Source organism: Streptomyces venezuelae (assembly GCF_008642315.1).
Classification (GTDB): Bacteria; Actinomycetota; Actinomycetes; order Streptomycetales; family Streptomycetaceae; genus Streptomyces; species Streptomyces venezuelae_D.
This window is the reverse complement of the sequence record NZ_CP029192.1, coordinates 6,427,312-6,483,101: the sequence shown is the minus strand read 5'-3', so window position 1 is coordinate 6,483,101 and position 55,790 is coordinate 6,427,312. Positions and strand designations below refer to the sequence as shown.

Genomic DNA, 55,790 nt, shown 5'->3' with positions numbered 1-55,790 from the left:
TCGCATGGACGCGGAAGCCGCCTCCGTAGCGGGGCCCCGCGGAGCAGCTGCCGCCGAGCGCGGTGACGCGTTCGCGCATGCCGAGCAGGCCGTGGCCGCCGCCGTCGGTGTTGGGCGCGTCGCCCTTGCCGGGGCCCGGACCGTCGTCGATGACGGTGACCTCGACGTTCGGGCCGACGCGGACGACGCTCACCTCGGCCTTGGCGTCCTGCCCCGCGTGCTTCTGCACATTGGTCAGGGCCTCCTGGATGATCCGGAACGCGGCGAGGTCGACGGCGGCCGCGAGGTCCAGGCCGACCTGGCCGAGAGCGACCTCCACGGGCAGGCCCGCGTTGCGGAACGTGTCGACGAGTTCGTCGAGGCGGTGCAGGCCGGGGGCCGGCTCGGTGGGCGCCTCCGGGTCGCCGGTCTGCCGCAACAGGCCGACGGTGGCGCGGAGTTCGTTGAGCGCGGAGCGGCTGGCGTCCCGTACGTGCGCGAGGGCTTCCTTGGCCTGGTCGGGCCGTCGGTCCATGACGTGCGCGGCCACGCCTGCCTGCACGTTGACCAGGGCGATGTGGTGGGCGACCACGTCGTGCAGGTCGCGGGCGATCCGCAGCCGTTCCTCGGCGACGCGGCGCCGGGCCTCTTCCTCCCTCGTACGTTCCGCACGCTCGGCGCGCTCTCTTATGGCGTCGACGAAGGCGCGGCGGCTGCGCACGGCGTCACCCGCGGCGGCCGCCATGCCGGTCCAGGCGAAGATGCCGAGGTTTTCCTGCGCGTACCAGGGCAGGGGGCCGCCCGAGAGCATCGCGACGCCGGTCAGGCCCGTCATCGTGACCAGGCCGATCCGCCAGGTCGTGGAGCGGTCCGTGCGGGCGGCGACGGTGAACAGCGCGATGACCGCGCACATCACGACGGGGGCGCGGGGCTGGCCGGTGAGCAGCTCGACGATGGCGGCGGCGCAGGTCGCGGCGAGCACGCACCAGGGGGTGCGGCGGCGGAAGACGAGGGCGAGCGCGCCGAGCACCATCAGGACGAGGCTGGGGGCGTCGGGGGTGCGGGTGCCCCAGGTGGGGCCGTGCTCCCCGTTCGGCTCGGCGAACGAGCCGACGACCATGCAGACGAGGACGGCGGTGGCGAGCGCGGCGTCCACGGCGAGGGGGTGCGTTCTGGCCCAGCCGCGGCCTCGTACGAGAGTGGTCACCCCCCAACGTTACGGGGGCTGGCCGGGGGCCTTGGCCGGATTGGGGTTGTTGCGGTTGTGCGTTGTCCGCGGGGCGGTGGGGGCTGAGCGCGCCGTTCCTCGCGCCCCTGGGCTGCGCCCTCAGGCTGCGGGTCCGTGGGGGCTGGTCGCGCAGTTCCCCGCGCCCCTAACTACGCCCGCCCGCGCGGGTTTGTGGGGGGGCTGGTCGCGCCCGCGCGGCGGAGCCGCAGATGGCACAGCCCCGCGCCCCTGGGCTGCGCCCCTTACGGGGCGCTCTCCCCTACGCGCGGTCAGCCCGGGATCAAGCCGTCGTCCGTCAGCATGTCGCGGACCTCCGCGATCGTCGCGTCCGGGGACGGGAGGATGAGTTCGGAGGGTTCCAGGGCGTCGTCCGGGAGGGGCGTGCCCAGTTCCCGGACCTTGTCCAGGAGGGCGTGGAGCGTGCGGCGGAAGCCGGGCTCGTCGCCGCTCTCCATCTCCTCGAGCAGCTCGTCGTCCAGCTTGTTCAGTTCGGCGAAGTGGCTGTCCGCCAGCTTCACCTGCCCCTCCCCCATGATCCGTACGATCATGTCGTCCTCCTCAGGACGTGCGTAGGGCTACTGCTTGTCGAAGCGCGGGGTGTCCTGGGGCTGCTGGGAGTGCGGCTGGGACTGGCCCTGGCCGCCCTCGATCGCCTGCTGCCCGCCGCCGGAGCCTCCGGCGAGTTCCGCCTTCATGCGCTGCAGCTCCAGCTCTACATCTGTACCACCGGAGAGCCGGTCCAGCTCGGACTGGATGTCGTCCTTGGCCAGTCCGGAGGAGTCGTCGAGGGCCCCGGAGGCGAGCAGTTCGTCGATCGCGCCGGCCCGCGCCTGGAGCTGCGCGGTCTTGTCCTCGGCGCGCTGGATGGCCATGCCGACGTCGCCCATCTCCTCGGAGATGCCCGAGAAGGCCTCGCCGATGCGGGTCTGCGCCTGCGCCGCGGTGTACGTGGCCTTGATCGTCTCCTTCTTCGTGCGGAAGGCGTCGACCTTGGCCTGAAGCCGCTGCGCCGCGAGGGTGAGCTTCTCCTCCTCGCCCTGGAGGGTCTGGTGCTGCGTCTCCAGGTCCGTCACCTGCTGCTGGAGCGCCGCACGGCGGGACAGGGCCTCGCGGGCCAGGTCCTCGCGGCCGAGCGCCAGCGCCTTGCGGCCCTGGTCCTCAAGGGTCGAGGACTGCTTCTGGAGCTGGGTCAGCTGCAGTTCGAGGCGCTTGCGGGACGTCGCCACGTCGGCGACGCCGCGGCGCACCTTCTGCAGCAGCTCCAGCTGTTTCTGGTACGAGTAATCGAGGGTCTCGCGCGGGTCCTCGGCCCGGTCCAGGGCCTTGTTCGCCTTCGCGCGGAAGATCATCCCCATACGCTTCATGACACCGCTCATGGGCTTCGCGCGCCCCCTTCTGACGGACTTCCAGCTCCAGGTACTGCTCAGAACCCACAGTACGGGCCCTGCATCCATTACCGCACTGTTCGCGTGCGGATGCGCTCATCCCCAAGGACGACTGCGTCCCGCACCGCTCCGGCGTAAGGAGTAGGTGCACCCCTGTGAGCCGGCCCCGAAAGAGCGAGCGGCAGACGCCGAACCCGGCTCATACCGCCTGGTACGTCCCATTGGGCACGTAATCAAGACGCCCGGCGTTGCCGGATCGTTCCCCTCCGGGCTGACGTCCATGTCCCCGCACCCCGTACCCTTGGATTTTGTGTTCCGTAGCCGATCCAAGGAAGAGAAGGCCCCGGCTGTTCAGGCGCCGGTGACCGACTCCAACCAGCCCCGTGACCCGCAGGCCCCCAAGGGCCGCCCCACCCCCAAGCGCGCCATGGCCCAGTCCCAGCGCCGCAGCGTGACCAACACGCCGACGACGCGCAAGGAGGCCGCCAAGCGGCAGCGCGACGAGCGCCGCACGCAGATGGCGAAGCAGCGCGAGGCGATGGCGAGCGGCGACGAGCGGTTCCTGCCCGCCCGCGACAAGGGTCCCGTGCGCAAGTTCGCGCGCGACTTCGTCGACTCGCGCTTCTGCGTCGCCGAGTTCTTTCTGCCCCTCGCGGTGCTCATTCTCGTCCTGAGCGTCGTCCAGGTGCCGCAGCTGCAGAATGTCGCGCTGCTGGCCTGGCTCTTCGTGATCGTCCTGATCATCGTCGACTCCGTCGCCACCGGGTTCCGTCTGAAGAAGCGCCTGAACGAGCGCTTCCCGAACGAGAACAAGAAGGGCGCCGTGGCCTACGGCCTGATGCGTACGCTCCAGATGCGTCGGCTGCGTCTGCCGAAGCCGCAGGTCAAGCGCGGAGAGCGGCCCTGAGCGGATTCACCGGCGGGGCCGGGGCCTGGCTGGAGAAGCTGGGCGGCCTGCGCAACGCCGTTCGCCAGGAGCTGGTGGCGCGCCAGCTCGACGAGCAGATAATCGGGCGTTTCCCCGTGGGGCAGCGGCTCCGCGTGCTCGACGTCGGCATGGGCCAGGGCACGCAGGCGCTGCGGCTCGCCCGTGCCGGTCACAAGGTGACGGGCGTCGAGCAGGACTCCGCCATGATCGCCGCGGCCCGCGCGGCGCTCGCCGACGAGCCCGAGGGCATCCAGGGGCGGGTGCGCATCGTCGAGGGCGACGGGCACCAGACCGGGGTGCACTTCCTGCCCGGCAGCTTCGACGTCGTGCTCTGCCACGGCGTACTGATGTACGTGGAGGAGCCCGACGCGCTCCTCGCCGGGCTCGCCCGGATGCTGGCGCCCGGCGGGCTGCTCTCGCTGCTCGTGCGCAACGCGGAGGCGCTGGCCATGCGGCCGGGGCTGGCCGGGGACTGGTCGGGGGCGCTCGCCGCCTTCGACTCCGTGACGTACCGCAACCGGCTCGGGATCGACGCCCGCGCGGACCGGCTCGACGCGCTGACCTCCGCGCTGGCGGGGATCGCGGCGCCGCTGCAGGCCTGGTACGGCGTGCGGGTGTTCACGGACACCGTGGCCGACGGGGCGGCGCTCCCTCCGGAGTGGGAGTTCGAGGCGCTGCTCACCGCGGAGGAACGGGCGGGGCGGACCGATCCGTACCGGCGGGTGGCCGCGCTGCTGCATCTGTGCGGAGTGCGGGACTAGCGGGTCGAGGAGCTGCAAGCAGGTCGAGGGGCTGCGGCAGTCCGGGGGGGGGCTGCGGGCATGTAGAGGGGGGCTGAGGGCCGACGCCTGTTCGGCCCCCTAATTCAGGGCGCCCCGGGACGACAAATCCGACACTCGGGGCATGACTGCCTCCCGTATCCCTGCCGCCTCCGTGGCGTGCGTCGCCGCCCTCGCCCTCGTCAGCGGCTGTTCCTCCGCCGGTTCCGGCGACTCCGGCAGGTCCACCACGCAGGCCGCACCGGCCGCCGCGAGCGATCTGCAGGACGACTACCAGAAGGTGATCAAGGACGTTCTGCCGTCCGTCGTCCAGATCGACGCCTCCGAAGGCCTGGGGTCCGGGGTCGTCTACGACGACAAGGGGCACATCGTCACCAACGCCCACGTCGTGGGCAAGGAGAAGCGCTTCAAGGTGACGACGGCGACCGGCGAGCAGGTGCTCACCGCCGATCTGGTCGCCTCCTACCCGGAGCAGGACCTGGCCGTCATCAAGCTGAGCGACGTGCCGGACGGGCTGAAGGCCGCGGAGTTCGGCGACTCCGCCAAGGCCGAGGTCGGGCAGATCGTGCTGGCCATGGGCTCCCCGCTCGGCCTGTCGTCCAGCGTCACGCAGGGCATCGTGTCGGCGACCGGGCGCACCGTCAGCGAGGGCCGCTCGGGCGGCGGGACCGGCGCCACGATCGCCAACATGGTGCAGACCTCCGCCGCGATCAACCCCGGCAACAGCGGCGGCGCGCTCGTCGACCTCGACGGGAAGGTCATCGGCATCCCCACGCTCGCCGCGAGCGATCCGCAGATGGGTGACAGCGCCGCGCCCGGCATCGGGTTCGCGATCCCGTCGTCGATGGTGAAGACCGTCGCCGACCAGATCGTCGAGAACGGCGAGGTCACCGACTCGGGCCGGGCGGCGCTCGGCATCACGGGCCGCACGGTCCTCGGCGACGACTACCGGCCCGCGGGCGTGGCCGTCGTCGAGGCGCCAGGGGGCGGCGCCGCGGCGAAGGCGGGCCTGGCGGCCGGGGACATCATCACCCGGCTCGGCGACGACGAGATCACCACCATCGACTCGCTCTCCGAAGCGCTCGCCTCGGACAAGCCGGGCCAGAAGGCGAAGGTCACGTACGTGCGGGACGGGGCCGAGAAGACGGCCGACGTCACCCTCGGGGAGATCTAGCGGGGGCCGTACGCACACAGGCGAGGGCCGCACGCACACAGGCGAGGCCCGTACGCACACATGCGGGAGGCGGCGGCCGTGGCCCGGCCGCCGCCTCCCGTCGTGCGCGCGCCCGTCAGGCCGAGGCGTCCTCGGACTCCTCCACGCCCTCCATGTGCAGGCTCATCGGCCCGTAGATCTCCCGCGCGTCCTCGAAGAGGGTCACCTGGTCGGCGCCACCCTCGGCCAACGCCTTCCAGTACTCACCGACCCAGGACTCGGCGTCGCCCTGAGTGGTGAACTCCTCGGGCTGCACCGCGGGCTGGACCTCCGTCCCGTCCGCCTTCTCGAACCGCCACGTCCATGCCGCCATGTCAGCCTCCCGAAGGTTCCGTGGCGGTGTGTGAACCGCCCTGAATCCGTTTGAGCCTAGCCGGGCGCGCGGTGCCTGACGCGACGCGGGAGGATCTTCGTGTGGAACTGACTCTGCTCGGCACCGGCGCCCCCGGCGGACTGCCGCTCCCCGACTGCCCCTGCGCGGCGTGCGCGACCGCGCTCGGTCCCGCGGCGCGCGCCGCCACCGCGCTCCTCGTGGACGGCGTCCTGCTGCTCGACCTCACCCCGGGCGCCGCCTTCGCGGCCGCCCGTGCCGGGCATTCGCTCGGCGGGGTGCGCCAGGTGCTCCTCTCCCATCCGCACGACGGGCCCGCCGTCGAGGTGCCCGCGGGGCTGCCGCAGCCGGGGCGGGTCGCCGACGGGCGGGAGCTGGCGCTGCTCACCGGGCACCGGGTGCGCACGGTGGCGCTGGACGCGCCGGGTTCCGGTTACGAGGTGACGGGGCCCGACGGCGAGCGGCTGCTGTACCTGCCGCCGGGCGGGGCGCCCGCCGGGCTCGGCGAGGGGAACGGCGGCGCGCACGGACACGGTGGGCGGTCCCCGTACGAGATGGTCGTCGCCGATGTGCTGGGGCGCCCGGACGGTCTTGCCCGGCTGCGGGCCACCGGAGCCGTCGGGCCCACCACCGACGTGATCGCCGTGCACATCGGCCACGAGGCGCCGCCGGGGCCCGAGCTGACGCGCCGGCTGGCCGCCGCGGGGGCGCGTGCCGTGCCGGACGGGTCGACGCTCGTGATCGGCGCCTACGAGGACGTGCCGGACGTACCGCGCCGGACGCTGGTACTCGGCGGCGCGCGTTCGGGCAAGTCGGTGGAGGCGGAGCGGCGCCTGGAGGCCTTCCCCGAGGTGCTGTACGTGGCGACCGGCGGGACCAGGAACGGCGACACCGAGTGGGCGCGGCGGGTGAGCGTGCACCGCGAGCGCCGCCCCGGTTCCTGGCGTACGACGGAGACCTGCGACCTCGTCCCGCTGCTCGCCGATGACGGGCCCCCGCTGCTCGTCGACTGTCTGTCGCTGTGGCTGACGCACGTCATGGACGAGGTGAAGGCGTGGGACGACGACGAGTGGGCCGGTGGCGGGGAGCGGGAGCTTCGGCGGCGGGTCGTCGAACTCGCCGACGCGGTGCGGGCGACCCGGCGCACGGTGGTCGCCGTGTCGAACGAGGTCGGCTCCGGGATCGTCCCGGCGACCGCGTCCGGCCGCCGCTACCGCGACGAACTGGGCCGCCTGAACACCCTGTTCGCCGCCGAGTGCGAACACGTGCTGCTCGTGGTGGCGGGGCAGGCGCTGGCGCTGCGGGGCTGATCTCCGCTGCGCCCGTCAGGCGCCCCTGCGTGCGATGACCCGGTAGGTGTTGGAGAAGCCGGTGCGGGTGAGCAGGGGGCTCAGGAGCGTGTCGAGGGCGCGGGCGATGGCCAGCAGCGGCGCGGTCGCCCACCAGGCGGCTTGCCGCAGGCGGAGCCGGAGCGGGGACGTGGGCCTGGCGCGCCACGGGACGTCGGGTCCAGGGATGCGGCGGTTGACGAACAGCGCGACGGCCGAGGCCAGGTCGAGCGGGACGTGCGGGGCGCGGCGTTCGACGCCGACGACCGTGAAGCCGAGGTTCTCCAGCTCCGTGCGGAGGTTGGCGAGCGGCATGAGGTGCAGGTGCCGTGGCTGGCCGTACGACGCCCACCACTTGCCGAGCAGCCGGGCGTAGCGGCACTGGGGGTCGGGGGCCTCGATCATGAGGTGGCCGCCGGGGCGCAGCACGGTGCGGGCGGCCCTGAGCTCCGCGCGCGGGTCGGGGGCGTGCTGGAGGGTGTGGAACATGCTCATCGCGTCGTAGCGGCCGGCGAGGGGGGCGGCGAGCGTGGTGAGGGAGCCGCGGTGGCCCTCCTCGATGCGGCCGCGCCGCAGGCCTTCCAGGACGCCGGTGCCCGCGTCGAGGCCGTCGAAGGAGGTGTACGGCAGGACCTGCCTGGCCAGCGCCGGGAAGTGCGCCGCGCCGGTGCCGACGTCCAGCCAGCACTCGGGCTCGTCGAGGGCGCCGAGCGCGCGGGCCCTGCCGCGGGCGCGGGCGCGGACGCGGGCACCGGAGAGGCGGGGCAGCGCGGGTCCCTCGCGGGCGTCCCTGCGGTAGAAGGCGAGGCCTTCGGGGGTGAGGCGGGGGTTCTGGAAGGAGTGGCCGCAGTCGTCGCACCGGTCGAGCCGGAAGCTGCCCGGCTTGTGCTGGACCAGGTCGGCGGTGCGCAGCCGTGCCCGCAGGCGCGCGGAGCCGCACCAGGGGCAGTCGGCGCGGCGGGGCTCGTGGAACCGCTCGGTGCCCTGGGCGAGTTCGGCGAGGTAGCCGGAGCGCCGGGCGGCGACTCGCTGGGCGACGGCATCCGTGGTCATGGTCGCACTCCTGGAGGAAGCCGGGACAAACAGGAACGAATGGACCATTCCGCATATCTGGTGCCGTCATGCGGGGATGCCCTGCCCGACGTGGTTCGCAGGGCCGTTCGAGCGACATCCGTGCCGCTCCCGGTACTGTTCGGCGAATGAGCTCGCTGAATCTCGACGACTTCACCGACCTGATCGAGCGGCCCGACGGCGGGGTCCGCCGCGACGCCGAGGAACGCCGGGAGCGGCAGTCCGTGCCACCCGGCTCGCTGGGCCGCCTCGACGAACTCGGCGAGTGGCTCGCGGCGGCCCAGTCCTCGGTGCCGGTGCGGCCGGTCGAGCGGCCGCGCGTGGTCCTCTTCGCGGGTGACCACGGCGTGTCCGAGGTGGGTGTCTCGGCGCGGCCCGCGGGGAGCGCCGCCGCGCTCGTACGTTCCGTGCTGGCCGGCGAGACCCCGGCGGCCGTCCTCGCGCGCCGCCTCGAGGTGCCGGTCCGCGTCGTCGACATGGCCTTGGACTGCGACCCGGAGGAGCTGCCCGCCGAGGTGGCGGGCCACCGGGTGCGGCGCGGCTCCGGCCGCATCGACGTCGAGGACGCGCTGACCGCCGAGGAGGCGGAGCGGGCGCTGCGCGCGGGCATGGCCGTGGCCGACGAGGAGGCGGACTCGGGCACCGATCTGGTCGTCCTCGGCGATGTGAGCGTGGGCGGCACGACGCCCGCCGCGACGCTGGTCGCCGCGTTGTGCGGGACCGACGCGTCGGTGGTGACCGGGCGGGGCGGCGAACCCATCGACGACCTGGCGTGGATGCGCAAGTGCGCGGTCGTACGGGACGCGCTGCGGCGGGCCAGGCCCGTGCTCGGCGACCAGCTCGAGCTGCTCGCCGCGGTGGGCGGCGCCGACGTCGCGGCGATGACGGGCTTCCTGCTGCAGTGCGCGGTGCGGCGTACGCCGGTGATCCTGGACGGTGTCGTCGCGTCGGCGGCCGCACTGGTGGCCCAGCGGGTCGCCTTCCGGGCGCCGGACTGGTGGCTGGCGGGGCACGACAGCGGGGAGCCGGCGCAGACCAAGGCGCTCGACCGGATGGCGCTCGAACCGCTGCTCTCGCACGGTGTGAAGGTCGGCGAGGGCGCGGGCGCGCTGCTCGCGCTGCCGCTGGTGCAGGCCGCGGCCGCGCTGGCGGCGGAGCTGCCGGAGCGGAAGCCGGAGACGGCACAGGCCGCGGAGGCCGCACAGGCGCCCGCGGAGGGCTAGTCGACGACCGCATCGTCCGGCGGGAGCGAACCGGACAGATCCCGCCGGACCATCTCCAATGACCTGCGGCCCATATGATCCCTTTTCATGGGAGATGATCAGGTCGTCGCCGGGCGACAGAAATCACGCACCGTCATAGAGCGCCGCGCCGCGGGGTTCGCCGTCTGGTACCTCCGGGCCGTCACGTTCATCAACTTCCTGAGCGCGGTCTGGGTGTCCCTCGGGCAGGACGTGCGTCAGCACAACACGGCGAACTACTTCACGCCGTACCTGCTGACCGCCGGCTTCGCGTCGGGCGCGTTCACGCTGTTCCTGGCGATCACCATGCGGCGCCGCAAGCGCGCCGCGTGGATCCTCAACCTCGTGCTCAGCGGACTCTTCCTGCTGCTCTTCGCCTTCGCGATGGTCTTCCCGGAGATCCGCGCGTACGCGCAGAACTGGATCTCCCTGATCCTGACCGCCGCCTTCGTCGCCGCGCTCGTCGTCGGCCGCCGCGAGTTCTACGCCAAGGGCGACCGCTCCAACCCGAAGCTGGCCTCGGCCGTCGCGGCCGGCGGGCTCCTGGTGACCTCACTCATCGCCGCACTGCTCGTCACCGTCACCAACACCGCCCACGACGACTACCGCTCGACGTTCCTGGACCGCTGGCGCTACGGCACCATGCGCCTGGTCTCGCTGGCCGCCGACGACAAGCGCTTCGAGGGCATCACCACGCCCGGCTGGGTCAACGTCGCCATCAACATCCTGAGCGCGCTGCTGCTCTGCGCCGTGCTGTACGCCGCGTTCCGCTCCCGCCGGGCCGTCGACCCGCTCACCGAGGACGACGAGGAGAGGCTGCGCGCGCTGCTCGACCGGCACGGCGACCGCGACTCCCTCGGCTACTTCTCGCTGCGCCGCGAGAAGAGCGTCGTGTGGTCCCCCACCGGCAAGGCAGCCGTCGCCTACCGCGTCGTCGGCGGTGTCTCCCTGGCCTCCGGCGACCCCATCGGCGACCCCGAGGCCTGGCCCGGCGCGATCGAGCCCTGGCTGGCCGAGGCCCGCGAACACGGCTGGATCCCCGCCGTGATGGGCGCGAGCGAGGAGGCGGGCACGATCTACGCCCGGCACGGCCTGGACGCCCTCGAACTGGGTGACGAAGCCATCGTGGAGATCGCGGAGTTCACGCTGGACGGGCGGGCCATGCGCACCGTCCGGCAGGCGTACAACCGCGTCAAGCGCGCCGGTTACACGGTCCGCATCCGCCGCCACGAGGACATCCCCGCCGACGAGATGGCGGCCCTCCTGGAGCGCGCCGACGACTGGCGCGACGGCGCCACCGAGCGCGGCTTCTCCATGGCCCTCGGCCGTCTCGGCGACCCGGCGGACGGCCGCTGCGTGATGCTCGAATGCACGGACGGCGACGGCGTGTTGCGTGCGCTGCTCTCCTTCGTCCCGTGGGGGCCGCACGGCCTCTCCCTCGACCTGATGCGGCGTGACCGCGACGCGGAGAACGGCCTGATGGAGTTCATGGTCATCGAACTCCTGCAGCGCGCCCCCGAGATCAAGATCACGCAGGTGTCGCTCAACTTCGCGATGTTCAGGTCGGTCTTCGAACGTGGCTCGCGGCTCGGCGCGGGCCCGGTCCTTCGCCTGTGGCGGTCGCTGCTCAGCTTCTTCTCCCGGTGGTGGCAGATCGAGTCCCTCTACCGCGCCAACGCCAAGTACCGGCCGATCTGGGAACCCCGCTTCCTTCTCTTCGAGAAGAGCATCGACCTGCTGCGCATCGGCGTGGCCTCCGGTCGCGCGGAGGGCTTCCTGGAGGCGCCGGGCCTGCCGAAGTGGCTGCACCGCAAACATCTGGAGTCGAGACGATGAGCACCCTGGCCCGCCACGCCCGCGCCGAGTGGGGGCCGCTCTTCTCCACCGTGCGCGGGGCGCTCGCCGCCCGACGCTGGCGGGCCGTGCCCATGACGCTGGCCTCGGTCTGCCTCACCGCGCTCTTCCAGTACGTGCAGAACCAGTCCTGGGGCTACCGGTTCGTCCAGAACATCGGCTGCGTGCGCGCGGAGGACCCGCTCTGGCTCTCCCTGCTCCGCACCCCGCTGTCCCTCTTCGTCCCCGCACTCGACCTGCCGGTGTGGGGCGCGCTGGTGCAGATCCTGCTCGTCTTCGGAATCGCGGAGATCTGTCTGGGCCGGTGGCGCACGCTCCTCATCGCGTACGTGGCCACCCTCGCCGGGACGCTCTACGCGCGCGTGGGCATCGAGTGGGGCCCGGACAACCCGCTCGGGCTCCCGGCGTCCGACGCGCAGGTCGTCGACACCGGCCCGTCGGCCGCCGTCGTGGGCCTCGCCGTCTTCGTGTGCTGGCGCTACCGCGCGTACTTCACCGCCGTCCTGGTCACCGTCCTGATGGTCGTCGAGGTGCTGTTCAAGGACAACCTCGCGGGCAAGGAGCACTTGGCCGCCATCGCCGCCGTGATCGTGCTGTGCGCGCTCTCGGGGCTGCGTCACCGGGGCGGTGACACCCGGTCCGGCCGGTCGGGTCCGGAGGGCGAGGAGCCCGACGACGAGCCGGGTGAAGGCCCCGGTGTGAAGCCGCCGATCCAGTCCTGAAGTTTGCGGCGCGGCCCCGACCAGCGGCGGTCGTGCCGGAAGGCCCGCAGCCCGGCACGCGCGCGTGCCCGGTGCCGGTTGCGGTAGAACCGCCGCGACCACGCAGACCCCGGCCTGGCGAGCCGGATCGCGCCGACGAGCGCGACCAGCGGGACCACCATGCCGATCAGGGCGGTGCGCAGCTTGCCCTTGAGGAGCGCGACCAGGGAGAACGCGCAGTTGATGCCGACGTTCAGCGCGAACAGCGCCCTGTTGTGCCGCTCCATCGGCGTCAGGTCGTTCACCCCGAACGGTGTGAAGCCGGTGAGCACGAGCACCACCAGGGCGGCCGTGAGCATCACGACCTCCACGCTCTTGCGGCCCTGCTCGCTCCAGTACACGTCGTCGAGGTGGAGGATCAGCGCGAACTCGTCGAGCACGAGCCCGGCGCCGATCCCGAAGATGACGGCGGCGTACAGCGGCCCCACGCCGTGCCGCCCCGCGGCCACCGCCCAGAACCCGCCGACCAGCATGAGGAAGATGCCCGGCACGACGTGGTGGATGTGCACGTCCCCCGTGCTGATGTTCCTGAACGGCCCCTTGCCCGCCCTGATCAGCCGCGTGATGGTCCGGGTGACCAGGAACGACCCGACGAAGGAGAGCAGCGCGAGCAGCAGCGGCAGCTTCCCCGGCTCGACGATGTTCCGGTACCACCAGTCGCTCATGCGGCCCGCCAGACGTTCATGCGCCCATCCTCCGTCCCCGAAGAGTGATCCGCAGGCCGGAACGTTCCCGCGGGGTAGCCTTCCGCGGTGTCCAGAACCTCCCCCGCCGACGGCATGCGTTTCGCCTTCGGCACCCTCACCGCGCTGCCCGTCCGCGTCACCCGCTGGGACCGCGGAGCCGCCCGCTCCGGCATGCAGTGCGCGCCCCTCGCCGGACTGGTCGTCGGCCTCTGCGCGGCGGGCGTCGGCGGCGTCCTGACGGTCCTCGGCGCGGGACCCCTCCTCGCCGCCGTCGCGACCGCCGCGGTTCCCGCCGCCCTCACCCGCGGCCTGCACCTCGACGGTCTCGCCGACACCGCCGACGGCCTCGGCAGCGCCAAGCCCGCCGACGACGCGCTGCGCATCATGAAGCAGTCCGACATCGGGCCCTTCGGCGTGCTCACCCTGCTCTTCGTGCTGCTCGCGCAGGTCGCCGTGCTCTTCCAGCTGTACGAGACGTCGTGGGCCCGCGGCGCCTTCGCCGCCGTCGTCTCCGCGACCGCGGCCCGCCTCGCCCTGACCCTGGCCGCCCGCGACGGCGTGCCCCCGGCCCGCCCCGAAGGACTCGGCGCCGCCGTCGCGGGAGTGGTCCCGCGCGCCCGCGCGGCAGGGATCGCCGTCCTCGTGGTGGCGGCCGCGGCGGCCGGCGGCCTGCTCTTCGGGGCGGCCGGTGCCGTGCGGGGCGCGGCCGCCGTCGTTCTCGCGCTCGGCGCCGGGGAGTTGCTGCTCCGGCACTGCGTACGGCGGTTCGGCGGGGTCACCGGAGACGTCTTCGGGGGCCTCGCGGAGACCGCGGCGACCGGCGCCCTGGTCGTGCTCGCGCTGGGCTGACACCGCTCCGCCCTGCGCCGACACCGCGCCGAACACGCACAGTGAGGCGCACCGCAGCGCTCACGGGCGTAGGCTCGCGACGGGCTCACCACCCCACAGCCCGACGAAACTCACTGAAAGAGGACCTCACCACCGTGACTGCTCTGACTCTCAGCACCGCCGCCGCGACCGGCCTGCGTGCCGACGCGATCGTCGTCGGTGTCGCGAAGGGCGCTGGATCCAAGGGTGGCCTGGTCGTCGCCCCCGGCGCCGAGGCCGTGGACAAGGCGTACGACGGCAAGCTCGCGTCCGTCCTGGAGACCCTCGGCGCCTCGGGCGGCGAGGGTGAGGTGACGAAGCTTCCCGCGCCGTCCGGCTTCAAGGCCCCGGTCGTCGTCGCGGTCGGTCTCGGCGAGGTCCCGGAGAAGGACGAGACGTACGGCACGGACGCCCTGCGCCGCGCCGCCGGTGTCGCCGCGCGCGCCCTCACCGGCTCGAAGAAGGCCGCGTTCGCGCTGCCCGTCGAGGCCGCCGAGGACGCCGGCGCGCTGGCCGAGGGCGCCCTGCTCGGCGCCTACGCCTTCGACGCGTACAAGGGCATGGCCGACACCAAGGCCGCGAAGAAGAACGGCAAGGACGCCAAGGCGCCGCTCGCCGAGGTCGCCCTGCTCGGCGGCAAGCCCCGCGACAAGGCGTACAAGGCCGCCGTCGAGCGCGCCGTCGCCGTCGCCGAGGAGCTGAACCGCGCCCGCGACCTGGTGAACACCCCGCCGAACGACCTCAACCCGGAGGCCTTCGCCGCCGTCGCCCAGGCCGCGGCCAAGGAGCACGGCATCAAGGTGCAGGTCCTCGACGAGAAGGCCCTCACCAAGGGCGGCTTCGGCGGCATCCTCGGCGTCGGCGCCGGCTCGGAGGCCCCGCCGCGCCTGGTGAAGCTCTCGTACACGAGCTCCAAGGCCAAGAAGCACCTCGCCTTCGTCGGCAAGGGCATCACGTACGACTCGGGCGGCATCTCGCTGAAGCCCGCCGGTCACAACGAGACCATGAAGTGCGACATGGCCGGTGCCGCCGCGGTCTTCGCCGCCGTCGTGGCCGCCGCGCGCCTGGGCCTCGAAGTGAACGTCACCGGCTGGCTGGCGCTCGCCGAGAACATGCCGTCCGGCTCCGCGACCCGCCCCGGCGACGTCCTGCGGATGTACAGCGGCAAGACCGTCGAGGTCCTCAACACCGACGCCGAGGGCCGTCTGGTCCTGGCCGACGCCATCGCCAAGGCCTCCGAGGACCAGCCGGACGCGATCGTCGACGTGGCGACCCTGACCGGCGCCATGATGATGGCGCTGGGCAACCGCACCTTCGGCATCATGGCCAACGACGACGCCTTCCGCACCTCGATCCACGAGATCGCCGAGGAGGTCGGCGAGCCGTCCTGGCCGATGCCGCTCCCCTCCGATCTGCGCAAGGGCATGGACTCCCCCACCGCCGACATCGCCAACATGGGCGAGCGCATGGGCGGCGGCCTGGTCGCCGGTCTCTTCCTGAAGGAGTTCGTCGGCGAGGGCATCACCTGGGCCCACCTCGACATCGCGGGCCCCGCCTTCCACGAGGGCGCCCCCTTCGGCTACACCCCCAAGGGCGGCACCGGCTCCGCGGTCCGCACCCTGGTCCGGCTCGCCGAGCACACCGCCTCGGGCGACCTGGGCTGATCGCGTACGTGCCGAGGGCCCCGGACCCTGTCGGTGTCCGGGGCCCTCGGCCTTCCCCGGGTTTCGCCCTGAACGAAATCCGTACGTTCGTACGCAAGAGATGGCCCTGAAGACGGTCGATCCGACGTCTCACAGCCTGGCCCGGCGTCCCGTCTCCCGCCGACAAGTGCGAAGATGGGTTCTCGGCAGGACAGGGCCCCCACCAAAGGGCCGAAACAAGAGCGGCCGAATACCAGCCGACCGACCGGTCGTCCCCCGCGAAAAGGGGTCCGGCGTACGGCGCACATGCATGGAGGACGTGACGTGGCGAACGACGCCAGCACCGTTTTCGACCTAGTGATTCTCGGCGGCGGTAGCGGCGGTTACGCCGCGGCCCTGCGCGGAGCGCAGCTGGGCCTGGACGTCGCACTGATCGAGAAGAACAAGCTCGGCGGCACCTGCCTGCACAACGGCTGCATCCCCACGAAGGCGCTGCTGCACGCCGGCGAGATCGCCGACCAGGCGCGCGAGGCCGACCAGTTCGGCGTGAAGGCCACCTTCGAGGGCATCGACATGGCGGCCGTCCACAAGTACAAGGACGACGTGATCTCGGGCCTCTACAAGGGCCTGCAGGGTCTTGTCGCCTCCCGCAAGGTGACGTACATCGAGGGCGAGGGCAAGCTCTCCTCCCCGACCTCGGTCGACGTGAACGGTCAGCGTGTCCAGGGCCGCCACGTCCTCCTCGCGACCGGTTCCGTGCCGAAGTCGCTGCCGGGCCTGGAGATCGACGGCAACCGCATCATCTCCTCGGACCACGGCCTGACCCTGGACCGCGTGCCGAAGTCCGCGATCATCCTGGGCGGCGGCGTCATCGGCGTCGAGTTCGCCTCGGCCTGGAAGTCCTTCGGTTCCGACGTCACGGTCATCGAGGGCCTCAAGCACCTCGTGCCCGTCGAGGACGAGAACAGCTCCAAGCTTCTTGAGCGCGCGTTCCGCAAGCGCGGCATCAAGTTCAACCTCGGCACCTTCTTCGAGAAGGCCGAGTACACGCAGGACGGCGTCCGCGTGACCCTCGCCGACGGCAAGACCTTCGAGGCCGAGGTCCTCCTGGTCGCCATCGGCCGCGGCCCGGTCTCGCAGGGCCTCGGTTACGAGGAGCAGGGCGTCGCCATGGACCGTGGCTACGTCCTCGTCGACGAGTACATGCAGACCAACGTCCCGACGATCTCGGCCGTGGGCGACCTGGTGCCGACCCTCCAGCTCGCGCACGTCGGCTTCGCCGAGGGCATGCTGGTGGCGGAGCGCCTGGCCGGTCTCAAGACGGTCCCGGTCGACTACGACGGCGTGCCCCGGGTGACGTACTGCCACCCCGAGGTCGCCTCCGTGGGCATCACCGAGGCCAAGGCCAAGGAGATCTACGGCGCGGACAAGGTCGTCGCCCTCAAGTACAACCTCGCGGGCAACGGCAAGAGCAAGATCCTCAAGACCGCGGGCGAGATCAAGCTCGTCCAGGTCAAGGACGGTGCCGTGGTCGGCGTCCACATGGTCGGCGACCGCATGGGCGAGCAGGTCGGCGAAGCCCAGCTGATCTACAACTGGGAAGCGCTGCCGGCCGAGGTGGCCCAGCTCATCCACGCCCACCCGACCCAGAACGAGGCGCTCGGCGAGGCCCACCTGGCCCTGGCGGGCAAGCCGCTGCACTCCCACGACTGACCCCTCAGTCACACGGGCGCGACGACCAGACTTTCCGCAAATTCGTAAGGAGCAACAGAAACCATGGCGGTTTCCGTATCCCTTCCGGCGCTCGGCGAGAGCGTCACCGAGGGCACTGTCACCCGTTGGCTGAAGGCCGAAGGCGAGCGCGTCGAGGCCGACGAGCCGCTGCTCGAGGTCTCGACCGACAAGGTCGACACCGAGATCCCCTCCCCGGCCGCCGGCATCCTGGCCTCCATCAAGGTCGCCGAGGACGAGACCGTCGAGGTCGGCGCCGAGCTCGCCGTCATCGACGACGGCTCCGGCGACGCGGGCGGCTCGGCCGCCCCGGCGCAGGAGGAGGCCCCGGCCGCCCCCGCGCAGGAGGAGGCCCCGAAGCAGGAGGAGGCCCCGGCCCAGGCCGAGGCGCCCGCCGCCCCCGCCCCGTCCGGCGGTTCCGCCGAGGGCACCGACGTCACCCTGCCCGCGCTCGGCGAGTCCGTCACCGAGGGCACCGTCACCCGCTGGCTGAAGGAGGTCGGCGAGGAGGTCGCGGCCGACGAGCCCCTCCTCGAGGTCTCGACGGACAAGGTCGACACCGAGATCCCCTCGCCGGTCGCGGGCGTGCTGCTCGAGATCGTCGTCGGTGAGGACGAGACCGCCGAGGTCGGCGCCAAGCTCGCCGTCATCGGTGCGCCCGGTGCCGCTCCGGCGCAGGCCGAGGCCCCGGCTCCGGCCGCCCCGGCCAAGGAGGAGGCCCCGAAGCAGGAGGCTCCGGCCCCCGCGCAGCCCGCGGCCCCGGCTCCGGCTCCGGCCGCCCCCGCCGCTCCGGCCCAGCCCGCCGCTGCCGCCCCGGCCCCGGCACAGCCCGCCGCCCCGGCCAAGCCCGCGCCTGCCGCGCCCGCCGCCCCGGCGCAGGCCTCCCCGGCCGACGACGGTGCGTACGTGACGCCGCTGGTCCGCAAGCTGGCCAACGAGAACGGCGTGAACCTCTCCGAGGTCACCGGTTCCGGTGTCGGCGGCCGCATCCGCAAGCAGGACGTCATCGCCGCCGCCGAGGCCAAGAAGTCGGCTCCGGCCCCGGCCGCCGCCGCTGCCCCGGCCGCGTCGAAGGCTCCGGCCCTGGAGGTCTCCCCCCTCCGCGGCCAGACGGTCAAGATGACCCGCATGCGCAAGGTCATCGGCGACAACATGATGAAGGCCCTGCACTCGCAGGCCCAGCTGACCTCGGTCGTCGAGGTCGACATCACCAAGCTGATGAAGCTGCGCGCCAAGGCGAAGGACTCCTTCGCGGCCCGCGAGGGCGTCAAGCTCTCCCCGATGCCGTTCTTCGTCAAGGCCGCCGCCCAGGCGCTGAAGGCCCACCCGGTCATCAACGCCCGGATCAACGAGGACGAAGGCACCATCACGTACTTCGACTCGGAGAACATCGGCATCGCCGTGGACGCCGAGAAGGGTCTGATGACCCCGGTCATCAAGGGTGCGGGCGACCTGAACATCGCCGGTATCTCGAAGAAGACCGCGGAGCTGGCCGGCAAGGCCCGTGGCGGTGGCCTCACCCCGGACGACATGTCCGGCGCCACCTTCACGATCTCCAACACCGGTTCGCGCGGCGCCCTGTTCGACACGGTCATCGTGCCGCCGAACCAGGCCGCGATCCTCGGCATCGGTGCCACGGTCAAGCGCCCGGTCGTCATCAACCACCCGGACCTGGGCGAGACCATCGCCGTCCGTGACATGACGTACCTGTCGCTCTCCTACGACCACCGTCTGGTGGACGGCGCGGACGCCGCCCGCTACCTGACCGCGGTCAAGGCGATCCTGGAGGCCGGCGAGTTCGAGGTCGAGCTCGGCCTGTAGTCCTGCGGCCCCCGCGGCTGTAAGACTCGTCTCATCAGCGCGTACGCCCCCGTTCGGAGGTTTCCGGACGGGGGCGTCGCCGTATTGTCTAGGGGTCACAACGCCCTGGGGCGCTGCCCCCGCCGGAGGAGCCCACATGACCGCGCCCGTCGTTCACTCGCTGCGCGAACAGATCCGCGAGCACATCGTGGAGGGGATCGTCAGCGGGCGCTGGAAGCCGGGTGAGCGCATCGTGGAGCGCCGGATCGCGGTGGAGCTGGAGGTCTCGCAGACCCCCGTCCGTGAGGCGCTGCGCGAGCTGGAGACGCTCCGGCTGATCGAGTCGGCGCCCAACAAGGGCGTACGCGTACGCAACTTGACGGCCGCCGACCTGGAGGAGAGCTACCCGGTCCGTGCGGGTCTGGAGGCCATCGCCGCCGAGCTGGCGGCCGAGCGGCTCGCCGAGGACTGCTCGGCCCTGGAGCCCCACGTCTCGGCCCTGTACGAGGCGGACCGGGCCTCGGACGGCACGGCCCAGGTGCGGCACACCGTCGGTTTCCACCGCGAGCTGGTGCGCGCGGCGGACAACTCCGTCCTCCTGCACACCTGGGAGGGCCTTGGCATCGAGGTCTTCACGGCGCTCTCCATCCGCTGGCTCGGCACGGTCCAGCAGTCGTACGCGGAGGAGCACGAGGCCCTGGTCTCCGCCTTCCGGCGCCGCGACCCGGCCATCGCCGACCTGGTCAAGTCCCACGTCCTGGGGTGCGCGCCGCGTCCGTGACACCCGCGCTCATCCGTGGTGACTTGAGTCCAAACGTGCTCTCACCTGCGTAAACCCTTCAAATCGAAGGCACCGCGTGCCCGCTTTGCTGGCACCGGATGCCTACTTTCTCCATGTAGAGAGGTTTTCTCCTTCAACCCTTTGATCGATCATCGATCACGGAGTTACAGTCTCCGACGGGCTCAGACCAGAGCTTCACGCCCTGTCCTGCCAAGACATCGGGCACCCCCACCCCTTACCGAACAGGGGACCCCCTCCGACTCAGGAAGGCGGCGACATGACCGACCCCTCCGCAATCCAGCCGAGCGAGCTCGACCAGCTCCCGGACCGCGACCCCGAGGAGACCGCCGAATGGCAGGCCTCCCTGGACGCCGTTACTCAGGCGGCCGGGCCGCACCGAGCCGCATACCTGATGCGGCGCACGCTGGAGCGCGCCGAGGGCGCGGGCCTGGCGCTGCCCAAGCTCCTTGAGACCGACTACGTCAACACCATCCCCACCTCCGCCGAGCCGTCCATCGACGGTGACGAGGAGATGGAGCGGAAGATCACGGCGTGGAACCGCTGGAACGCGGCCGCCATGGTCACGCGCGGCTCCAAGCACGGCGTCGGCGGCCACATCGCGACCTTCGCGTCCGCGGCCTGGCTGTACGAGACCGGCTTCAACCACTTCTTCAAGGGCAAGGAGGGGGATGGTTCCGGCGACCAGCTGTACATCCAGGGCCACGCCTCCCCCGGCATCTACGCCCGCGCCTTCCTCGACGGCCGCCTGAACGAGGCGCAGCTCGACAACTTCCGGCAGGAGGCGGGCGGCAACGGCCTGCCCTCCTACCCGCACCCGCGCCGCCTGCCCTGGCTGTGGGAGTTCCCGACCGTCTCCATGGGGCTCGGTCCGCTCTCCGCCATCTACCAGGCGCGCTTCAACCGGTACCTCACCAACCGCGGCATCAAGGACGTCTCCGCCTCGCACGTGTGGGCGTTCCTCGGTGACGGCGAGATGGACGAGCCCGAGTCGACGGCGGCCCTCGCACTGGCCGCGCGTGAGGGTCTCGACAACCTCACGTACGTCATCAACTGCAACCTGCAGCGCCTCGACGGCCCGGTCCGCGCCAACTTCCGCGTGGTCCAGGAGCTGGAGGCCCAGTTCCGCGGCGCCGGCTGGAACGTCATCAAGATCATGTGGGGCAACGCCTGGGACGAGCTCTTCCAGCTCGACACCACCGGCGCCCTGGTCCGCCGCCTCCGCGAGGTGCCGGACGCGCAGTTCCAGACGTACGCGACGCGTGACGCCGCCTACATCCGCGAGCACTTCTTCGGTGCCGAGCCCGCGCTCGTCGAGCTGGGCAAGCTGCTCAGTGACGACAAGATCAGCGAGTGCTTCCACCTCTCGCGCGGCGGCCACGAGGCCCGCAAGGTCTACGCGGCCTACCGTGCGGCGCTCACCCACAAGGGCGCGCCGACCGTGATCCTCGCGCAGACGGTCAAGGGCTTCACCCTCGGCAAGGGCTTCGAGTCCAAGAACGCCAACCACCAGATGAAGAAGCTGACGGTGGACGAGTTCAAGGACATGCGCGACCTGCTCGGTCTCCCGATCCCGGACAGCGACTTCGTCGACGGCCAGGTGCCCTACGGCCACCCCGGCGCCGACTCCCCCGAGGTCCGCTACCTCCAGGAGCGCCGCGCGGCGCTCGGCGGTCCGGCCCCGGCCCGTCGCACGCAGCCGCTCGCGCCGCTGCCCGCCCCGGCCGACAAGGCGTTCACCTCGTTCGACAAGGGCTCCGGTTCGCAGTCGGTGGCGACGACCATGGCGTTCGTACGCCTGGTCAAGGACCTCGTACGCGACAAGACGTCCGGCAAGCGCTGGGTGCCGATCGTCCCCGACGAGGCGCGCACCTTCGGCATGGAGTCGCTCTTCCCGTCGCTCGGCATCTACTCGCCGAAGGGCCAGACGTACGAGCCGGTCGACCGCGACCAGCTGATGTACTACAAGGAAGCCAAGGACGGCCAGATCCTCAACGAGGGGATCACCGAGGCCGGTTCGATGGCGGACTTCATCGCCGCGTCCACCGCGTACGCCACGCACGGCGAAGCGATGATCCCGTTCTACATCTTCTACTCGATGTTCGGCTGGCAGCGCACGGCCGACCAGATGTGGCAGCTCGGCGACCAGCTCGGCCGCGGCTTCCTCGTCGGCGCCACCGCCGGTCGCACGACGCTGACGGGCGAGGGCCTCCAGCACGCCGACGGCCACTCGCCGGTGATCGCCGCGACCAACCCGGCCGCGCTGTCGTACGACCCGGCGTTCGCGTTCGAGATCGCCGCGATCGTCAAGGAGGGTCTGCGCCGCATGTACGGCGAGGCCCACGAGGGCGAAGACCAGAACGTCTTCTACTACCTCACCGTCTACAACGAGCCCATGCCGCAGCCCGCGAAGCCCTCGGGCGTCGACGAGGGCATCATCAAGGGCCTGTACCGCTTCAACACGGCGGAGTCCGCGGGCCTCTCCCCCGCGGCCAACGCCTCGCGCATCCAGCTGCTCGGTTCGGGTACGGCCATCCACTGGACCCTCGCCGCGCAGAAGATGCTCGCCGAGGAGTGGGGCGTGGCCGCCGACGTGTGGTCCGCGACCTCGTGGACGGAGCTGCGCCGCGACGCGCTGGAGGCCGACGAGGCCCTCCTGCGCGGCGAGGAGCGCGTCCCGTACATCCGTACGGCGCTCGACGGCGCCCAGGGTCCGGTCCTCGCCGTCTCCGACTACATGCGTCAGGTCCCCGACCAGATCGCGCAGTGGGTCGAGCAGGACTACTCCTCGCTCGGTGCGGACGGCTTCGGTCTGTCCGACACGCGTGACGCGGCCCGCCGTCACTTCGGCATCGACGCGGAGTCGATCGTCGTGGCCGCGCTGGCGCAGCTCGCCCGCCGCGGCGAGGTGCCGGCCTCGGCGGTGAAGGAGGCGCGGGCCAAGTACGGCCTGTAAGCCTTCGGCTCGATGCGGGTGCGGGTCCTCTGCCCTTGGGGTGGGGGCCCGCATCTGTCGTATCGCCGTCCCCGCGCCCCTTCGGGGGCGCGGCATGATGGGGGCCATGCGCGCTGCCCGGCTCATCAAGATGGTTCTGCTGCTCCAGGCCCGGCCCTCCATGACCGCCGCCGAGCTCGCCGCCGAGCTGGAGGTCTCCGAGCGGACGATCACGCGCGACGCGCAGGCGCTGTCGGAGGCGGGCGTTCCCGTGTACGCGGACCGGGGCCGCACCGGCGGCTACCGGCTGATCGGCGGCTACCGCACCCGCCTCACGGGGCTCGGCCGCAGCGAGGCGGAGGCGCTGTTCCTGTCCGGGGTGCCGGGCGCGCTGCGGGAGATGGGGCTCGCGGACGCGGCGTCGGCGGCCCGTCTGAAGGTGTCGGCGGCGCTCATGCCGTCGCTGCGGGACGCCTCGCAGAGCGCCTCGCAGCGGTTCCACCTGGACGCGCCGGGCTGGTTCAGGGAGACGCCCGCCCCCGAGCTGCTGCCCGCCGTGGCGGACGCGGTCTGGGACGACCGGCGGGTGAGCGCCCGCTACTGCCGCCAGGACACCGAGGTGGAGCGGGAGTTGGAGCCGTACGGGCTCGTCCTGAAGGCCGGGGTCTGGTACGTGTGTGCGCGGGTGCCCGACTCGGGGGCGTACCGGGTGTACCGGATCGACCGGTTCACCTCGGTCGTGGCGGGCGACGAGCGGTTCGCACGGGACGAGGAGTTCGACCTGCCGGGGTTCTGGGACGAGCGGGCCGAGCAGTTCGCGCGGGCGATCCTGCGGTCCGAGGCCGTGGTGCGGCTCACGGAGGCGGGCGTGCGGCAGCTGCCGCACGCCACCGACCGCGTCGTCGCACGGGAGGCGATGGGGACGGCGGGCGAGCCGGACGCGTCGGGCCGGGTGACGGTGACGCTGCCCGTGGAGAACGAGGACGTGGCGTACACGCAGCTCCTGTCGCTCGGCCCGGAGGTCGAGGTGGTGGCGCCCGCGGGGCTGCGCGCGCGGTTCGCGGACGCCGCCGCGCGGACCGCCGAGCTCTACCGGTAGCCGGTGACGTCCGCCTCCTTGCCCGCCTGTTCCACCTCCGCGATGTAGCGCCAGGCGTCCGGCGCGGAGCCGTCCACGTCCGTGAAGCCGTACTCCTTGGCGAGGCCGCCGCTGGAGAGCGAGGCGCCGTTCCAGCGCTTGACGTCGGGGTCGGCGGCGAGTGCGACCAGGGCGCGGCCCACGAAGGCCGGCGTCTCGGAGATCGCGAAGTGCGGGTTCTGCGCACAACCGTCCTGCCAGTTCTCCTCGGTCACCTTGAAGGCGGTGTCGAGCATGAACTCCGAGCGCAGCCAGCCGGGCGTCAGGCAGAGGGCCGTGCAGCCGTACTCCTCGACCTCCTCGGCGAGGTCGCGCGCCATGCGCAGCGGGGCCGCCTTGGCGAGGTCGTAGAAGAAGGGCTTGCGGTAGTTGGGGCCGTTGTACTCGGCGGTCCCGTCGGTGACCTCGACGACGAGGCCGCCGGGGTTCCTGGTGAGCAGCGGCAGCGCGTGGTGGCTGGTGACGATGTGGGTCTCGATGCCGAGGCGCAGGATGCGCAGCCCCTTGTCGAGGTCGTGCTCCCACATCTTCTTGTCCCACTCGACGTGGACGTCGCCGCCCCAGATGTCGTTGACGAGGATGTCCAGGCGGCCCTGCTCGCGGTCGATCCGCTCGACGAGGGCGGCCACCTGCCCGGGTTCCAGGTGGTCGGTGGGGACGGCGATGCCGTGGCCGCCCGCGGCGTCGACGAGTTCGGCGGTCTCCTCGATGGTCTCGGTGTCGCGGCCGATCTCGCTGGTGTGTGTGCGGGTGGTGCGGCCCGTGACGTAGACGGTGGCTCCGGCGCGGCCGAGCTCCACCGCCATGGCGCGGCCCGCGCCGCGGGTGGCGCCCGCGACGAGGGCGATCTTTCCGGTCAGGTTCTGGGTGGTCTCCATGTCCTTGAGGCTTCCACCAAAAGCCGACAACCCCTGTCGCCTTTTCCAAGGGCATGTGCACGCATAACGAGACAGCCGCATTCCGGCGCACTCCGCGTGCGCCCCCACTCCCGAGGACCGATGCTGGACCCGTGATGGACGAGACGGAGTTCTGGGAGATCGTGGACCGTACCCGCGAGGCCGCCGGCGGCGACCCCGAGGACCACGCCGAGCTGCTCGTCGAGAGACTGCTGCAGTCCGACCCGGACTCCGTCCTCGACTTCGCCCGCCACTTCGAGGCCCGCTACAACCGCGCCTACCGTTGGGACCTGTGGGGCGCGGCCTGGGTGCTGCTCGGCGGCGCGAGCGACGACGCCTTCGACTGGTTCCGGTGCTGGCTGATCGGCCAGGGGCGGGAGGTCTTCGAGGGGGCGGTGCACGACCCGGACGCGCTCGCCGACCTCCTGGACGAGTTCGACGAGGAGCTCGACGGCGACGGCGAGGAGCTGGGTTACGCCGCCGACGAGGCGTACGAGCAGCTCACCGGCGTCGTCGCGCCGGAGCTCGGTGTCGCCCCCGCACCGGCGGAACCCGAGGGCACGCCGCTGGACTTCGAGGACGAGTCGTTGCTGGCGCGCCGCTACCCGAAGCTCTGGGCCCGCTTCATGGAGGACTGACGGGATAGGCTGACAGAGTGTCTGCAAGCCCACACAGTCAGGCCCCTGAGCGGGCCGAAGTCGTGCTCGTCGCCGCGTCGGCCGGCGGCATCGGCGCCCTGACCACTCTCCTGTCCGGACTGGAGGACTCGCTCCCCGTGCCCGTCCTCGCGGCCCAGCACCTCAGGCGGTCGCGCGAGAGCCACATCGCCGCGATCCTGTCCCGCGCGACCCAGCTCGACGTGAAGCTGGCGGAGGACGGTGAGAGCCTCAGGGCGGGGACGGTGTACATCGCGCCGCCCGACCACCACCTGTGTGTGAAGAACCCGAAGGAGCTCTCGCTGAGCCGGGCGGGCCGGGTCAACTTCGCGCGTCCGGCGGCCGACCCCCTCTTCGAGTCGGCGGTGCGGGCGTTCGGGCCGCGGATCATCGCCTGCGTGCTCACCGGCGCCGACAGCGACGGCGCCCTGGGCGTGGCGCAGGTCAAGGCGCAGGGCGGCACGGTCATCGTGCAGGACCCGGTGTCCGCCGAGTTCCACGGCATGCCCAAGGCCGCGGTCGACACGGGCTTCCCGGACTTCGTGCTCGACCTCGAAGACATCGCGCCGACCATCAACAGGCTGCTGCCGGTGCGCTGACGGCCGCCGGCTCAGAAGTGGGTGCCGCCGTCGACGCGGACCTCGGTGCCGGTGATGAAGCGGCCGTCGTCCGAGGCGAGCATGGCGACGACGGAGGCGACGGTCTCGGGGCCCGCGAAGCCCTGGCCGAGGGCGGGCGCGAGCTTCACGAACAGGCTCATGTCGGCGTCCGCGGGCAGGCCGGGGCCGACGCTCTGCCTGCTGGCGCCCGAGCCGTCGGTCATCCCGGAGGAGATGGAGCCGGGCTGCACGGCGGTGAACCGGATGCCCTGCTTGCCGTACTCGGCGGCGAGGGCGTGCGTCATGGACTGGATGCCGCCCTTGCTCGCCGCGTACGCCGCCATGTACGGGTGGGCGAACATCGCGGACGTCGAGCTGAAGTTGACGACGGCGGGGCCGTTGCCGCCCAGGAGCGCCGGGATCGCCTCGCGGATCATCAGGAAGGTGCCGGTGAGGTTGACGGCCATGACCTGGTTGAAGGCGTCGAGGGTGGTCTCGTGGGTGTGCGAGGAGCGCAGGATGCCCGCGGCGTTCACGAGGACGTCGAGGCCGCCGAGCGCGGCGGTGGCCGCGGTGACGCCCGCGCGGACCGAGGCCTCGTCCGCGACGTTCACGACGACGGTGGTCAGGCGCTCCGCGTGGGCGCCCGCCTTGGCCGCGGTGTCGCGCAGCCCGTCCTCGCTGACGTCGGCGGCGACGACGCGGCCGCCCTCGGCGAGCATCCGCAGCACGGTCGCCTGGCCGATGCCGGAGCCGCCACCGGTGACCAGGGCGCGGCGGCCTTCGTAGCGGTTCAGGGTCTGGTGGGTGGCCGTGGCGGTCATCGCGGTCTCCGGATCTCTCGGGTGGTGCGCGGCGGCGTGTCGCGCTCTCTGCGTTCACGGTACGCCCGGATGGCACGTTGTGCCACATTGCCTCGTCATGCCACCTTGTCGTGTTCGACGTAGGCTGCCTCGCATGAGCACCCCGCCCCTCTCCCTCACGGAGCGCCGCAAGCTGGCGACCCAGCTGGAGATCGCCCGTGCCGCGGCCGAGCTCTTCACCGCGCACGGGACCGACGACACCACGGCCGAGGCCATCGCGGGCCGGGCCGGGGTCGCGCTGCGCACGTTCTACCGCTACTTCCGCAGCAAGCAGGACGCGGTGGGCCCGCTGCTCGCCGTCGGCGGCGACCGCTGGCGCGCGCTCCTCGCCTCGGCCGACCCCGGCGCGCCGCTCCCCGACGCACTGCGGAGCGCGATCTCCGAGGCGCTCGCCGTGCCGGACGAGGCGGCGGCGGACGGGCTGCGGCAGACCCGCGGGCTGCTCCGCGCCGCCGCCGCCGACCCGGCGCTGCGGGCGGTCTGGTACCGCGTGAACCAGGAGTCCGAGGAGAAGCTGCGCCCGGTCGTGGCGGAGCTCTTGGGCGCCGGCGCACAGCCCCTCGAGGTCCGGCTGGCCGCCGCGGCGGCGACGGACGCGATCCGGCTCGCCCTGGAGACCTGGGCGGAGACGGACGCGGACGTCACGGGACCGGACTCCCCCGCGGAGCTCGCGGCGCGGTGCCTGCGGGGGCTCATGGGCGGCGGGGCGGGCTGAGAGCCTGCCCTACGCGGCGTTCGACGCCCCCGGTTCCGGCCGCCGGGCGGGCTGCCGCTCCGCCTTCGCGAGCGGGCCCGGCGCGAACACCATCAGCGTCACGTCGTCCCGTACCCGCCCCGCGTAGTCGAGCACGTCCGCCCACACGCGCTCGGCGAGCCCCTCCGGGTCCTGTGGCGCCGTCTCCGCCTTGAGCATCCCGGTGAGGCGCTCGATCAGCGGGTAGAACGTGCCGGACGCGTCCCGCGCCTCGCACACCCCGTCGGTCAGGCCGAACAGCAGGTCGCCTTCGAGCAGCGGGACCGTGAGGCCCTCGGGCGGGGTGAGCCCGGCGATGCCGAGGCCGAGCGGCGCCCCGGACGGCACGTCCAGCTCGGTGACCTCGGTGCCGCGGAGCAGCAGGGGCTGCGGGTGGCCGCAGGAGACGACGCGGACGACGGAGGCGTCGTCGGGGAACTCCAGGAGCACCGCCGTGGCGAACAGCTCCGTGTGCTCCTGACCCGCCGAGTCCACGACGAGCCTGCGGTCCAGCTGGCCGGCGACCCCCTCCAGGTCCGCCTGGTCGAGGACCGCCTCACGGAACGCCCCGAGCAGCGCGGCGACCGTGCCGACGGCCGCGAGCCCGTGCCCCTGGACGTCGCCGATGAGGGCGCGCACTCCGGCGGGCCCCCTGCGGACGTCGAAGAAGTCGCCGCCCACCAGCGTCTCGTGCTGCGCCGCCTCGTACAGGCCCGCGCACCGCACCCTGCCGACCTGCTCCTGCAGCGGCGGCAGGACCGCTAGCTGGGCCGCCTCCGCGACCGTGCGCACCGTGACGAGCTGTGCCTCTCGGCGGCTGCGCACCCAGGCGAAGAGCACGCTGAGCAGCGCGATGAAGCTGATCGTCAGCTCGTCGCTGTTGCCGGGATGGCCGAGGTCGAAGACCGGCAGGGAGAGCAGCGCGAGGACGACGGCGCCGACGAGTGCGGTCAGGGCGGGCCCGTACGACAGGGCGGCGAGCGGCGGGACGGCCGCGATCAGGAAGCTGAGGTCCAGCGTCTTGGGGGTCGCCAGCTGGACGAAGGTGATCGCCAGCAGGAGAAGCGGCGGCGGCCAGCGCACCCAGGGCGGGGGTGGCGTGCCGCGCAGCAGCCAGTCGCGCTGGTCCGCCTCGCGCCGTCTGGCCTCAGCCCTGATCATTTCTTCACGCTCCTACGGGCACGACGCCCCCGCACGCCGGGCCGGTCCGTCAGGTGCCACGGACGCGGCGGGTCATGCACATCAGGTGCCGGTCAGAGAGGCCGTCCCATGAGGACGTCGTCGACGTACGCGCCGTCCAGCAGGAACTCGCCGGGCAGCACGCCCTCGATGACGAAGCCCTCCGCCTCGTAGAGCTTGCGGGCCGGAGCGTTGTGGCCGAGCACGCGCAGGGTGATCCGGGTCGCGCCCTGGCGGCGGGCCTCGTCCATCGCCGCCCTGATCAGCCGCCTGCCGACGCCCCGGCCGCGCGTCTCCTCGGCGACGACGAAGCCCTGGATCTGGCGCACGTGCGCGTTGGCGAGCAGAGGGGTGGGGTAGCCGAGCTTCACGTAACCGACGATGCGCCCGTCCGCCTCGGCGACCAGGTGGTCGCGGGGACCGAAGCGGTCGTTGAAGAAGGGGTCGTAGGGCGGCTGGGGGCGGGGCTGGACCGCGTGGAGCGTGGACCAGGTGGCGCGGTCGAGACGGGCGAGCGCGTCGTCGTCCTCGGGCCGTGCGGTACGTATGTGCATGTCCGGCATGGCGCCACTGTACGGCCGCCGGGGCGCGCGCCCCGCCCGTGTCCACGGAGCAGGCGCGTTCCCGGTTCCGCGGGGCAGGATGGGAGCCATGGACTCCACACAGTCGCGCGTCGCCGTGGCCGGCGCCTCCGGACTCATCGGTACGGCGCTCACCCGCTCCCTGGCCGCCGACGGGCACGAGGTGGTACGGCTGGTGCGCAGGGCGCCACGGGGCGGGGACGAGGTGCGCTGGGATCCCAAGGAGGGGTACGTCGACACGGCCGGGCTCGCGGGCTGCACCGCCGTGGTCAACCTGGCGGGCGCGGGCATCGGCGACCACCGCTGGACGGACGCCTACAAGCGGGAGCTGCGGGACAGCAGGGTGCTGGGCACCAGGGCACTCGCCGCCGCCGTGGCGTCGCTCGACGAGCCGCCGCGGGTGTTCGTCAACTCCAGCGCGATCGGTTACTACGGGGACACCGGTCTGCGCGCGGTCGACGAGAGCGCTCCGGCTGGCCACGGTTTCCTGCCCGAACTGTGCGTGGAGTGGGAGGACTCGGTGGCCGCCGCACGGGACGCGGGCATCCGCACGGTCCTCGCCCGCAACGGTCTGGTGATCGGCCGCGAGGGCGGCGCCTGGGGCCGTATGTTCCCGCTGTTCAAGGCGGGGCTCGGCGGCCGCCTCGGCAACGGCAGGCAGTACTGGAGCTACATCGCGCTGCACGACGAGGTGGCCGCCCTGCGCCACCTCATCGCCACGGAGACGCTGTCCGGGCCCTTCAACCTGACGGCACCCGACCCCCTCACCAACCGCGAGATCACGGCCGCGATGGGGCGCGTCCTGCGCCGGCCCGCACTCCTGCCCGCGCCCGCACCCGCGCTGCGTCTGGTGCTCGGCGAGATGGCGGGGGACGTGCTCGGCAGCCAACGGGTGCTGCCGACCCGGCTCCTGGACTCGGGCTTCTCGTTCGCGTACCCCGGCATCGACGAGGCGATCAGGGCGGCGCTGCGGTGAGGCGGGGCGGGGTGGGCCGAGCCTCCGAGGCCCCCGGCGGCGTGCGACCTTCGTGCGACCGTGCCCGGTGCATGCGCGACTGCCGCTGACCGGAACCGCTCCTACCCTCGTGACCGACGCGGGTATTCCGGAGCCCTGTTGGGGGCATCAGCACCCCATCAGCCGCGCGACCTCGGGAGGGGCACGTGCCAGAGCATGCGCACCATGCGGACGTCGTCATCGTGGGAGCCGGGGCCGCGGGCCTTTCGGCAGCGCACCGGCTGACCAGCGCCGGTGTGAGTACCGTCGTCCTGGAGGCCGCCGAGTGCGTCGGCGGCCGGATGTCGACGGAGAAGGTCGACGGGTTCCGGCTCGATCGGATCGGCCAGCTCCTCACCACCTCGTATCCGGAGCTGCGCCGCACCCCGGGGCTCGACTCGCTCGTGCTGCGCCCCTTCGCGCCGGGCATTCTGGTGCACAGCGACGGCCGCCACCACCGGGCGGCCGAGCGCCTGCCGACACGGAGCGCGAGGGGCGCACTCACCGCAGCGCGCGCCCTTGCGAGCGCCCCCCTCGCGCCGCTGGCCGCGCGGACTCCCGCGCGGACCGGCTCCGGCGCCCCCGCACGCTCCGCCCCGCTCGGCACCCCGCTCGACCAGGCACGGCTCGGCTCGGCGCTGGCCCGGATCGCCGCGACGCCCGTCGACCGCCTCCTCGGCCGACCCGAACTCCCGGCGGCCGACGCCCTCTCCGCACGCGGACTGCCCGCACGCACCATCGAGGGCTTCCTGCGCCCCCTGCTCTCCGCGCTGCTCTGCGACCCCGGCCTGACCACGTCGAGCCGGTGCGCCGACCTCGCCCTGCACGCCTTCGCGCGCGGCCGCCTCTGCCTGCCCGAGGGCGGCGCCGAAGCCCTGCCCGAACACCTCGCGGCCGCCCTGCCGCCCGGCGTGGTCCGCACCGGCGTCCGCGTCACCTCGGTCTCCACGAGCTCGGTCGGGACCGCCGAACACGGCACGTTCACCTGCCGCGCCGTCCTCCTCGCCACCGACGCGCGCGCCGCCGCCGAACTCCTGCCCGGCCTGCGCGTCCCCCCGTTCCACGAGGTGACGGTCGTCCACCACGCCGTACCCGAACCGCCGCTCGACGGCCCCGCGCTGCTCCTGGACGCGGACCGCGCGGGCCCGGTCGCGCACACCGCGGTCATCAGCCAGGTCGACCCGTCGCGCGCGCCCGCGGGCCGCGTCCTGGTCTCCTCGACCGTCCTCGGCCCGCCGCCCGAGGAGTCCGCCGTCCGCGCGCACCTCGCCGCGCTGTACGGCACGCCGACCGACCGCTGGGAGCGCCTCGCCGTCCACCACACCCGGGAGGCCGTGCCCGCGATGCCACCGCCGCACGACGTCCGGCGGCCCGTGCGGCTGCTCTCCGGGCTCTACGTCTGCGGGGACCACCGCGACACCAGCACGGTGCAGGGCGCCCTGCACTCCGGGCGGCGCGCGGCCCACGCCGTCCTCACGGACTTCGGCATCGCGCCCTCGTACGCCCGGGAGACCCTGCCCGCCGCGGCCTGACCCCTCCGATCTATTGTCCCGCTCCCCCGGAAGCCCCCGTGCCCCCACACGGGGGCTTCCCGCTGTCCTCCGAACCCTGCAACTCCCCTTGCCACTGCGGTGGTACGCGGCTACGGTCCTGCCGGATCGCCCAGCAGCGGGAGGACAGCAGTGCGTCGTACCTTGCCGGTGATATCGCTCGCCCTCGGCCTAGTCATGGGAGCTCTGGCCTTGCCCTCCGCCCAAGCCGACGCTCCCCGCGAGGAGCCGTCCGGTGCCGCCGCACCGCCCTCCGTCGTCCCCCGCCCCACCGACTGGACCACGCACGGCGGCCGCACCGCCCTCACGCGCGCAACCCGCATCCTCGTCGACCCGCGCACCGCGTCCGCCACCGCGCTGCCCGCCGGGCGCGCCGAACTCCCGGGCCCGGCACGGCAGTCCGTACGCCGACTGGCCACACAGCTGCGCACGGAGATCGGCCAGGTCACCGGCGTCACCCCGCACATCTCCGACGCCCGCCGCCCGGCCCCCGGAGACATCGTGCTCACACTCACCGGTGAGGGGGCGCAGGGCGCGGAGGGGTACCGCTTCGACAGCAGAGGCCCCGTCCGGGTGGAGGCCGCCTCCACACACGGCCTCTTCTACGGCACCCGCACCCTCCTCCAGCTCCTGCGCGCCACGGCCGACGACCACCGCCAGGTGCCCCGCGCCACCGCCACCGACCGCCCCACGCAGGCGATCCGCATGGTGCACCTCGACGCGGGCCGCAAGTACTGGCGGATCCCGTACCTGGAGAACCTCATCCGGCGGATGGGCGACCAGAAGCTCAACACCCTCCTGCTGCACCTCTCCGAGTCGGAGGGTTTCCGCCTCCACAGCCCCAGGTTCCCCGGCCTCGCCGACCCGGAGCACAGCTACAGCCGCGCCGACATCGAACACCTCAAGGCCTTCGCCGCGCGCCACCACGTACAGCTGATGCCGGGGCTCGAACTGCCCGGTCACGCCACCGCGGTCAGCCGGGCCTTCGGCATCGGCTTCGGCTCGGGCCCGTCCCCCTGCACGGGCGCGCACACGCACTCGCACCTCACGCCCGACTGGATCGTCGACATGACCAGCGACAAGGCGCTGGCGAAGTCGAAGGAGATCGTCGACGAGTTCGCCGGCTGGTTCGACGCGCCGCTCTTCTCCATCGGCGCGGAGGAGGTGCCGGGGCAGCTCGCGCAGTGCCCGCGCGTGAAGGAGTACCTGGCGTCCTCGCCCGACGTCTCCACGCTCGGCGATCTCCTCAACCGGTACATCAACTCACTGGACGACGTGGTCACTTCGCACGGCAAGCGCACCGCCGTCTACAACGGCTCCGAGCACCTGCCCGCGCCCCGGCAGAGGGTGCACGCCCCGGTCGTCTTCCTCACCTGGGAGGGCACGGGCGCCGAGCCGGAGATCCCCGGCCACGACGAGATCGCGATCGGCCCGTTCTACACCACCCCGAACAACTACCACCACCTGTACCCGGACGAGCCCTGGATGTACGGGAGTTGGGCGCCGAGCACCAGCCCCGACATGCTCGGCTCCGGCGTCACGAACTGGGCGGACTACAACTTCTGGGCCGACGACCGCTACTTCGAACAGCACATGGCGGGTGCCCGCGCGATCCTCGCCGACCGCGCGTGGAACGGGTCCGCGACGCCGGACGCACTCGCGGACTTCCGGGCCCGCGCCGCCCGCATCGGCGATCCTCCCGGCGTCACCCCCGCACCCGTCCCGCCCCGCGTGACGGACCGGCCCAGCCACCACTGGACCTTCGACGACGCGGCGTACCCGAGCGGCTGGACGTACGCGGGCAGCCCCGGCAACACGATCCTCGCCGAGGACCGGGCCGGTGGCCTGCACGGCACGTCGTACATCATCGACAACCCGACACCGGTGCCGGGCCCGCGCGGTCAGGCCTGGCGCTTCGACTCCGACCGGGACGGCGTGGGCTTCGGCGGCCTGGACGTCGCCGAACCGTGGACCGTCTCGGTCCGCGTCCGCGCCGGCGCACGCACCGCCGACCAGGTCCTGCTCAGCTCGAAGACGGGCGCCCTGAAACTGATGCAGCACGGCACGGGCAAGGTCGGCTTCACGCGGTACGGCGACACGGACTTCAGCTTCGACCACACGCTGCCGCTGGACCGCTGGACCCGGCTGACCTGGGTGGCCACGCCGGGCAGCACGACGCTGTACGCCGACGGGGAGCGGGTGGGGTCGGTCGCGGCCTCGGTCCCCCTCCCCCTGCGCTCCATCGGCACGGAGAAGGCGGGTCTGCGGGGCGACCTGGACGAACTGGTGACGTGGGACGAGGCGTTGAGCCCCGCCGAGGTCGCTCGCCTCAGGTGAGCTGAAGCGAGCTGAAGTGAGCGACCCCGGCCGTGGTGGGCGGCAGGGTTTCAGCCGAGCGCGGCGACCCTGTCGCGATACCCGCGCACGGGCGCCGCGTCCCGGTAGGGCTCCAGGCGGCGCTCGAACTCGCGCACGTATTCGTACGCCCGCGCGGACCGCATCTCGCCCGCCGCCTGCGCCGCCTCCGAGCCCAGCTGGCAGGCCGTCTCCAGCTCGCCGAGGCCGAGCCGCGCGGTGGCGAGCACCACCCGGCAGAAGAGCCTGCTGCGCGCGAAGCCGGGGGCGCGCAGCTGGAGCGAGCGCTCGGCGTGCTGGGCCGCGGCGCGGTACTGCTGCAGGTCGCGGTAGCTGTGCCCGAACTCGTCCGCCAGCTGTGCCTCGTCGAAGAACCGCGCCCAGTGCGGCACGTCGTCGCCGGGCCGCGCCGCCTCGAGCGACCGCTCGGCCCGCACGAGCGCCGCCGTGCAGGCCCGCACCTCGCCCAGCACTCCGTGGCCCCGCGCCTCCGCCGCGTACAGCAGGGACTGCACGACGTGCGGCGCCGCGGAGCCGACGCCCTGCTGGGCCACCCGCGCGAGCTGCACGGCCTCGCGTCCGTGGCCGAGGTAGACGGCCTGGCGGCTCATCGTGACCAGGACGTACGAGCCGTACGCCCGGTCGCCCGCCGCCTGTGCGAGGCGCAGCGCCTGGACGTAGTACCGCTGGGCGAGGCCGTGGGCCGCGATGTCGTACGAGGTCCAGCCCGCGAGGCGGGTCAGATCGGCGGCGGCCGCGAAGAGCCTGCGGCCCGCCTGCTCTCCGTAGACACCGCGGAGCATCGGCTCGGCCTCGTGCTCCAGATAGCGGACGAGGGCCTGTCGGGCGTGCCCGCCACCGTACGCGTGGTCGAGGGCGCGGAACAGTTCGCCCACGGAGCGCAGCGCCGCGATGTCGCCGTTGCTGACCCGCAGGCCGGGGCCGCGCTCGGGGCCCTGCCGCTGCCGTGGCACGGCGGGGCGGCCCTGCACGGGGACGCGGGCCTGATGCGGGTCGACGTCCCCGCGGCCGACGCGTTCGTCGGCGCGGCCGATCAGCCAGTCCCGGCTCGGCACCACGAGCCCGGCCGGGGTGAACGCGATCTTCCGGAGCTCCGCGTGGCTCCCCGAGTCCTTGCGCCACAGCCCGCCGACGATGTCGACGGCCTCCTCGGGGGTGGCCGCGAACTCCAGCCCCGCGTAGACCGGGGCGCACGCGTCGAGCCCGAGGTCCTGGGCGGACAGGCGCCGTCCGAGCCGTCTCGTGAAGACCTCGGCGATCAGCGCGGGCGTGGTGCCTCTGGGCTGCTGGCCGCGGAGCCAGCGGGTCACGGACGTCTTGTCGTACCGCAGGTCCAGGCCGTGTTCGAGGCCCAGCTGGTCGACGCGGCGGGCGAGGCCCGCATTGGAGAATCCGGCTTCCGAGATGAGCGCGGCTAGCTGGCGGTTCGGGGTGCGCTGCGGGGGTCGTTCCGTCATCGGCTGTGCGGTCTCCTGCCTTTCGGGCCTGCCTTGAGCAGCCCTTATGGCCTCGTGAACGGCGTGAATGTAGCGGCCGTGGCAGCCGGTGTACGCACCTTGCGGGGCCTTTCATCCGATCGTGTGAGGAACCCGGGCCGAGGTTGCCGCCGGAGGTGGCCCGTACAGTGGCAGGGGCGCGATATGTGCACGGTGAACGTTCAGGGAGGCACCTGCCGTGAGTGAGTTTCGGTTCGTCCGGCTGGGTTTTGGGCCGGACTCCGTGGAGTACCAAGAGGCGTGGGACGAGCAGCGCCGTGTGCACGCCGCCCGCTTCGCCGACGAGATCCCCGACACCTGTCTCCTCCTGGAGCACCCGCCTGTCTACACCGCGGGCCGCCGCACCGCGGACAGCGAGCGCCCGCTGGACGGCACCCCCGTCGTCGACGTGGACCGCGGCGGCAAGATCACCTGGCACGGCCCGGGCCAGCTGGTGGGCTACCCCATCCAGAAGCTGCCGCGCCCGGTGGACGTCGTGGCGCACGTGCGCCGCCTGGAAGAGGCGCTCATCCGCACCTGTGCGGAGTTCGGCCTGGAGACCACACGCATCGAGGGCCGCAGCGGCGTCTGGGTCCTCGGCGACCCGGTGGAGCAGCGCCCCGCGCTCGGCGGGCTCTCCCTCGACTTCGACCCGCGGCTGCAGGACGACGAATTCGACGCACGGTTCAACGGTCCCGAGTACGCGCCCTCGAACGCGGGCCAGCGCCGTGAGGACCGGAAGATCGCGGCGATCGGCATCCGCGTCGCCAAGGGCGTGACGATGCACGGCTTCGCGCTGAACGTGAACCCGGACAACACCTGGTTCGACCGGATCATCCCGTGCGGCATCCGCGACGCGGGCGTGACGTCCCTCTCGTACGAGCTGGACCGCGAGATCACCATCGCCGATGTGCTGCCGGTCGCGGAGCGGCATCTGCGCGACGTACTGGAGAACGCGGAGCTGAAGCCGCGCGAGGTGCAGCGTGCGGCGGAACCCGCCGTGGAGCCCGCCTCCGCGTAGGCCGACACCGGGCCGGGGAACCGCATCGGGAATGCACCCCCTTGGCCAGAGGTTGGCCAGAAGTAAGCCCAACGACATCACGGGCGTACCCTGGTGTGCGCCGAAGAATCGAAGCTACAGGGAGCCGATGTGTCCGCAGTCGCACCCGACGGACGCAAGATGCTGCGCCTGGAGGTCCGGAACGCCCAGACCCCCATCGAGCGCAAGCCCGAGTGGATCAAGACCCGGGCGAAAATGGGCCCCGAGTACAACGCCCTGCAGAAGCTCGTGAAGACCGAGGGCCTGCACACGGTCTGTCAGGAGGCGGGCTGTCCGAACATCTACGAATGCTGGGAAGACCGCGAGGCCACGTTCCTCATCGGCGGTGACCAGTGCACCCGGCGCTGCGACTTCTGCCAGATCGACACCGGCAAGCCGCAGGCCCTCGACCGCGACGAGCCGCGCCGCGTCGGCGAGTCCGTCGTCACGATGGACCTGAACTACGCCACGATCACCGGCGTCGCCCGCGACGACCTGGAGGACGGCGGCGCCTGGCTCTACGCGGAGACGGTCCGCCAGATCCACGCGATGACGGCCGAGCGCGCCGAGGGCTACACCAAGGTCGAGCTGCTCATCCCGGACTTCAACGCCGACCCCGACCAGCTGGCCGAGGTCTTCTCGTCCGAGCCCGAGGTCCTCGGGCACAACGTCGAGACGGTGCCGCGCATCTTCAAGCGGATCCGCCCCGGCTTCCGGTACGAGCGCTCCCTCGAGGTCATCACGAAGGCCCGCGAGGCCGGCCTGGTGACCAAGTCCAACCTGATCCTCGGCATGGGCGAGACCCGCGAAGAGGTCAGCGAGGCGCTGCGCCAGCTGCACGAGGCGGGCACGGAGCTCGTCACGATCACCCAGTACCTGCGCCCCACCCCGCGGCACCACCCCGTCGAGCGCTGGGTGAAGCCCGCCGAGTTCGTGGAGCTGAAGGAGGAGGCCGAGCAGATCGGCTTCTCCGGCGTCATGTCGGGCCCGCTGGTCCGCTCCTCGTACCGCGCAGGACGCCTGTACCAGATGGCGATCGAGAAGCGCGGTGCGTACGTGGCGTCGCAGGCGGTGTGACGCAGGCACATGCCTCGCACGTAGGTACTGTGTGAATCGGCGCACAAGCACCTACCACCCAGTAGTGGCCGTAACGACGCGGCCCGTGCGATCCCCGCAGGTGACGGGGACCGTACGGGCCGCGTCAGCGTTTTGGGCCCTCGCATCAACGTTTCATCGGCGTTTGACCACCCGGTCACGCCCTGGTAACACCAATCAGTGACCCTGGTACTACCGCACGTACAGCCCTACCCATAGCCGTACGTACAGCCTGATCCACAGCCTGATCCACAGCCGCTCCCCCCATCTCGAGCCGCTCTCCAGGAGGGCCCCATCATGCAGGCCGCGCCCGTTCGCGCCACGCAGGTTCGCACCACCGCCACGACCTCCGCGCCCGTTCGCGCCACCGCCATCCCGTCCGTCGCCGACGCCCTGCGCGCCGTCGAGTCGCTGCTGCTGAGCGGCGGCCAGCGCACGGCCCGGCGCAATGCCTGGACCTCCGTCCTGGAGGACCGGCGCCGCGCCAAGGACAGGGTCGAGACTCTGCGGGTGCTCGAAGAGGCGGGCACGGCAACCCGCACGTCGTAGCCGCCGCCGGGGGCACGTAGACTTCATCGCATGGCGAGGAAGGAATCCACCGCGGCGGATGCGGCCGCGGAGCCAGGGCGACTCAAGCAGATCGCTCTGACCTACAAGATGACCCGGCGGGCCGACTCCAAAATCGGTCTCATCATCGCGGCTGTGGGAATCGTCACCTTTGGTGTCTTCCTCGCGATCGGCTTCTGGGTCGATCACCCGATCTACCTGGGCATCCTCGGCTTCCTGCTCGCCTTCCTCGCGATGGCGATCGTCTTCGGACGCAGGGCCGAGCGGGCCGCCTTCGGTCAGATGGAGGGTCAGCCCGGCGCGGCGGCCGCGGTGCTCGACAAGATCGGCCGCGGCTGGACGACGACCCCGGCGGTCGCGATGAACCGCAGCCAGGACGTGGTGCACCGCACCGTCGGCAAGGCCGGCATCGTCCTGGTCGCCGAGGGCAACCCGAACCGCGTGAAGAGCCTGCTGGCCTCCGAGAAGAGGAAGATGGCCCGCATCGTTGCGGACGTCCCGGTCCACGACGTCATCGTCGGCACGACCGAGGGCACGGTCTCCCTCAAGAAGCTCCGCACGACGCTCCTGAAGCTCCCCCGCGTCCTCACGGGCCCGCAGGTCACGGCGACGAACGACCGCCTGCGCGCGATGGGCGACCTGATGTCGAACATGCCGCTGCCAAAGGGTCCGATGCCGAAGGGCATGCGGATGCCGCGGGGCGGCCCGAAGGCGAAGTAACTCCTTCTCCACGACGACGAGGGCCCCGGAACCGATCGGTTCCGGGGCCCTCGTCGTCGTAGTGGAATGCGAAGTGCGGAGTACGGCACGCGTCACGCATCACGCGTCACGCGTCATGCGGAATACGGCACGCATCACGCGTCATGCGGAGTACGGCACGCGCCACGCGTCACGTGTCAGATCCGGACCTGGACCGAACGGGAGAGGCGGTCGTGGAGGCCGCGGCCGTCGCGGTCCCAGATCAGGGCGGGGATGACGAGGCACAGCAGGATGCTGCGGACCAGGACCCAGCCGGGGGCGAGGCGGCCGCCGCTCTCGGAGATGACGCGGAGCCGGAAGAGGGCCTTGCCCGGGGTGCAGCCGACCGTGCCGAGGGTCAGCACGCTCATGACGAAGAAGATGCCGAGGGCCCAGTTGCCCATGGCCTGCTGGTCACCGTTCGCGAACAGACCGTATGCGATCACCATGCACAGGCCCCAGTCCACGATGATGCCGCCCATGCGGCGGCCGGGGCGTGCGATCGAACCCGGCCCCTCCTCGGGCAGGCCGAGCTGCTGGCCCCGGTATCCGAAGTCGACTCCGGCGTCTTCCGCGGCGGCGCGGGGGCCGGACAGCCACGATCCGATTGCTTGCCTCTTGTCCACCCGTCCAAGGTACTGGGCGGCTCGCCCAGTCGGGACGGCCGGGGTGGGACAAACCGCGCACGGGGCAGGGCGTGCGCGGGGTGCGGGAGACGCAAGGGGTGCACACCACACCCGGCTCGGTTAACTTCGACGAAACAAATGGGTCATGCTTGAGAAATCCCCCGTCCTTATGGTCGGGTCCCAGCGTGTGCCACCCGCACTGGCGCGCACTGGCCGCACAACGAGCTGCAACCCCGTCCCGCCCCGGGCGGGAGTAGGAGGAGTTGGATGTTGTTCCAGAACGCCGACGACGCAAAGAAGTACATCGCGGACGAGGACGTGAAGTTCATCGACGTCCGATTCTGCGACCTGCCCGGTGTGATGCAGCACTTCACGATCCCGGCGGCGGCGTTCGACCCGGACGAGGAGCTCGCCTTCGACGGTTCGTCGATCCGTGGCTTCCAGGCCATCCACGAGTCCGACATGGCGCTCCGCGCCGACCTGTCGACGGCCCGCGTGGACCCGTTCCGCCGGGACACGACCGTCAACATCAACTTCTTCATCCACGACCCGATCACGGGCGAGCAGTACAGCCGTGACCCGCGTAACGTCGCGAAGAAGGCGGAGGCGTACCTCGCCTCGACCGGCATCGCCGACACGGCGTACTTCGGCCCGGAGGCGGAGTTCTACGTCTTCGACAACGTCCGCTTCCAGACGTCGGCGAACGAGAGCTTCTACCACATCGACTCCGAGGCGGGCGCCTGGAACACCGGTGCGGTCGAGAACAACCGCGGCTACAAGGTCCGCTACAAGGGCGGTTACTTCCCGGCCCCGCCGGTCGACCACTTCGCGGACCTCCGCGCCGAGATCTCCCTGGAGCTGGACAAGAACGGCCTCCAGGTCGAGCGCCAGCACCACGAGGTCGGCACGGCCGGCCAGGCGGAGATCAACTACAAGTTCAACACGCTGCTCGCCGCGGCCGACGACCTGATGCTCTTCAAGTACATCGTGAAGAACGTCGCCTGGCGCAACGAGAAGACCGCGACCTTCATGCCGAAGCCGATCTTCGGCGACAACGGCTCGGGCATGCACGTCCACCAGTCGCTCTGGTCCGGCGGCGACCCGCTCTTCTACGACGAGCAGGGTTACGCGGGCCTGTCGGACACCGCGCGGTACTACATCGGCGGCATCCTCAAGCACGCCCCCTCGCTCCTCGCCTTCACCAACCCGACGGTGAACTCGTACCACCGCCTGGTCCCGGGCTTCGAGGCCCCGGTCAACATGGTGTACTCGCAGCGCAACCGCTCCGCGGCCATGCGCATCCCGATCACGGGCTCGAACCCGAAGGCGAAGCGGGTCGAGTTCCGCGCGCCGGACCCGTCCTCGAACCCGTACCTGGCCTTCTCGGCGCTGCTCCTCGCGGGCCTCGACGGCGTGAAGAACAAGATCGAGCCGCCGGAGCCGATCGACAAGGACCTCTACGAGCTCGCCCCCGAGGAGCACGCGAACGTCGCCCAGGTCCCGACGTCCCTCCCCGCGGTCCTCGACGCCCTCGAGGCGGACAACGAGTACCTCCAGGCCGGCGGCGTCTTCACGTCCGACCTGATCGAGACGTGGATCGACTACAAGCGCACGAACGAAATCGCCCCGATCCAGCTGCGGCCGCACCCGCACGAGTTCGAGCTCTACTTCGACCTCTAGGAGTGCCCGGCTCGAGCGCGGCGATTCCGCCCCTCTGAGCCGCACACAGACTGTGGGCCGTGTCCTTCCTCAAGGGGGAAGGACACGGCCCACAGTTGTTTGACGGATCGCCCGCGCGGCCCATATTTCCATCAGCTACCCAGCGTAGCCAGCCCCGTTCTCCACATCGTCCATGTGAACGACCGCATCCGAGATTCCAACATGGTGCATGAGTGCCCCGACAGACACCTGATAACTCCGGCCGGTTGAGTTCACGGGGAAGGGGAAATCCCCACCCCTCACTTTTCGATATGCAGCGGACTCCGCCACTCCCATCACTTCGGCGGCCGCAGGCAGTCTCATGAACTTGGGATAGAAATCGGAAACGTAATAGTACCGCTCCGCACCGTCGACCCAGACCCTTTCCGCCACTCCCCCTTTCATCACCCTATCCGCAATTCCAGGGTGAAGTCCGTCGCGGATCTCCTGGTGAAACAACGTCATCCGATCGACGCAGTTCATTTTTCGCAGTAGCGCGCCGAAGCGCTCGCCGCGAATCTGCTCTGCAACGACTGGATCTCTCACATCAACAGAGTCTACGACACCGGAAGTCTTTATCGTGAATTCGTTTTCATTCCCCGGAAAAATTGGGACACCATCCATACAGTCAGATGACCACTCACCCCCACATACCTTAGCCCTCTTGTAAGCAATTTCATATGCTCCCTTGACCACCTTATGGCGCACGCTGCCCGGGGGGCACCCTCGTTCCGTGTCCATCCACGCGACAAGCGCGGCCTCAAACATGTCCGAGAGCACATCCTCCAGATCTGTACGCAGATCTCGCGAAATGATGTGCGCGCGCTTACGGAACACAGGCGAGAGACAGTCAATGAAGGCCATTCTCCACATATCCTCGTCGGCCATGTCGGCCAGTCTCGCTGTAGCGATGAGCGCCTCCCAGCGCTTGGATCGCCGACCCCTATTCCTGATCAGATCGTCCATCATTTCACTACGGAAGCGCGGGTACTCAAAGTGCCGCTTAACAGTGCACTCACGAGCATCTCCTGTATGCGCACAGATCGCAGCCCCGCCGAACGCGTCTAGAACATACCGCTCTACGCGGGAGAAGATATCCGCCACGTCCCTGACCCCCAAATTGAACTCTTGCCGGTTAGTCGACAAGAGCATGGCGCGACGGCGTTCGCTTCAATCCCGACTTTCCACGAAAGCTCTCTTCGGGTGAAGAATGTTTGCCGTCAGTTACTACCTAAAATGCGCACCGGTTGCACAGTCACCTCATCCTGAGCACACATCTAATCAGCTCGAAATAGTGGTTACGGTACTACTCCTGCATCTAAAGATCTGGTCGCGATATTGACCGACAATGCGTATGCACCACCCGACCGATCCGCACTTCTGTTGAGCGGAGAGAGCTCCGTGGGCCGAGGGCCGCTCCGTACCCTGACGGCGGCCACTGACATTTAGCGGCGAGCCGTCTCGTACAGTCAGGCTGAGCCCACTCACCCCTTGTAGGAACCCCTATTGGGTCGCGACTTGCAGTCGTTCAACAGATGAGGTGGGCTGCAGTCGTACTCGTCGATCAATTACTTCGCCGTTCCACGGGCGCGGGTTATGCCTTGTCAGTCCTCAGGTCGATGCCGCGGCACGCAGAACTCGTTGCCCTCCAGGACAGCCATCACAACGTGGTGCCCGTCGGACTCTCTGCGGACGCTCCCGCCCATCTTCACCAGGCGCTCGGCCTCCGTCTTGATGCGGGCCCACATCGGAACTGCCGGTTCTTTGGTTGCTTTCGGTTCAGGGACCTTGAGAAGGGAGAGCCGGGGGCCGACGCCGTCAGGATCACACAGCCATGCGGTGTCATCCACGGAATCGTCATCCGAAAGGTCGAACTGCGCGAGCCACTCATCGCGAGTACTAAAGGGTGCGGATGGCGGTTCGTCGACATACCTCAGGGCTGTCTCCCCGGAACTCGGCAAGGAGTTGCGCGTCCGTGCAATCGAGGGTCAGGTCGACGCTGGCGACCAATGACAGGACGGTACTGCGAACCTCTGACAAGCAGGGCTACTGGCGCCGACTAAGTCATGACCGCTCGCCACGGACGGCGGATGATCTCCCGGTAGGCGTGGTGGCCCGGGTGGCGGCCCACGTGCTTGAACACCCAGGCCTGGGCGGTGAGTACGCCGTGCTCGGACTCTTCGAACGGGTCCGACATGGCAGCGGAAGCCGCCTCGTCGTCCTCGCAAACGACGCACACCATTTGGCGGGTGATCGGCTCAGCGTCCGGTTCGGAGTCCGGGGACAGATGCCATGTCACCTCGCGGATCGCGGACTTGGTCACAGGGACCGTCCCTGGACCATCGCGGCTGTGGCTGCCACGCGTACACGCAAGATCTCGTCCTCGCGTGCGGAGCGGACGTGGACGGGGTCCGCGTCCCATTCGCGCCCTCCCGAAGGGGGACGGATCTGAAGACGGCCGCCGACATCGTCCATCACCACTCCCAACCGCTTTCGTGCCTCGTCGACGACCAGCGTGCCGATGGCGGGAGCTTCTGTGCTCGCAGGTGTCGTGTGGGCTTCGACTCGCTCGCGGTTGTCGTCGGTCACGTCGCAGCTCCTCGCAGCTGTGGCCATGCCCTGGACGTCCATGCGTCACAGGGTCTGATCACTGCATGCTTCCGCTGCACACTCGCGGTGAGTTTCACGGCTTGTGAAACTGCGGAGTCTCAGAACGTCAGGCCAGGCCGAGCCACGCGGCGAAACCCGACAGCGCCTCCTTGCCGTAGCGCTCCAGGCGGATCAACGTCTGTGTGACCTCACGGACCTGCGGATGGTTCCTGGTCTGTTCCGGTGATGCCCGCCGGGCCGCTTGGAGCGCGGCGAACGCCTCGCCCCGGTTCCCGTAGTCCAGCCACCCCTTCGCCGCGTCGATGTACCAATGGCCTGCCCGCACCGGCGCTACTGTGGCGGGCAGCCGTGTGCGGCGCGTCCGGCGTGCGACCTCCGGGCCGTCGTACATCTCCACGGCCACCCCGAGTCGATGCATCGCAACGTTGGTCGGACCGAACTCCAGCCCGTAGTGGTTGGCATCGTGGCCAAGGCGCCGAGCCGCCTCCGCCGCGGCGTCCAGATGCGCGTGCGCGGTCGGGGCGTTCCCTTGCCGTGCGGCGAACATGGCGGAGCGCAGGTGAACCGCACCGTGCACGCTCAGTGTGGGTGGATCCATGCAGGAGATGTCCTCGCCAAGGTCCTGGCGTACTCGGTCCAGGAGCCGCATTCCACGTTCGTACGCCGCAGCCTGGAGGAACAGTGTCGAGCGATGCCACTGCGTACGGCTGATCCGCACAGGATCGGCGGATTCCTGCGCCGCCCACTGCACCCGGTCCATCGCTTGAGAACGCAGATCGGACAGCCCGACGGCATAAGCGATGGCCGTCACGCCGGAGTACGCCTCACCCAGCAGCCCGAACAACCGCTCCCGTTCCCTCCCCTGGGCGGCATGGCAGGCAGCCGACAATTCGTCGAGAAGGGGCGGCAACATGGAGCCGAGGCGCGCGTAAAGAGCCTTCCGGCCGAGCGCGGAGGCTGACGCGACATCGGCCGCCAGCTCGTCGAAGGGCCGCAAAGGAAGGTCGTCGTCAGGCAGGTCCCAGCTCAGCATGGACGTCTGAATGTCGGGGACCGTCGCGTGCACCCGCCCGCGGTGAGCGTCCTCGTACGGCTGCCCCGTGAGTTGTTCCAGCCGGACGCCCAGTGCGCGGGCGGCGCCGGCAGTGAGCGAGGGTGTGGCTGGCTTGTGCCCCCGCTCGACTTGAGCGATGAGCGATTTCGAGCACGGGATGCGATGGGCCAACTGCAGTTGTGTCAGCCCACGTGCTCTGCGGGCCTCCGCAATACGGTGCCCGATACGATCACGCGCGCTGTCATTGGCGTAGGGCATCCAGGATCCCTTCTGGCTTAACACTCGGAATGTACCTACCCCCGTCGTGCCCGGCCTCCCTCCCTGGTCGGGGCCGGAGTCGGCTGTTCCGGCAGAGGTCGGTCGTGGACCACGTTCTTCATGACCAAGGTGGACGTCAGGCGTTGGACGCCGGGGAGCTTGGCGAGTTGCTGGTCGTAGAGCTGTTGGTAGGTGGCGAGGTCGGCCGTGGCTACGCGGAGGAGGTAGTCCGGTTCGCCGAACAGGCGTTGGGCCTGGGTCACGTGCGGAACCGCCGCCACCGCCGCCTCGAACGTCTCCACCGTGTCCCGGTCCTCCCAGCGCAGCGTGGCGAAGACGAGGGCCTCGAAGTCCAGGCCGACGGCGGCCGGGTCCACCACCGCTCGGTAGCCGCGGATCGCGCCCGCGCGTTCCAGGTCGCGGAGACGGCGGTGGCAGGGGGAGACGCTGAGCTTCACGCGCGCCGCCAGTTCCGTGACCGTGAGGCGGCCGTCCAGCTGCAGCTCGGTAAGAATTTTCCTGTCCATGGCATCCATGGGGAGATTCTCCCCCGGGATGGGTGCTATCGGGGAATCTTCGGAAACACTTTTGGCGACTTTCCTCCTAATCTTCCTCAGGGAACAGAGGTTTTGAGGGAACGGACATAAGTACATGGATACGGCGACAGTGGCGGCCTTTCTCGCGGTGGATCTGCTGCTGATCTTCACGCCGGGCGCGGACTGGGCGTACGCGATCACCGCGGGGCTTCGGGACCGGTCCGTCGTGCCCGCGGTCGCCGGGCTCATAGCCGGATACGCGGGGTACACGCTGCTCGCCGTCGCCGGGCTCGTGGTGATCGTGGCCAGTTCGGCGACCGTCCTCACGGTGCTCACCGTCGCCGGGGCCGGGTATCTGGTGTGGCTGGGGTGGGGAGTCGTGAGGGCGCCCGTCGCCCCCACGGCGACGGCGACGGCGGCGGCGACCAGTACGTCCGGTGGCGGGAGCCCGTCCTCCGCGTGGCACGTCGCCCTCAAGGGGGCCGGGACCAGCGGGCTCAATCCCAAGGCGCTGTTGCTGTACTTCGCGTTGTTTCCGCAGTTCATCGACTCCGCTAGCGACTGGCCCGTCGCCGCGCAGACCGGGCTGCTCGGCACGCTCCACATGACCGCCTGCGCCGTCGTCTACCTCGGCGTCGGCATCCTCGCGCGGACCGTGCTGAAGGCCCGGCCGTCCGCCGCGCGGGTGGTGACCCGGGCCTCCGGTGCCATGATGATCGCCATCGGCGGGTTCCTGTTGGTGGAGCAGTTGGCCGGCTGACAGGTCCGCGAACAGCCGACGACGGGGAGGCAGTACGTGCACGGGCTGGAGCGGAGCGAGGACGGGGCCGTCGGGCCTGAGGTGCGGTCGCGTGTCGCGGCCAGCTTCGATCGGCAGGGGCTGATGCGGCATCTCGGTGCCCGTATTTCCCGCATCGCGCCGGGGCGCGTACACATCGTGCTGCCCGCCCGGCCCGAAGTCACCCAGCAGAACGGGTACTTCCACGCCGGTGCCACCAGCGCCATCGCCGACAGCGCTGGTGGTTACGCCGCCTACACGCTGTTCCCCGAAGGGGCGGACGTCCTCACCGTCGAGTACAAGATCAACCTCCTCGCACCCGCCGTCGGCGATCACATCGAGGCCGTCGGGACCGTACTGAAGTCCGGACGGACCCTGACCGTCTGCCAGTTGGAGGTGTACGGGGTGCGGGAGGAGGACGGCTCACGCACGCTCGTCGCCCATGGGCAGCAGACCCTCATACGCGTGGGTCAGACGGCGACGGAGCGGTAGTGCGTCGTCAGGCGGCCCGTGTCGTCCAGGACGTGGAACGCGACCGCCGGGGGCAGGTCGCGGTGGACGTGGTGGGTGGGGTGCGTTTGGGGTTCCCAGGGGAGGCGGAGGGTGGAGACCACTCCTGGGGCCACCAGTAGGGGGCGGTTCGCGAATGTTGTGGCCGCGGGCGTGTGTGCGTGGCCTGCCAGGAACGCCGTGACGTTCGGGTGGCGTGACGTCAGGTCGGCCAGGCGGTCCTCGTCGAACTGGCGGATGCCGTCCACGTAGGGCGTGTTGAGCGGGACCGGCGGGTGGTGGAAGCCGATCAGGACGGGGCGGGTGGGTGGGGTGTCGGCGAGGAGGGTGGACAGCCAGGTCAGGGTTTCGTCCTCCAGGCGTCCGTGGTCCTCGCCCGGTACCGACGTGTCGCACAGGGCCAGGGTGAAGGTGTCCGTGGCGTGGACCGTGTTGATCGGGGTCTTGCTCGGCGGCTCGCCCAGGAAGTGTTCGCGGTACGCGGCGCGCTCGTCGTGGTTGCCGGGGCAGGTCAGCAGCGGGTGCCGGGTGGTGGTGAGGAGATTGCGGGCCGCCTCGTACTCGGACGGGGTCGCGTGGTCCGCGATGTCGCCGGTCGCTATGACTGCGTCCAGGTCGTACGGGAGGCTGTTCAGGTACTCCATGACCGCCCGGGTGCGGTCGACGCTGCGGCCGCCGTCCTCCGGTCCGGTGTCGATGTGGGTGTCGCTCAGGTGCGCGATCACGATCATTGGAGGAGTCCTCTCCCGTAAGTGCCTCGTGCACGGTCGGTGGTGCCATGTGCGCGGTCGGTTGTGCCATGTGCGCGGTCGGTGCCTCGTGCACGGCCGATGCCTCGTACGCCGTCAGTCTGCGTTGTCTGGCTGACCCGGCGGAACCCTTTACGGGCGTACGAACCGCACCGACGGGCGCCCGGCCTCCGGCGTCACCACCGCCCGCACCCCGTACACCTCCGCGATCAGCTTCTCCGTGATGACCTCCGCGGGCGTGCCCGCCGCGTACGCCGTGCCCTCCTTGAGGATCAGCACGTGGTCGCAGAACATCGACGCCAGGTTGAGGTCGTGCAGCGCGATCACGCTCGTGACGGGGAGCTCGGCGACCAGGGAGAGCAGGTCCAGTTGGTGCTGTATGTCCAGGTGGTTGGTGGGTTCATCGAGGAGGAGTTCGCGGGGCTCCTGGGCCAGGGCGCGGGCTATCTGGACGCGCTGGCGTTCGCCGCCGGAGAGCGTGTGCCAGGCCTGGGCGGCGCGTTCGGCGAGTCCGGTGCGTGCGAGGGCCTCGCGTACGGCCCGTTCGTCCTCGGGCGTGGGGGTCGACCAGGCGCGGCGGTGCGGGATGCGGCCGAGACGTACGACGTCCCGTACGGTCAGTTCGACCTGCGTCGCCGCGTGCTGCTCGACCACGGCGATCCGTCGGGCCACCGCTCGGCGGCCCGTGTCCGACAGGGTCCGGCCGTCCAGGGTGATCACACCGGACGCCGGGGCCAGGACACCCGCGAGCAGGCGCAGGAGCGTGGACTTGCCGGAGCCGTTGGGGCCCAGGAGACCGACTGTGGCGCCGGGGGGCGGAGCCAGGCTCACCCCGTCGACGATCAGTCTGCCGCCCGCCTCCCGGCTGACGCGGTCCGCCCGCAGCCCCTCGACGATGCTCGGAGACGTCATGTCGTCCTCCGTGTCCTGTACAGCACCGCCACGAACGCCGGTACGCCGATGAGTGAGGTCACCACGCCGACCGGGACCTCCTGCGGGTCCAGGGCCGTGCGGGCCAGCGTGTCCACCCAGACCAGGAAGACCGCCCCGGCGAGCGCCGTGACCGGGAGGAGTCTGGCGTGGCCCGAGCCGACGACCGCGCGGGCCGCGTGCGGCAGGACAAGGCCGACGAAACCGATCGCGCCCGCCGAGCTGACCAGCGCCGCCGTGAGCAGCGCCGTCGTGCAGAGCAGGACGAGCCGGGTGCGGGCCACCCGGACGCCCAGCGCCGCCGCGGCCTCCGGGCCGAACGCGAAGGCGTCGAGCGTACGGGCGTGGCCGAGGCAGATGACCAGCGCCGCCACGAGCACCGCGCCGCACAGCCACACGTCCGTCCAGCCGACCCCGCTGAGCGAGCCGAGGAGCCAGAACAGCACGCCGCGCGTCGTCTCCGCGTCGCCCGCCGTGAGGACGACGAAGGAGGTCAGGGCGGAGAAGAGCTGCATGGCCGCGACGCCCGACAGCACGACGCGGTCCGTGGTGTCGCCGAGGGTGTGGCTCAGGAGCAGGACGAGGGCGAAGGAGCAGAGCGCGCCGGCGAAGGCGCCCGCCGAGACGGACACCACTCCCCCGCCGACGCCGAGGACGACGACCGCGACCGCTCCCGTGGACGCCCCGGACGACACCCCGAGCACGAAGGGGTCGGCGAGCGGGTTCCGGAGCAGGGACTGCATGACCGCCCCGCAGACCGCGAGGCCCGCGCCGCAGACGGCGGCGAGCACGGTGCGCGGCATCCGCAGGTTCCAGACGATGCCGTCCCTGATCGGGGTGAGCGGGCTGTCGCCCCAGCCGAGGTGGGCGGCGACGGTCGACCACACGTCGGGCACGGAGATGTCCGCGGGGCCGATGGTGACGGCCACGGAGACGGAGAGGACGAGCGCCGCTGCCCCGGCGAGCCACAGCAGCGCTTGCCGGACGCGGGCGGAGGCAGAGGCGGTGCCGACCGCACCGGACCCCGCACCAGGCCCCGCACCGAGTCCCGCACCAGGCCCCGCGTCGGCGTCCGCCGCGACCTCTCTCACTTGGTCAGCCCGAACTTCCGCAGGCCCGCCGCCACTTGCTCGACGCCGTCGACCGTACGGATCGTGGGGTTCATGGCCTGGCCGCTCAGCAGGACGTACCGCTTCTTCTTCACGGCGGTCAGGTTCTTGGTCGCCGGGTTGGTCTCCAGGAACTTGATCTTCGCCGCGGCGCTCTCCGCGGACTGCGACTTGCGGGTGAGGTCGCCGATGACGAGGACGTCGGGGTCGCGGTCGGCGACGGTCTCCCAGTTGATCTGGGGCCACTCCTCGCGGGTGTCGTCGAAGACGTTCTTCGCGCCGAGTTCGCGGGTGATGATGCCGGGGGCGCCGCAGCAGCCCGCCATGTACGGGGCGTCGGAGTTGGCGAACCAGTACATGAGCTTCGTGCCGGAAGCGGCGGACGCGTCGATGTCCTTCGTGGCCTTCGTGACCCGCGCCTTGAGATCGGCGACCAGCTTCTCGCCGCGCTTCTCGACGTGGAAGACCTTCGCCAGGTCGCGCACCTCGCCGTAGACGGTGTCCATGGTGAGGGTCTTGACGCGCTTGCCGTCGCCGCCGCCGTCGTTGTCCTTGCCCGCGCAGTCGCTGGGCGAGACGTAGACGGGCACGTTGAGCTCGTCGAACTTCGCGCGGTCGGCGACACCGCCCTTGCCGACCGTGTAGAGGAAGGACGCGCTGACGAAGTCCGGCTCCTTGGAGAGGACCTTCTCCAGCGACGGATAGCGGTCGGCGAGCCGCTCGACCTTCGCGTTCTCCTTCTCCAGGTTCTTCAGGACCGGGTCGGTCCAGGTTCCGGTGCCCACCATGCGGTCGGCGAGACCGAGCGAGAGGAGGATCTCCGTGGAGCCCTGGTCGAGGGAGACGGCCCGTTGCGGCGGGGCCGCGACCTCGGCCTTCTTGCCGCAGGAGGCGACCGTCACGGGATAGCCCTTGGCCTTCGCCCCCGCCTCCTGCCCCGTCTGCTCCGAGGCGCCGCCACCGCACGCGGTGAGGGCGAGTGCTCCGGCGCAGCACAGGGCGAACTTACGTATACGGGTACGGGTACGGGCTGTCGAGGACACATGATCCCTTGAGTCTCACGGCTCATACGCGGAGCCTGGCCTGCGTCGGACCCCCGCCGCCGGGTGAGCGGCCGGAGGGCGCCAGCAGGTCTTCGGACTCGGGATCGGCCGGGCGGGGCGCCTTCCCGGGCGTCTCGCGACACCCAGTGGCCGTGGCCCCGCCCGTCCCCCTCACCGCTGCGCGTCAGTTCCGGATTCGCACCGGATTCCCTGGCCCAGGTGTGGGTTTGACTGGCTTGCGCAAGTTATCACGCGGCTTGACGGGCCCGGCGTGCCGGCTTCACGGGCCCGGCGTGCCGCCCTCACGGGCCCGACGTCGGTGCGGGCCTCGGCTCGCCCCGGTACGTACCGAAGGACCACCGGTTGCCCTCCGGGTCCTCGATACCGAACTCACGGCTTCCGTAGGGCTTGTCCTCGATCTCGCTGATGACCTTCACACCGGCGTCCCGGAGCCGCCGGTACAGGTCGTCGACGTGGTCGGTGACGACGTAGGCGCCCGCCGTGCCGGGCCTGCCGCAGGTGGCCTCGTTCGCCGGGTCGTACGAGCCGAGCATGACACCGCCGCCCTCGGGCCAGTCGAGCTGGGCGTGGGCGACGCGGCCCTCGTCCTCGTAGACGGCGGTGCGCAGGAAGCCGACGGTGCCGACGAGGAATTCGATCAGGGCGGGGGCGTCCTGCGCCTGGAGGCCCGGCCAGATCGCCGGGGCGGGCGTGCTGAGGCCGGGCTGCTGCTCTTGCGTGGTGTTCCGGTTCGTTTCCATGCCCCCTACTCTTCGCCCCGGCCGTGCGCCCCGGCTTGGATATTCCGGCACTCTTCGGCCAGCCAGCCGGTCGGCGCCATCCCTGTGTACTGCTGGAAGTCGCGTACGAGGTGGGAGTGGTCGTAGTACCCCGTGTCGGCCGCGACCCGGGCGAGGTCCGGCGGCGCGCCCGCCGCGACCGCGCGGGCCACCGCGGACTTGGCGTGCTGGAAACGCATCAGGCGGGCCGCCTGCTTGGGCGTCAGCCCCGTCTCGCCGCGGAACAGCGCGGTCAGCCTGCGTTCGCTGAGCGCGACGTGCCGGGAGAGACCGCCGAGCGTGCCCGCGCCCCGGTGTCTGGCCAGCCACGCCCAGGCCTCGGCGACCTCGGGGCGGACGGTTCCCGCGGTGTCCTGCGCCGCGGCCGCGCGCCGCCGCAGGTACGCCGAGAGGAGGGCGAAGCGGTCCTCCCAGCGGTCGAGCGCGCACAGCCGTTCGCGGATGCCGGCGGCCGGGTCGCCGAGGACGTCCGTGCCGCCGACGACGAGCTCCCCGGTGAGGCCCGCCGCGGGCAGGCCGAGGAGCGCGCGGGCCGCGAGGGGGTGCACGGCGAGCTGGATGCCCGCCTCGTGCTCGGGCTGTACGACGTACGCGGGGCTCTGGTGCAGGCCGCCCACGACGATGTCGGTGCGCGTCGCGTCCGCGCCTGTGGCCTGCTCCGGGGTGCTGCCGGTGGCGATGGTGCCGTCCAGGGAGAAGATCAGCGTCAGGTACGGCGAGGGGAGGCCGCGGTGCAGACCGGGGCGCTGCCCCTCGGTGCGGTAGCCGACCGCGGAGATCACCATGCCGTCGAGGCCGGGCGCGGCCCGGACGAACTCACGGGAGTCCATGGTCCCAGTATGCGACCCAGTGAGCCGCGCCCCCGTGAGCAGAACCGTGCGGGACCAGGCGGGACCAGGCGGAACCCCTCCGCTACCCGTGTTCACCCGCCCCATGCCCCCGCGCCACGGTGACTTCGATCATGGGAAATGTCGGGGCCGCCCCATAGCATTGCGCGCCGCTCCGGTCGGGGCGCACATCGCTCGCAGGGAACGGCAGGGACGTAGAGACATGGCAGCACGGGCAGTACGGACACAGAGCGCACGGGCAAAGAGCAGGCTTGCCGTCATCGGCACCACAGGCGCGCTGGCCGCCGCCGTGCTCGCGGGCAGCGCCCTGTGGCCGACGGACGAGGCGAGCGCCGCCGATACCTCCGCGGCCACCGCCCGCGAGCTGTCCCACTGGCCGAAGCCCGTCGCGAAGCAGCTCGGCAAGGTCATCGCGGAGAACGACCACAAGGGTGCGTACGCCGTCTTCGACGCGGACAACACGACGTACCGCAACGACCTGGAGGAGTCGCTGCTGCCCTTCCTGGAGATGAAGGGCGTCCTCACCCGCAAGACGATGGACCCGTCCCTGAAGGTCATCCCCTTCAAGGACAAGGCCGGGCACAAGGAGAGCCTGTACAGCTACTACAACCGGCTGTGCGAGGTGGACGACCAGGTCTGCTACCCCTGGGCCGCGCAGATCTTCTCCGGCTTCACGCTGAAGGAGCTCAAGGGGTACGTCGACGAGCTCCTGGCGTACAAGAAGCCGATCCCCGCCGAGTACTACGAGGACGGGAAGCTCACGAAGACCGAGGTGAAGCCGCCGGAGTTCTCGCGCGGCATGCAGCAGCTCTACAAGACGCTGCGGGCGCACGGCGTCGAGGTGTACGTGGTCAGTGCGGCCAGTGAGGACCTGGTGCGCATGGTGCTCGCCGACCCGAAGTACGGCTACGGCGTGAAGCCGCAGAACGTCATCGGTGTCTCCATGCAGCTCAAGGACCGCAAGACCGGTGAAGTGACCAGCTCCCGCAAGGAGATCGCCGAGGGGCGCTTCGGCGAGAAGGACCGCGCGGAGCTCGCGAAGCGCGAGCTGACGCCGAACCTGTGGGCGCCGCTGACCTGGTACGAGGGGAAGCCCGCGGCGATCAACACGTACATCGACGAATGGAAGAAGCCGATCCTGGCGGCCGGTGACACCCCGGCCAGCGACGGGCCGATGCTGTTCCACTCCGCCGATGTGGCGCACGGCGGTGTGCGGGTGTGGGTCAACCGCAAGGACTCGTACATGAAGCAGCTCGACGGGATGAAGAAGAAGAACGCGGAGCGGCAGCGTGAGCTGGGCCAGAAGGTGACCGCCGACAAGCGGTGGCTGACGGTCACTCCGGACCAGATCGGCTGAGCCGGTCAGTCGTCCAACGCGCGGAAGGCGTCGGCCACTTGGGTGCGGTCGGCGCCGTCCGCGAGCAGGGCGTGCAGGAGCAGGCGTGCCTTCGGCGCGTCCAGGGTCCCGGCGGAGAGCAGGCCGCGGCCGAGCATGTCGTACTCCGATCCAGGGCCCTGGTACGTCTCGCTGAGCAGCGGGCCCGCGCCCGTGCGGGAGGCGAGCACGACGGGCATGCGGGCGGCGAGGTCGGTCAGCGGGTCAACGAGCCAGGTGGGGACGTGGCCCGCGCCGAACGCCGCCACGACCAGGCCCCCGAACCGTTCGTCGACCGCTTCGAGGAGTTCCCCGCGGTCCCCGAGGGTGAGCGTGACGAGGGCGACGCGGGCGGCGCCGCTCAACTTCAGGGGGCGTTCGGTCACCGGCCGGGCGGGGTGGAACAGGATGCGCGGCCTGCCCTCGACGACCCGGCCGAGCGGCCCCGCGCCCGGCGATGCGAACGTCGCGACGGACGTGGTGTGCGTCTTGCGTACGTGCCGCGCGGCATGGATCTCGTCGGCGAGGACCACGACCACGCCGAGGCCCGCGCACCCGGGATCGGCCGCGACGGCCACGGCCGCGGCGAGGTTCGCCGGGCCGTCGGCGCCCGGCAGGTCGGGCCTGCGCATCGCGCCGGTCACGACGACGGGGGCGCGGCGCGCACAGGCGAGGTCGAGCAGGAAGGCGGTCTCTTCCAGGGTGTCGGTGCCCTGCACCACGACGACACCGTTCCCCTGAGCCGTAGCCGCGTCGACCCGTCCGACGAGCTCGGCCACGTCCTCGACGCTCAGTGAGGAACTGGGCAGCCTGCGCACGTCGTGCACCTCGACCTCGACACCGCCCGGCACGTCCCCGACGCCCGCGAGGACCGCACGCCCGGACAGCCGAGGCGAACTTCCCCCGCCCTGCGCGGAGATGGTGCCGCCGAGAGTGAACACAGACACGGTCGTCGTCGCCATGCGCCCCATCTTCTCCCGGAGTCCCGGAGCCCCGGACGCACGGAGCCCCGGAGGGTCAGGAGCCGGTGGCCGCGCGGTGGGCGGCGAGGGTTCTGGGGTGGGGGTGCTCTTCCGTGGTCCATGCCGCCACCCACTTCGCCAGGGCGCCGCCCGCCCGGGTCCAGGCGAAGTGGTCGAGCGGGGCGCCCGCCTCCTGGGTCGTGTAGTGGCGGCGGGTCAGGCGGGCCTCCGGAGCCTTGTCCAGGAGATGGGTCAGGGAGGAGGCGGGGGCGTACGTGTCGTCGTCGACCGAGATCGCCAGGACGGGGAGGGTGAGGGTGGCGAGTGTCGATTCGTAGTCGAGGGGAGAGCCTTCCGCGCTGTAGCGGCCCGTTCGCACCTGTCTCGCCCAGTCGCGCATGACGCCCTTGGGCTGGTTGCCGCCGAAGCCGAGGCGGGTGCCGGGCCAGCGGCCGAGAACCGTCGCCGTGCCGGCGATCAGGAGCTGCACGAGGAGCAGGCCCGCGCCGCGCAGCGGGGCGAAAGCGCGGAACCAGACCGAGCCCGTGGCGACCACGGCGACGCCGTCCACGGCGGGGCGTCGCGCCGATGCCGCGTACACCAGGGCGAGTTGGCCGCCGAGGCTGTGGCCGAGCAGGAACAGGGGCGGCTCGGTGCCGAGTTCGTCGCGGATCGCGGCCACGACCGCGGGGAGGTCCTCCTCGACGATCGCCCGGTACCCGTGCCCCGGGGCGCCGCGCCCCGCCGCGGACGGCGCCGACTCGCCCTGGCCGCGCAGGTCGACGGTGAGCACCGTCAACCCCTCGTCGTGGAGCTGGCGCGCGAAGCGGCGGTAGAAGCGGGCGGGGACGCCCATCGCGGGGAGG

The 55,790-nt window shown here is 71.4% G+C and carries 53 protein-coding genes, 1 pseudogene and 1 riboswitch (2 of these 55 only partly in view); of the genes and pseudogenes, 28 read left to right on the top strand and 26 right to left on the bottom strand.

The genetic code is table 11. From position 1 onward, the window contains the following. From DEJ48_RS28450 to DEJ48_RS28440, 3 genes are all read right to left on the bottom strand, one after another. On the bottom strand, nucleotides 1–1,186 hold the 5' portion of the coding sequence (locus DEJ48_RS28450) for a sensor histidine kinase (protein WP_150219069.1). Its footprint begins 38 nt before the window's first position; the window shows 1,186 of its 1,224 coding nt (coding positions 1–1,186); it begins with the start codon at nucleotides 1,184–1,186; the stop codon falls past the left edge of the window. A gap of 290 nt (nucleotides 1,187–1,476) precedes the next feature. Next, nucleotides 1,477–1,755 (bottom strand): PspA-associated protein PspAA, encoded by a 279-nt coding sequence (gene pspAA / locus DEJ48_RS28445; RefSeq protein ID WP_150219068.1) that lies wholly within the window; start codon nucleotides 1,753–1,755, stop codon nucleotides 1,477–1,479. A gap of 27 nt (nucleotides 1,756–1,782) precedes the next feature. Continuing rightward, nucleotides 1,783–2,583 carry a PspA/IM30 family protein gene (locus DEJ48_RS28440; protein WP_150219067.1) on the bottom strand — a complete coding sequence of 267 codons (801 nt, stop codon included), beginning with the start codon at nucleotides 2,581–2,583 and terminating at the stop codon, nucleotides 1,783–1,785. A 289-nt stretch (nucleotides 2,584–2,872) separates the two neighbouring features. Here DEJ48_RS28440 and DEJ48_RS28435 point away from each other — a divergent pair, with 289 nt between their 5' ends. The 3 genes from DEJ48_RS28435 to DEJ48_RS28425 all read left to right on the top strand — a co-directional run bounded on the left by DEJ48_RS28435 (nucleotide 2,873) and on the right by DEJ48_RS28425 (nucleotide 5,473). Further along, complete coding sequence (locus tag DEJ48_RS28435; protein WP_150219066.1) at nucleotides 2,873–3,499, top strand: DUF3043 domain-containing protein; 627 nt, start codon at nucleotides 2,873–2,875, stop codon at nucleotides 3,497–3,499. A gap of 74 nt (nucleotides 3,500–3,573) precedes the next feature. Beyond that, complete coding sequence (locus tag DEJ48_RS28430) at nucleotides 3,574–4,281, top strand: class I SAM-dependent methyltransferase (RefSeq protein ID WP_150219065.1); 708 nt, start codon at nucleotides 3,574–3,576, stop codon at nucleotides 4,279–4,281. A gap of 142 nt (nucleotides 4,282–4,423) precedes the next feature. Further along, nucleotides 4,424–5,473, top strand: a complete 1,050-nt coding sequence (locus tag DEJ48_RS28425) for a S1C family serine protease (protein WP_150219064.1) — start codon at nucleotides 4,424–4,426, stop codon at nucleotides 5,471–5,473. A 115-nt stretch (nucleotides 5,474–5,588) separates the two neighbouring features. On the opposite strand, the gene DEJ48_RS28420 is transcribed toward DEJ48_RS28425, so the two are convergent. Beyond that, on the bottom strand, nucleotides 5,589–5,825 hold the full coding sequence (locus DEJ48_RS28420; protein WP_150219063.1) for a hypothetical protein: 237 nt from the start codon (nucleotides 5,823–5,825) through the stop codon (nucleotides 5,589–5,591). 101 nt (nucleotides 5,826–5,926) lie between these two features. On the opposite strand from DEJ48_RS28420, the gene DEJ48_RS28415 reads away from it, so the two are divergent. Then, on the top strand, nucleotides 5,927–7,153 hold the full coding sequence (locus DEJ48_RS28415; protein ID WP_150219062.1) for a bifunctional adenosylcobinamide kinase/adenosylcobinamide-phosphate guanylyltransferase: 1,227 nt from the start codon (nucleotides 5,927–5,929) through the stop codon (nucleotides 7,151–7,153). Nucleotides 7,154–7,168: 15 nt separating this feature from the next. Here the strand turns inward: DEJ48_RS28415 and DEJ48_RS28410 are convergent, their stop codons facing one another. After that, nucleotides 7,169–8,224 (bottom strand): class I SAM-dependent methyltransferase, encoded by a 1,056-nt coding sequence (locus DEJ48_RS28410; protein ID WP_150219061.1) that lies wholly within the window; start codon nucleotides 8,222–8,224, stop codon nucleotides 7,169–7,171. Nucleotides 8,225–8,370: 146 nt separating this feature from the next. Here DEJ48_RS28410 and cobT point away from each other — a divergent pair, with 146 nt between their 5' ends. From cobT to DEJ48_RS39855, 3 genes are all read left to right on the top strand, one after another. Beyond that, entirely contained in the window at nucleotides 8,371–9,465 is a 1,095-nt protein-coding gene (cobT, locus tag DEJ48_RS28405) for a nicotinate-nucleotide--dimethylbenzimidazole phosphoribosyltransferase (protein ID WP_150219060.1), read from the top strand. An 87-nt stretch (nucleotides 9,466–9,552) separates the two neighbouring features. Continuing rightward, nucleotides 9,553–11,319 carry a phosphatidylglycerol lysyltransferase domain-containing protein gene (locus tag DEJ48_RS28400; RefSeq protein ID WP_150219059.1) on the top strand — a complete coding sequence of 589 codons (1,767 nt, stop codon included), beginning with the start codon at nucleotides 9,553–9,555 and terminating at the stop codon, nucleotides 11,317–11,319. Beyond that, a complete protein-coding gene (locus DEJ48_RS39855; RefSeq protein ID WP_190537644.1) occupies nucleotides 11,316–12,059 on the top strand; it encodes a hypothetical protein in 744 nt (247 codons plus the stop codon). The genes DEJ48_RS28400 and DEJ48_RS39855 overlap by 4 nt, the downstream gene beginning before the upstream one ends. Here the strand turns inward: DEJ48_RS39855 and DEJ48_RS28390 are convergent. Further along, nucleotides 11,954–12,763: a hypothetical protein gene (locus DEJ48_RS28390; protein WP_223832237.1), complete on the bottom strand. Its 810-nt coding sequence runs from the start codon at nucleotides 12,761–12,763 to the stop codon at nucleotides 11,954–11,956. The genes DEJ48_RS39855 and DEJ48_RS28390 overlap by 106 nt on opposite strands. Nucleotides 12,764–12,877: 114 nt before the next feature. On the opposite strand from DEJ48_RS28390, the gene DEJ48_RS28385 reads away from it, so the two are divergent. The 7 genes from DEJ48_RS28385 (at nucleotide 12,878) to DEJ48_RS28355 (ending at nucleotide 23,658) form a co-directional block, all read left to right on the top strand. Continuing rightward, complete coding sequence (locus DEJ48_RS28385) at nucleotides 12,878–13,633, top strand: adenosylcobinamide-GDP ribazoletransferase (protein ID WP_150221455.1); 756 nt, start codon at nucleotides 12,878–12,880, stop codon at nucleotides 13,631–13,633. 134 nt (nucleotides 13,634–13,767) lie between these two features. Beyond that, nucleotides 13,768–15,315, top strand: coding sequence for a leucyl aminopeptidase (locus tag DEJ48_RS28380; RefSeq protein WP_150219058.1), 1,548 nt, complete (start codon nucleotides 13,768–13,770; stop codon nucleotides 15,313–15,315). 303 nt (nucleotides 15,316–15,618) lie between these two features. After that, on the top strand, nucleotides 15,619–17,007 hold the full coding sequence (gene lpdA / locus DEJ48_RS28375; RefSeq protein WP_055567433.1) for a dihydrolipoyl dehydrogenase: 1,389 nt from the start codon (nucleotides 15,619–15,621) through the stop codon (nucleotides 17,005–17,007). Between the two features lie 63 nt (nucleotides 17,008–17,070). Continuing rightward, nucleotides 17,071–18,846: a 2-oxoglutarate dehydrogenase, E2 component, dihydrolipoamide succinyltransferase gene (gene sucB, locus DEJ48_RS28370; protein WP_150219057.1), complete on the top strand. Its 1,776-nt coding sequence runs from the start codon at nucleotides 17,071–17,073 to the stop codon at nucleotides 18,844–18,846. A gap of 136 nt (nucleotides 18,847–18,982) precedes the next feature. Next, the gene (locus tag DEJ48_RS28365; RefSeq protein WP_150219056.1) at nucleotides 18,983–19,606 is read left to right on the top strand and encodes a GntR family transcriptional regulator; all 624 of its coding nucleotides are present in this window, start codon (nucleotides 18,983–18,985) and stop codon (nucleotides 19,604–19,606) included. Between the two features lie 277 nt (nucleotides 19,607–19,883). Continuing rightward, nucleotides 19,884–22,580 carry a pyruvate dehydrogenase (acetyl-transferring), homodimeric type gene (gene aceE / locus DEJ48_RS28360; RefSeq protein ID WP_150219055.1) on the top strand — a complete coding sequence of 899 codons (2,697 nt, stop codon included), beginning with the start codon at nucleotides 19,884–19,886 and terminating at the stop codon, nucleotides 22,578–22,580. A gap of 106 nt (nucleotides 22,581–22,686) precedes the next feature. Continuing rightward, entirely contained in the window at nucleotides 22,687–23,658 is a 972-nt protein-coding gene (locus tag DEJ48_RS28355) for a helix-turn-helix transcriptional regulator (RefSeq protein ID WP_150219054.1), read from the top strand. Here DEJ48_RS28355 and DEJ48_RS28350 read toward each other — a convergent pair. Further along, complete coding sequence (locus tag DEJ48_RS28350) at nucleotides 23,649–24,575, bottom strand: SDR family oxidoreductase (protein ID WP_150219053.1); 927 nt, start codon at nucleotides 24,573–24,575, stop codon at nucleotides 23,649–23,651. The genes DEJ48_RS28355 and DEJ48_RS28350 overlap by 10 nt on opposite strands. A 134-nt stretch (nucleotides 24,576–24,709) precedes the next feature. On the opposite strand from DEJ48_RS28350, the gene DEJ48_RS28345 reads away from it, so the two are divergent. Both DEJ48_RS28345 and DEJ48_RS28340 read left to right on the top strand, forming a co-directional pair. Then, nucleotides 24,710–25,231, top strand: coding sequence for a DUF4240 domain-containing protein (locus DEJ48_RS28345; RefSeq protein ID WP_190538064.1), 522 nt, complete (start codon nucleotides 24,710–24,712; stop codon nucleotides 25,229–25,231). A gap of 17 nt (nucleotides 25,232–25,248) precedes the next feature. Next, entirely contained in the window at nucleotides 25,249–25,848 is a 600-nt protein-coding gene (locus tag DEJ48_RS28340) for a chemotaxis protein CheB (RefSeq protein WP_223832236.1), read from the top strand. A gap of 11 nt (nucleotides 25,849–25,859) precedes the next feature. On the opposite strand, the gene DEJ48_RS28335 is transcribed toward DEJ48_RS28340, so the two are convergent. Then, nucleotides 25,860–26,672, bottom strand: a complete 813-nt coding sequence (locus DEJ48_RS28335; RefSeq protein WP_150219051.1) for an SDR family NAD(P)-dependent oxidoreductase — start codon at nucleotides 26,670–26,672, stop codon at nucleotides 25,860–25,862. A gap of 133 nt (nucleotides 26,673–26,805) precedes the next feature. Between DEJ48_RS28335 and DEJ48_RS28330 the strand changes: the two genes are divergently transcribed. Next, nucleotides 26,806–27,426: a TetR family transcriptional regulator gene (locus tag DEJ48_RS28330; RefSeq protein WP_150219050.1), complete on the top strand. Its 621-nt coding sequence runs from the start codon at nucleotides 26,806–26,808 to the stop codon at nucleotides 27,424–27,426. 9 nt (nucleotides 27,427–27,435) lie between these two features. Here DEJ48_RS28330 and DEJ48_RS28325 read toward each other — a convergent pair whose 3' ends face one another. After that, on the bottom strand, nucleotides 27,436–28,605 hold the full coding sequence (locus DEJ48_RS28325) for a PP2C family protein-serine/threonine phosphatase (protein ID WP_150219049.1): 1,170 nt from the start codon (nucleotides 28,603–28,605) through the stop codon (nucleotides 27,436–27,438). Nucleotides 28,606–28,697: 92 nt separating this feature from the next. Further along, entirely contained in the window at nucleotides 28,698–29,186 is a 489-nt protein-coding gene (locus DEJ48_RS28320) for a GNAT family N-acetyltransferase (protein ID WP_150219048.1), read from the bottom strand. Nucleotides 29,187–29,274: 88 nt separating this feature from the next. Between DEJ48_RS28320 and DEJ48_RS28315 the strand changes: the two genes are divergently transcribed. The 3 genes from DEJ48_RS28315 (at nucleotide 29,275) to DEJ48_RS28305 (ending at nucleotide 34,085) form a co-directional block, all read left to right on the top strand. Continuing rightward, complete coding sequence (locus tag DEJ48_RS28315) at nucleotides 29,275–30,180, top strand: TIGR01777 family oxidoreductase (protein ID WP_150219047.1); 906 nt, start codon at nucleotides 29,275–29,277, stop codon at nucleotides 30,178–30,180. Between the two features lie 185 nt (nucleotides 30,181–30,365). Then, on the top strand, nucleotides 30,366–31,730 hold the full coding sequence (locus DEJ48_RS28310; protein WP_150219046.1) for an NAD(P)/FAD-dependent oxidoreductase: 1,365 nt from the start codon (nucleotides 30,366–30,368) through the stop codon (nucleotides 31,728–31,730). A 210-nt stretch (nucleotides 31,731–31,940) separates the two neighbouring features. Next, complete coding sequence (locus tag DEJ48_RS28305) at nucleotides 31,941–34,085, top strand: family 20 glycosylhydrolase (protein WP_223832235.1); 2,145 nt, start codon at nucleotides 31,941–31,943, stop codon at nucleotides 34,083–34,085. A gap of 50 nt (nucleotides 34,086–34,135) precedes the next feature. Here DEJ48_RS28305 and DEJ48_RS28300 read toward each other — a convergent pair whose 3' ends face one another. Beyond that, entirely contained in the window at nucleotides 34,136–35,581 is a 1,446-nt protein-coding gene (locus DEJ48_RS28300) for a regulator (RefSeq protein ID WP_150219045.1), read from the bottom strand. A 217-nt stretch (nucleotides 35,582–35,798) separates the two neighbouring features. Here DEJ48_RS28300 and lipB point away from each other — a divergent pair, with 217 nt between their 5' ends. From lipB to DEJ48_RS28280, 4 genes are all read left to right on the top strand, one after another. After that, nucleotides 35,799–36,620, top strand: coding sequence for a lipoyl(octanoyl) transferase LipB (lipB, locus tag DEJ48_RS28295; RefSeq protein WP_150219044.1), 822 nt, complete (start codon nucleotides 35,799–35,801; stop codon nucleotides 36,618–36,620). Between the two features lie 129 nt (nucleotides 36,621–36,749). Next, nucleotides 36,750–37,715 carry a lipoyl synthase gene (locus DEJ48_RS28290; protein ID WP_150219043.1) on the top strand — a complete coding sequence of 322 codons (966 nt, stop codon included), beginning with the start codon at nucleotides 36,750–36,752 and terminating at the stop codon, nucleotides 37,713–37,715. A 315-nt stretch (nucleotides 37,716–38,030) separates the two neighbouring features. Further along, nucleotides 38,031–38,282, top strand: a complete 252-nt coding sequence (locus tag DEJ48_RS28285; protein WP_150219042.1) for a hypothetical protein — start codon at nucleotides 38,031–38,033, stop codon at nucleotides 38,280–38,282. Between the two features lie 30 nt (nucleotides 38,283–38,312). Beyond that, nucleotides 38,313–39,020 (top strand): DUF4191 domain-containing protein, encoded by a 708-nt coding sequence (locus tag DEJ48_RS28280; protein ID WP_150167013.1) that lies wholly within the window; start codon nucleotides 38,313–38,315, stop codon nucleotides 39,018–39,020. A gap of 176 nt (nucleotides 39,021–39,196) precedes the next feature. On the opposite strand, the gene DEJ48_RS28275 is transcribed toward DEJ48_RS28280, so the two are convergent. Continuing rightward, nucleotides 39,197–39,664, bottom strand: coding sequence for an RDD family protein (locus tag DEJ48_RS28275; protein WP_150219041.1), 468 nt, complete (start codon nucleotides 39,662–39,664; stop codon nucleotides 39,197–39,199). A 270-nt stretch (nucleotides 39,665–39,934) separates the two neighbouring features. On the opposite strand from DEJ48_RS28275, the gene glnA reads away from it, so the two are divergent. After that, nucleotides 39,935–41,344 (top strand): type I glutamate--ammonia ligase, encoded by a 1,410-nt coding sequence (gene glnA / locus DEJ48_RS28270; RefSeq protein WP_150221452.1) that lies wholly within the window; start codon nucleotides 39,935–39,937, stop codon nucleotides 41,342–41,344. A 135-nt stretch (nucleotides 41,345–41,479) separates the two neighbouring features. On the opposite strand, the gene DEJ48_RS28265 is transcribed toward glnA, so the two are convergent. From DEJ48_RS28265 to DEJ48_RS28240, 6 genes and pseudogenes are all read right to left on the bottom strand, one after another. Then, entirely contained in the window at nucleotides 41,480–42,331 is an 852-nt protein-coding gene (locus DEJ48_RS28265; RefSeq protein ID WP_150219040.1) for a helix-turn-helix transcriptional regulator, read from the bottom strand. Between the two features lie 635 nt (nucleotides 42,332–42,966). Further along, a pseudogene (locus DEJ48_RS28260) lies at nucleotides 42,967–43,372 on the bottom strand (VOC family protein). 49 nt (nucleotides 43,373–43,421) lie between these two features. Continuing rightward, nucleotides 43,422–43,685, bottom strand: coding sequence for a hypothetical protein (locus DEJ48_RS28255; RefSeq protein WP_150219039.1), 264 nt, complete (start codon nucleotides 43,683–43,685; stop codon nucleotides 43,422–43,424). Next, entirely contained in the window at nucleotides 43,682–43,951 is a 270-nt protein-coding gene (locus DEJ48_RS28250) for a hypothetical protein (protein WP_150219038.1), read from the bottom strand. The genes DEJ48_RS28255 and DEJ48_RS28250 overlap by 4 nt, the downstream gene beginning before the upstream one ends. A 127-nt stretch (nucleotides 43,952–44,078) precedes the next feature. Beyond that, the gene (locus tag DEJ48_RS28245) at nucleotides 44,079–45,284 is read right to left on the bottom strand and encodes a helix-turn-helix domain-containing protein (RefSeq protein WP_150219037.1); all 1,206 of its coding nucleotides are present in this window, start codon (nucleotides 45,282–45,284) and stop codon (nucleotides 44,079–44,081) included. Nucleotides 45,285–45,319: 35 nt separating this feature from the next. Continuing rightward, nucleotides 45,320–45,820, bottom strand: a complete 501-nt coding sequence (locus DEJ48_RS28240; RefSeq protein ID WP_150219036.1) for an Lrp/AsnC family transcriptional regulator — start codon at nucleotides 45,818–45,820, stop codon at nucleotides 45,320–45,322. A 115-nt stretch (nucleotides 45,821–45,935) separates the two neighbouring features. On the opposite strand from DEJ48_RS28240, the gene DEJ48_RS28235 reads away from it, so the two are divergent. After that, a complete protein-coding gene (locus DEJ48_RS28235) occupies nucleotides 45,936–46,580 on the top strand; it encodes a LysE family translocator (RefSeq protein WP_150219035.1) in 645 nt (214 codons plus the stop codon). A gap of 123 nt (nucleotides 46,581–46,703) precedes the next feature. Then, nucleotides 46,704–47,090, top strand: a complete 387-nt coding sequence (locus tag DEJ48_RS28230) for a PaaI family thioesterase (RefSeq protein WP_150221451.1) — start codon at nucleotides 46,704–46,706, stop codon at nucleotides 47,088–47,090. Here DEJ48_RS28230 and DEJ48_RS28225 read toward each other — a convergent pair. From DEJ48_RS28225 to DEJ48_RS28200, 6 genes are all read right to left on the bottom strand, one after another. Beyond that, nucleotides 47,069–47,839 carry a metallophosphoesterase gene (locus DEJ48_RS28225; protein WP_150219034.1) on the bottom strand — a complete coding sequence of 257 codons (771 nt, stop codon included), beginning with the start codon at nucleotides 47,837–47,839 and terminating at the stop codon, nucleotides 47,069–47,071. The genes DEJ48_RS28230 and DEJ48_RS28225 overlap by 22 nt on opposite strands. A gap of 150 nt (nucleotides 47,840–47,989) precedes the next feature. Continuing rightward, nucleotides 47,990–48,769, bottom strand: a complete 780-nt coding sequence (locus tag DEJ48_RS28220) for an ABC transporter ATP-binding protein (protein WP_150219033.1) — start codon at nucleotides 48,767–48,769, stop codon at nucleotides 47,990–47,992. Further along, nucleotides 48,766–49,761 (bottom strand): FecCD family ABC transporter permease, encoded by a 996-nt coding sequence (locus DEJ48_RS28215; RefSeq protein WP_223832520.1) that lies wholly within the window; start codon nucleotides 49,759–49,761, stop codon nucleotides 48,766–48,768. Before DEJ48_RS28215 ends, DEJ48_RS28220 begins: the two co-directional genes overlap by 4 nt. Before the next feature lie 113 nt (nucleotides 49,762–49,874). Then, nucleotides 49,875–50,939, bottom strand: coding sequence for an ABC transporter substrate-binding protein (locus tag DEJ48_RS28210; protein ID WP_190537642.1), 1,065 nt, complete (start codon nucleotides 50,937–50,939; stop codon nucleotides 49,875–49,877). A 65-nt stretch (nucleotides 50,940–51,004) separates the two neighbouring features. Then, nucleotides 51,005–51,190, bottom strand: a riboswitch (cobalamin riboswitch). Between the two features lie 51 nt (nucleotides 51,191–51,241). Next, complete coding sequence (locus tag DEJ48_RS28205) at nucleotides 51,242–51,700, bottom strand: VOC family protein (protein WP_150219031.1); 459 nt, start codon at nucleotides 51,698–51,700, stop codon at nucleotides 51,242–51,244. A gap of 5 nt (nucleotides 51,701–51,705) precedes the next feature. Beyond that, nucleotides 51,706–52,569, bottom strand: a complete 864-nt coding sequence (locus tag DEJ48_RS28200) for a helix-turn-helix domain-containing protein (protein WP_150219030.1) — start codon at nucleotides 52,567–52,569, stop codon at nucleotides 51,706–51,708. 220 nt (nucleotides 52,570–52,789) lie between these two features. Here DEJ48_RS28200 and DEJ48_RS28195 point away from each other — a divergent pair, with 220 nt between their 5' ends. Beyond that, nucleotides 52,790–53,944: an HAD family hydrolase gene (locus tag DEJ48_RS28195; protein WP_223832234.1), complete on the top strand. Its 1,155-nt coding sequence runs from the start codon at nucleotides 52,790–52,792 to the stop codon at nucleotides 53,942–53,944. A 5-nt stretch (nucleotides 53,945–53,949) separates the two neighbouring features. On the opposite strand, the gene DEJ48_RS28190 is transcribed toward DEJ48_RS28195, so the two are convergent. Continuing rightward, entirely contained in the window at nucleotides 53,950–54,924 is a 975-nt protein-coding gene (locus DEJ48_RS28190; RefSeq protein ID WP_150219029.1) for an asparaginase, read from the bottom strand. A gap of 55 nt (nucleotides 54,925–54,979) precedes the next feature. Further along, nucleotides 54,980–55,790 carry the 3' portion of an alpha/beta fold hydrolase gene (locus DEJ48_RS28185; RefSeq protein WP_150219028.1) on the bottom strand. The gene runs 167 nt beyond the window's last position, so the window shows 811 of its 978 coding nt (coding positions 168–978); its start codon lies off the right edge, out of view; its stop codon occupies nucleotides 54,980–54,982.

Coding starts and splice junctions, on each gene's coding strand:
- pspAA (WP_150219068.1), bottom strand. CDS start 1,755: ATGATCGTACGGATCATGGGGGAGGGGCAGGTGAAGCTGGCGGACAGC.
- DEJ48_RS28440 (WP_150219067.1), bottom strand. CDS start 2,583: ATGAGCGGTGTCATGAAGCGTATGGGGATGATCTTCCGCGCGAAGGCG.
- DEJ48_RS28435 (WP_150219066.1), top strand. CDS start 2,873: ATGTCCCCGCACCCCGTACCCTTGGATTTTGTGTTCCGTAGCCGATCC.
- DEJ48_RS28425 (WP_150219064.1), top strand. CDS start 4,424: ATGACTGCCTCCCGTATCCCTGCCGCCTCCGTGGCGTGCGTCGCCGCC.
- DEJ48_RS28420 (WP_150219063.1), bottom strand. CDS start 5,825: ATGGCGGCATGGACGTGGCGGTTCGAGAAGGCGGACGGGACGGAGGTC.
- DEJ48_RS28410 (WP_150219061.1), bottom strand. CDS start 8,224: ATGACCACGGATGCCGTCGCCCAGCGAGTCGCCGCCCGGCGCTCCGGC.
- cobT (WP_150219060.1), top strand. CDS start 8,371: ATGAGCTCGCTGAATCTCGACGACTTCACCGACCTGATCGAGCGGCCC.
- DEJ48_RS28400 (WP_150219059.1), top strand. CDS start 9,553: ATGGGAGATGATCAGGTCGTCGCCGGGCGACAGAAATCACGCACCGTC.
- DEJ48_RS39855 (WP_190537644.1), top strand. CDS start 11,316: ATGAGCACCCTGGCCCGCCACGCCCGCGCCGAGTGGGGGCCGCTCTTC.
- DEJ48_RS28390 (WP_223832237.1), bottom strand. CDS start 12,763: ATGAGCGACTGGTGGTACCGGAACATCGTCGAGCCGGGGAAGCTGCCG.
- DEJ48_RS28385 (WP_150221455.1), top strand. CDS start 12,878: ATGCGTTTCGCCTTCGGCACCCTCACCGCGCTGCCCGTCCGCGTCACC.
- sucB (WP_150219057.1), top strand. CDS start 17,071: ATGGCGGTTTCCGTATCCCTTCCGGCGCTCGGCGAGAGCGTCACCGAG.
- DEJ48_RS28365 (WP_150219056.1), top strand. CDS start 18,983: ATGACCGCGCCCGTCGTTCACTCGCTGCGCGAACAGATCCGCGAGCAC.
- aceE (WP_150219055.1), top strand. CDS start 19,884: ATGACCGACCCCTCCGCAATCCAGCCGAGCGAGCTCGACCAGCTCCCG.
- DEJ48_RS28355 (WP_150219054.1), top strand. CDS start 22,687: ATGCGCGCTGCCCGGCTCATCAAGATGGTTCTGCTGCTCCAGGCCCGG.
- DEJ48_RS28350 (WP_150219053.1), bottom strand. CDS start 24,575: ATGGAGACCACCCAGAACCTGACCGGAAAGATCGCCCTCGTCGCGGGC.
- DEJ48_RS28345 (WP_190538064.1), top strand. CDS start 24,710: ATGGACGAGACGGAGTTCTGGGAGATCGTGGACCGTACCCGCGAGGCC.
- DEJ48_RS28335 (WP_150219051.1), bottom strand. CDS start 26,672: ATGACCGCCACGGCCACCCACCAGACCCTGAACCGCTACGAAGGCCGC.
- DEJ48_RS28330 (WP_150219050.1), top strand. CDS start 26,806: ATGAGCACCCCGCCCCTCTCCCTCACGGAGCGCCGCAAGCTGGCGACC.
- DEJ48_RS28325 (WP_150219049.1), bottom strand. CDS start 28,605: ATGATCAGGGCTGAGGCCAGACGGCGCGAGGCGGACCAGCGCGACTGG.
- DEJ48_RS28320 (WP_150219048.1), bottom strand. CDS start 29,186: ATGCCGGACATGCACATACGTACCGCACGGCCCGAGGACGACGACGCG.
- DEJ48_RS28315 (WP_150219047.1), top strand. CDS start 29,275: ATGGACTCCACACAGTCGCGCGTCGCCGTGGCCGGCGCCTCCGGACTC.
- DEJ48_RS28300 (WP_150219045.1), bottom strand. CDS start 35,581: ATGACGGAACGACCCCCGCAGCGCACCCCGAACCGCCAGCTAGCCGCG.
- DEJ48_RS28285 (WP_150219042.1), top strand. CDS start 38,031: ATGCAGGCCGCGCCCGTTCGCGCCACGCAGGTTCGCACCACCGCCACG.
- DEJ48_RS28280 (WP_150167013.1), top strand. CDS start 38,313: ATGGCGAGGAAGGAATCCACCGCGGCGGATGCGGCCGCGGAGCCAGGG.
- DEJ48_RS28265 (WP_150219040.1), bottom strand. CDS start 42,331: ATGATGGACGATCTGATCAGGAATAGGGGTCGGCGATCCAAGCGCTGG.
- DEJ48_RS28245 (WP_150219037.1), bottom strand. CDS start 45,284: ATGCCCTACGCCAATGACAGCGCGCGTGATCGTATCGGGCACCGTATT.
- DEJ48_RS28240 (WP_150219036.1), bottom strand. CDS start 45,820: ATGGATGCCATGGACAGGAAAATTCTTACCGAGCTGCAGCTGGACGGC.
- DEJ48_RS28235 (WP_150219035.1), top strand. CDS start 45,936: ATGGATACGGCGACAGTGGCGGCCTTTCTCGCGGTGGATCTGCTGCTG.
- DEJ48_RS28230 (WP_150221451.1), top strand. CDS start 46,704: ATGCGGCATCTCGGTGCCCGTATTTCCCGCATCGCGCCGGGGCGCGTA.
- DEJ48_RS28225 (WP_150219034.1), bottom strand. CDS start 47,839: ATGATCGTGATCGCGCACCTGAGCGACACCCACATCGACACCGGACCG.
- DEJ48_RS28220 (WP_150219033.1), bottom strand. CDS start 48,769: ATGACGTCTCCGAGCATCGTCGAGGGGCTGCGGGCGGACCGCGTCAGC.
- DEJ48_RS28205 (WP_150219031.1), bottom strand. CDS start 51,700: ATGGAAACGAACCGGAACACCACGCAAGAGCAGCAGCCCGGCCTCAGC.
- DEJ48_RS28200 (WP_150219030.1), bottom strand. CDS start 52,569: ATGGACTCCCGTGAGTTCGTCCGGGCCGCGCCCGGCCTCGACGGCATG.
- DEJ48_RS28195 (WP_223832234.1), top strand. CDS start 52,790: ATGGCAGCACGGGCAGTACGGACACAGAGCGCACGGGCAAAGAGCAGG.
- DEJ48_RS28190 (WP_150219029.1), bottom strand. CDS start 54,924: ATGGCGACGACGACCGTGTCTGTGTTCACTCTCGGCGGCACCATCTCC.